Origin of the sequence: Dickeya sp. Secpp 1600, from assembly GCF_003049805.1 — a bacterium.
In the GTDB taxonomy this organism is placed as follows: Bacteria; Pseudomonadota; Gammaproteobacteria; order Enterobacterales; family Enterobacteriaceae; genus Dickeya; species Dickeya fangzhongdai.
Genome location: NZ_CP023484.1, coordinates 344,671 through 402,341, shown reverse-complemented (window position 1 = coordinate 402,341; position 57,671 = coordinate 344,671). Strand labels below are relative to the sequence as shown.

The following is a 57,671-nucleotide window of genomic DNA, read 5'->3' as shown; positions in this document are numbered from 1 at the left end:
CGTACAGGAATAGACGCAAGGAATGTTTGAGCTACAGGTGATGCCGTATGACGAGTAAAAAAATCGCCACCGCGCTGGTGGCCGCCGGGCGCAGCAAAAGAGTGACCCAGGGGGCGGTAAACCCGGTGATTCAGCGCGCCTCTTCGCTGGTATTCGACAGCGTGCAGGACAAGAAACACGCTACCATCAACCGCGCCAAAGGCGCGCTGTTTTACGGTCGCCGCGGCACCCTGACCCACTTCGCTTTTCAGGACGCCATGACCGAACTGGAAGGCGGCGCGGGCTGTGCGCTTTACCCCTGCGGCGCCGCGGCCACCGCCAACGCCATCGTATCGTTTGTCTCGGCGGGCGATCACCTGTTGGTCACGGGCTCCGCCTATGAACCGACGCAGGATTTTTGTAACAAAGTGCTGAACAAAATGAACATCAGCACCACCTTTTTTGATCCGATGATCGGCAGCGACATCGCCAGCCTAATCCAACCCAATACCCGGGTCGTGTTTCTGGAATCTCCCGGTTCCATCACCATGGAAGTACAGGACGTTCCGGCGATTGTCGCCGCCGTGCGCCGCGTTAACCCGGATATCGTCATCATGATCGACAACACCTGGGCGGCCGGCGTGCTGTTCCGGCCGCTTGATCTTGGCGTAGATATTTCGATTCAGTCCGGCACCAAATACATCACTGGTCACTCCGATGTCATGATTGGCACCGCCGTCGCCAACGCGCGCTGCTGGGATCAACTGCGCGAGCAGTCCTACCTGATGGGGCAAATGGCAGACGCCGACAGCGCCTACATGGCCAGCCGCGGACTGCGGACGCTCGGCGTCAGGTTGCAGCAGCATCAGGAAAACGGCTTGCGCGTGGCGCGCTGGCTGGCGGAACGCCCGGAAGTGGCGACGGTCAACCACCCGGCGCTGCCCGGTTGCAAAGGGCATGAATTCTTCGTGCGGGATTTCAGCGGCGCCAACGGCCTGTTCTCATTCGTGCTGAAAGAGAAGCTAAGCCGCGAGCAACTGGCCCATTATCTCGACCATTTTAGCCACTTCCGCATGGCCTATTCCTGGGGCGGTTTCGAATCGCTGATTCTGGCGAATCAGCCGGAAGAACTGGCGGCGATTCGCCCGGCAGGCGGCGTCGACTTTACCGGTACGCTGGTACGGCTGCACATCGGCCTGGAAGATTGCGACGATTTGATCGCCGATTTGGAAACCGGCTTCAGGAGATTGCGGGAAATGTGACGCCACTATCCCTCCGGCCCCCTGATGCCGCTGTGGTAAGTGAGGCAAAGCGTATATGATGAACAGTAACAATGATGATAATACGTTTACCTTTTTTACCCTATCCTGATGCTCGTCTTTTCAGGCTTAGAGCCTATCCCAATAGGCGTCATTGGCGCAGCCAGTTTGGACACGGACAGCGCGCAGAACCCGGAGCGTACACGTAGTACGTGAGGAGTTCGAGCACTGCCCAGGTCCAAAATGGCAAGTAAAATAGCCCTATTGGGATAGGCTCTTAGTGCGGCGTATTTACGCGGCTTCAGGGGTTATAGCAAACCAGACAGGATGCGATATGAGTGTTGTTCATGAAATTATTCAGGCGCTGTGGCAACAAGACTTCAGCGCGCTGGCCGATCCACGTGTGGTATGGGTCATTTATGGCGTGCTTTTCACCACCCTGTTTCTGGAAAACGGTTTGCTGCCCGCCTCCTTTCTGCCCGGCGACAGCCTGTTGCTGCTGACCGGCGCCATGATCGCCAAAGGCGTGATGAGCTTTATTCCCACTATGGTGCTGTTGACCGTGGCCGCCAGCCTCGGTTGCTGGCTGAGTTACCTGCAAGGGCGCTGGCTGGGCGATACCCGGCTGGTGAAGAAATGGCTGCATCAGTTGCCGGCTCACTATCATCAACGCACCCACAACCTGTTCCACCAGCATGGGCTGGCAGCGCTGCTGATTGGTCGTTTTCTGGCGTTCGTGCGGACCTTGTTGCCGACCATTGCCGGGGTGTCCGGACTGAGCAGCACCCGCTTTCAGATTTTCAACTGGTTGAGCGGTTTTCTGTGGGTCACCGGTATCGTCACGCTGGGCTACGCTCTCAGCCAGATTCCGCTGGTCAAACGCTATGAAGATCAGGTCATGACCGCGCTGTGCATTCTGCCGCTGGTGTTGTTGTTCAGCGGGCTGGTGGGGATGCTGCTGGTGTTGTGGCGTAAAAAACGGGCGATGGCCTGAGAAATACAATTACCGGCGGAGCAAACATACCGGCGGAGCAAACACGCGCCGCCGGATAATCGATATGCGGTTCATGCGCGGTTCAACTGCTCTCCACCACCCCTGACCCCGAACGCAGTCTGGCGACTTCATCGCCTGGCGTAACGCCAAAGAAGCGCTTGAATTCCCGGCTGAACTGCGAAGAACTTTCGTACCCCACCTGCATGGAGGCCGCATTGGCTTTCAGCCCGTCATGCACCATCAACAAACGCGCCTTGTGCAGCCGGTAGGACTTCAGGTACTGCACGGGCGAGGTGTTGGTCACCGCCTTAAAGTTATGGTGAAACGCCGACACGCTCATGTTCACTTCCATTGCCAGCCGCTCCACGCTCAGGTTGTCTGCGTAATGGTTTTCGATATAGCGCAGCGCGCGGGCAATCTGGCTGAAATGGCTGTAGCGGTTCATCAGCGCCTGTAACGAATCGCCGCAGGGTCCGCACAGCACATGGTAGAGAATTTCACGCACAATCCACGGCCCCAGCACCCTGGCGTCGCGGGCATTCGCCATCGCCTCCAGCAATCGCTCCGTCGCACACAGGATGGCCTCGTTAAGCGGCACGCTGTTGATGCCGGCGCTATCGGCACGTCGTTTCTCGCCGCAGCCGTCATCCCCCATCTCGATCAACAGATCTTGCAGAATCGGGATATCCACCCGGATGGAAATGCCGACCAGCGGATTTTCCGGGCTGGCGAAACTTTCGCACTCGAACGGCAGCGGCACCGTCATCAGCAGGTAGTTGTCCGGGTCATACTGGAAGACCTTGTCTCCCAGATACCCCACCTTGTGACCCTGAAAAACGATCACGATGCGCGGGTCGTACAGCACCGGCGCCCGCGCGCCGTGGCGGTCGATGTAAATCACCTTGACCTGCGGAATCGGGGTCTGACTGACGCCATTGCCGGCGGTGTGCAGCATCGCCAGATTGACCAAACGCTGGCGTGGGCTAGGACTTTGCATATATTCATCTCTTACTGACAACGGAAATAAAGTGACATATATGGGCGATAGAATCACCCTTTTCTCCTAAGCTTTGCAGAAACAGGCAATACATAGCGAGAAATGAGCATTGCCGGAGCACCGGGAGAAGCCGAGAATAAAATCCACATTAATGTACGCCGTTCCACCAGCCATCACGTAATGGCTCGGCCGTGCATGACAAGGAATCCCCATGAATCAAACCATTGAGTTACTCACTCATCATCGCAGCGAGCGCAGCTATCTGGACAAACCGATTCCGGAAGAGGTGCTATCCACCATTATCGAGGCCGCGCGTCTGGCGCCGACGTCGGTGAATTCGCAGCAGGTTTCCATCGTAGTAACCCGTGACCCGGCCCGGCGCGCCCGCATCGCCGAACTGGCGGGAGGACAGCCCTGGATCGCCCAGGCTCCGGTCTTCCTGACACTGGTTCTGGACATGCACAAAACCGCGGCCGGCATTGCCATGAGCGGCAAAGAACAGCACGCCAACGAGAGCGTCGAGAGCATCGTTTCCGGCTCCACCGATGTCGGCATCGCGCTGGGTACTCTGATCACCGCCGCCCACGCCTTTGGCCTCGGTATTGTGCCAATCGGCGGCGTTCGCCGTAATCCACAGGGTATGATCGACCTGCTGGAACTGCCGCCGCTGACATTCCCGGTCGTTGGATTGGTGCTAGGCTATGTAGACCAACCGGCGTACCAGAAACCGCGCCTGCCGCTGGATACGTTCCGCCACGACGAGGTCTACCGCACCGAACCTCTGGCAGCAGCGATCGAACAATATAACAACACCCTGATTAACCACTGGAAGCAAACAGGACGCAGCGATGGCGAAGCCTGGGGCAGCAATACCGCCAGCTACTATCAATACGTCTATTACCCCCATGTCCTGCCTGCGCTGTTACAGCAAGGCTTCAAACTGGACCAGTAACCTTACAAGGGATTTATAACCATGCAGAATTTTACTCTCCATACCCCGACCAAAATCCTGTTCGGCGAAGGGCAAATCGCCAGTCTGGCCGATCAAATCCCGACGGACGCCCGTATCCTGATCACCTACGGCGGCGGCAGCATCAAGAAAAACGGCGTGTTCGACCAGGTGATCAACGCGCTGAAAGGCCATAACGTACTGGAGTTTTCCGGTATTGAACCGAACCCGACCTACGAAACGCTGATGAAGGCGGTTGAGATTGTCCGTAAGGAAAAAATCGACTTCCTGCTGGCCGTGGGCGGCGGTTCAGTGGCGGATGGCACCAAGTTCATCGCCGCGGCGGCACACTACACCGCAGCAGAAGATCCGTGGCACATCCTGCAAACCTGGGGCGCACAGGTCGAAACCGCCATTCCGCTGGGCGTGGTGCTGACCCTGCCGGCGACGGGCTCCGAATCCAACAGCGGCGCGGTCATCACCCGCAAGAGCAGCGGCGACAAACAGGCGTTCATGAATCCGCTGGTGTGCCCGCGCTTCGCCGTGCTTGACCCGGTAGTCACGTACACCTTGCCTGAACGTCAGATCGCCAACGGCGTGGTGGATGCCTTCGTCCATACCGTCGAACAGTACCTGACCTACCCGGCTAACGCCAAAGTACAGGACCGCTTCGCCGAAGGGCTGCTGCTGACGCTGGTCGAAGAAGGTCCGCGCGCGTTGCAAGAGCAACAGAACTACGACGTACGCGCCAACGTGATGTGGAGCGCCACCATGGCGCTCAACGGCCTGATCGGCGCCGGCGTGCCGCAAGACTGGTCGACCCACATGCTGGGCCATGAAATCACCGCCATGCATGGGCTGGACCACGCCCAGACGCTGGCTATCGTGCTGCCGGCGATGCTCAATGAGCGCCGCGTCCAGAAACGTGAAAAACTGCTGCAATACGCAGAACGCGTCTGGAACCTGCGCGACGGCACCGAAGACCAGCGCATTGATGCGGCTATCGCCGCCACCCGCGCCTTCTTCGAACAGATGGGCGTACCGACCCGCCTGTCCGACTACCAGTTGGACGGCAGCTCCATTCCGGCGATGGTGGCGAAGCTTGAAGAGCACGGCATGACCGCGCTGGGCGAGCACCACGACATCACGCTGGACATCAGCCGCCGCGTGTACGAAGCCGCCCGCTAACCGCGGCAGGCTGACTTTCGACTACACTTAGGGCATGCCGCCGGGCACCGCCTGATGTGAAAACCGGCATTCAGACGCCGCCGTTCGGGCGGCGTCTTTGTCTCATCGCCACATCACCGCCATAACGTCTGGCTCCCTCAAGCGTCGGGCGTAGAAAGCGCATAACAAGGAGAATGACATGACGATGCAACCTCTGGTTAAACTGGCTGACGGCAATATCATGCCCCAGCTAGGGCTTGGCGTCTGGCAGGCCAGCAACGAACAGGCTGCCGCTGCCGTTACCGAAGCCCTGAACATCGGTTATCGCGCCATCGATACCGCCGCCATTTACAAGAACGAAACGGGTGTTGGCAAAGCATTACAGGAGACCAATATCCCGCGCAGCGATATTTTCATCACCACCAAACTGTGGAACAGCGATCAGGCGCATCCGCGTCAGGCGCTGGAGGAAAGCCTGCGCAAACTGCAGCTGGAGTACGTCGACCTGTATCTGATCCACTGGCCGTTGCCGGAGCAGAACACCTACGTCGAAGCCTGGCGCGGATTGCTTAATCTCAAGGAACAGGGGCTGGCGAAAAGCGTCGGCGTCTGCAATTTCAACCCGCACCACCTGCAACGCCTGAAAGAAGAAACCGGCGTGATGCCGGTCATCAATCAGATAGAGCTGCACCCACTATTCCAGCAGCGCATGCTGCACACCTGGAACACCACCCACCACATTCAGACCGAATCCTGGAGCCCGCTGGCGCAGGGCGGAGAAGGCGTATTCGACCATCCGGTGATTCACGCGCTGGCGAAAAAATACGGCAAGACGCCGGCGCAAATCGTGATCCGCTGGCATCTGGACAGCGGCCTGGTGGTGATCCCCAAATCCGTTACCCCGGCGCGTATTCGGGAAAACTTCGAGGTGTTTGACTTCAGGCTGGAGAAAGAAGAGTTAAGCGAGGTGGCGACGCTCGACTGCGGCAAACGGCTGGGACCGGACCCGGATCAGCCGCGCACCGATGCGCCGCGTAAAAACTAGCATTGCCAAGACTAACATCGCGCCCGCGCCTGACGCGCGGGCGACGCTTATCAGGGCTGCGCGACTAAACGCCCATCAGGGCTGTACTACCAATTGAGCCGTGGAGCCGCGATCGGCCATTTCCAGCGTGTGGCTGTAATACAGGAACGGGAACTGCGGCGTGGAGAACTGGCCGAAATACACCAGCAGTTCCACGTCATTTTCCACCCACACCGTGTCTTTCCAGCCGCTGTCCTCCGGCGGCGTCAGGCCGCCGTTCACGCTGCGCACCAGAAACATCGCGCCCTGAACGTGGAACGGCTGCGGCTGATCGGCATGCACAATCCAGCGCTCATAGCGCCCGACCTGCGTTTGCACATCCACACGATTCATGTCCCACATGGCGCCGTTGATGCCCGGCAGGCTGTCGCCGAGGCGGAATTCTCGCGTCCGGCTGACCGCGCCGTCGATGATATTGTCGGCCAGCAGGCGCATCGGCAGGGTGTTGGTCACCAGCGGCAGCAGGCCGGTGGGCCGCAGGGTCAGAATCGCCGATGACACCAAAATAGTGGAGGGTTCGAACAATCCGCGCAGCCGCTGCATGATGCTGGCGGATTCGCCGGCGGTCAGCGTCGCCTCGTTGCCCTGGGACATATCAACCAGCACTTCGCGGCGCTCGCCGGGCGCCAGCGAAACCTGATTCAACGCCATCGGCGCAGGCAGAAAACCCTGATCGTTGGCGATCAGGTGCAACGGCCGGCCGTCGCTCATGCGCATCACGTAGCGACGGGCGTTGGAAGCGTTGAGCAGACGCAGACGCACCCAGCCGCGGGAGACTTCCACATACGGGCTCCGCGCGCCGTTCACCAGCAGCGTATCCCCCATAAAACCGCCGCTGCCGGGCGGGTTGTACAGCGGCGCGCCAAAGTTATCCAGCCGTTTGTCCTGAATAATCAGCGGGAAATCATCTACGCCGTAATGATTCGGGATAGGCAGCGACTTGCTGAGGTTGTCTTCCACCAGCCACAAGCCTGCCAGCCCGTTATAGACGTGCGGCGCCATGCGGTTGGGCGTATTGGCGTGATACCAGCAGGTAGCCGCCGCCTGACGAACCGGCAATACCGGCGACCAATCCATATTCGGCTGAATCATGCGACCGGCACCGCCCATCAGCGAACCCGGCACCTGCAGGCCGCTGACGGTCATCGACACCGGTTCATTAAGGCGGTTGCTGTAAATCAGCTTGACGTCATCATTGCTGAACACCCGCACCGTCGGGCCGAGATAGCGGCCGTTAAACCCCCATACCGGATTTTTTCGCTCGCCGGAGAAGGACCACTGCGCCTGTTGCATGGTCAGAAAGACCGGCTGCCCGCGGCGGGACTCCAGCAAAGGGGGAACGGGCAGCGGGTTTTGCCCGCCATCGGCTCTGGCCGTCAGCGGCATTGCACCCGCGCACAGCGCAATGCCCGAGGCCTGAAGAAACTGACGCCGACTCAATGACATAATGACTCCGAAAACCTATTCAATCCTTTACTCCATCCCGGGCCGATATTCCGCCCGTAAGGTCACGCCGCGCATCCTCGCGCTGACTTAGCGTTTTTCCGCCGCTTCGCGCTGCGCAACTTCGGCGTCCAGCTGTGCGATTTTCGCCGCCATCAGTTCATGGCAATAAGCGGCCAGTTCGCGGACCTGTTCTTTACCGTAAGCGCTGCAGTCGACCGGCGGCAGCACCTCGACGATCACATGGCCGTTGTTCCAGCGGTTCAGCTTCACTTTTTTATGAGTGGTGGACACGCAGATCGGCACCACCGGCACGCCGGCGGCAATCGCGGCATGAAACGCGCCGGTTTTGAACGGCAGCAGGCCGCGCCCACGGCTGCGGGTGCCTTCCGGAAACATCCACACCGAAATGTTGCGCTCTTTAATATGCTTCACTACCTGCGAGATAGTGCCGTGCGCTTTGGCGCGGTTATCCCGGTCAATCAACAGATTGCCGGTGAGCCAGTACAACGGGCCGAAAAACGGGATCCACACCAGACTCTTCTTGCCTACCGTCACGGTGCCCGGCATCACCACGTTTGCCGCCGTCACCATGTCATAGTTGTTCTGATGATTGGCGATATAGATACAATTACCGTCAAAGTGGGACGCCTGCGGATAACGGATTTCCACCTTCAGGCCAAACACCACCGACAAGCGCCCAAACAGGCGGCCAAACCGGGAAACATGGCGGGGATCTTTCGGGGTAAACAAGCAGTAAACCAACCCTGCCAGACAGAGCACTACAGAACAGACGATCACCACCAAAAACCGGAGAATGAATAACATAGCAACCTCATTAGCCAACAGCCGCCGCTAGTATAGCGGCTTCGCGATAAAACACACGGCGAACCTTGCCGCAGCAGATCGCATTGTCCACCCCAAAGCGGCTATCGGACGTACAGGGAAAGACGAAAAGGGAATCCCGACGGGAAATGCCACCCCGGCATCGGCGCCTATCGAAAAAACAGGGCGCCCCGTTTACGGCCCGCCGCACACAGCGACGGGCCGTAAGCCTCCACAGGAAGGACTATTCTTCGCTGCTGCCGGCGCTCGCGATGCCGGCAGGCGCGTCAACCTCGATGCGATCGACCCGCTGCAGACCGCGCGGCAGTTGCGTGCCTTTACAGCCCCGGCTGGCCTGATACTTCTGCAGTTCTTCCGGACGCAGCGAGTACTTGCGTTTGCCGGCATGCAGCGTGATGGTGGATTGCGGCGCGATCGCCATCAGCCACAGGATCCGATCGTCGCCGCTGGCCAGTTGCGCCGCCGGGATCGAGACGATCTTGTTGCCTTTGCCTTTGGACAGCTCCGGCAGGTCGGCCACCGGGAACAGCAGCATGCGGCCGGCCGCTGTCACGGTCAGCAGCAAATCATCGTCGCGTTGAAGCTCCAGCGGCGGCAACACGCGCGCATTATCCGGCAGGGTCAGCACCGCTTTCCCTACCCGGTTGCGGGCCACCAGATCGGCAAAGGTGCAGATAAAGCCGTAACCGGCGTCGGAAGCCAGCAGCAACCGCTGATTGTCCGCCGCCATCAGCACCTGCTCGATGCTGGCGCCCGGCGGCAGCGTCAGCTTACCGGTCAGCGGCTCGCCCTGACCGCGCGCCGACGGCAGCGTGAGCGGATCCAACGCATAGCTGCGCCCGGTGGAGTCCATGAACACCACCGGCTGGTTGCTCTTGCCGCGGGCGGCGGCACGGTAAGCGTCGCCGGCCTTATAACTCAGGCCGGACGGGTCGATATCGTGCCCCTTGGCGCTGCGCACCCAGCCCATTTCCGACAGCACGATGGTCACCGGTTCGGACGGCGACAGATCATGCTCGCTCATGGCTTTAGCTTCGCCGCGCTCATGCAACGGCGAACGGCGTTCATCGCCGTAGGCTTTGGCGTCTTCCTGGATCTCTTTCTTCAGCAGGGTGTTCATTTTGCGCTCGGACGCCAGCAGCGCCTGGATCTGATCGCGTTCTTTCGCCAAATCGTCCTGCTCGCCGCGGATCTTCATCTCTTCCAGCTTGGCCAGATGACGCAGTTTCAGTTCCAGAATGGCTTCGGCCTGGGTGTCGCTCAGGCCGAACTTCGCCATCAGCACCGGCTTCGGTTCGTCTTCGTTGCGGATGATATGAATGACTTCATCGATATTCAGGAATGCAATCAGCAAACCTTCCAGAATATGCAGGCGCTTGAGCACCTTATCCAGCCGGAAATTGAGGCGGCGGCGTACGGTGTCGCGGCGGAACGCCAGCCACTCAGTCAGGATTTCCCGCAGCCCTTTCACGCTGGGGCGGCCGTCCAGACCGATCATATTCATGTTGATACGGTAGCTTTTTTCCAGATCGGTGGTGGCGAACAGGTGGTTCATCACCAGATCCAGATCGATGCGGTTGGAACGCGGCACCAGCACCAGCCGGGTCGGGTTCTCATGATCGGACTCGTCACGCAGGTCGTCGATCATCGGCAGCTTCTTGGCGCGCATCTGGCTGGCGATCTGCTCCAGCACCCGCGCGCCCGAAACCTGATGCGGCAGCGCGGTGATCACGACGCTGCCGTCTTCTTTCTTCCACACCGCCCGCATGCGCACCGAACCACGGCCGCTTTCGTACATTTTGCGGATTTCGTCGCGCGGGGTGATGATTTCCGCCTCGGTGGGGAAATCCGGCCCCTGCACGTGGCGCAGCAACGCGTCCAGCGAGGTATCCGGTTCGTCGATCAGCGCCACCGCCGCCGCCGCCACTTCACGCACATTATGCGGCGGAATATCGGTGGCCATGCCGACCGCGATGCCGGTGGTGCCGTTGAGCAGGATGTTGGGCAGGCGGGCAGGCAGCATCTTCGGCTCCTGCAGCGTGCCGTCAAAGTTCGGTACGTAATCCACCGTCCCTTGCCCCAGTTCGCCAAGCAGCACTTCGGCATACTTCGACAAACGGGATTCGGTATAACGCATGGCGGCGAACGATTTGGGATCATCCGGCGCCCCCCAGTTGCCCTGACCGTCCACCAGCGGGTAGCGGTAGGAGAAGGGTTGCGCCATCAGCACCATCGCCTCGTAACAGGCGCTGTCGCCGTGCGGGTGGTATTTACCCAGCACGTCGCCCACCGTACGGGCGGATTTCTTGAATTTGGCGCTGGCGCTCAACCCCAGTTCAGACATCGCGTATACGATACGGCGCTGAACCGGCTTGAGGCCGTCGCCAATAAAAGGTAACGCCCGGTCCATGATGACGTACATGGAGTAGTTGAGATAGGCGTTCTCGGTAAACGTGTGCAGCGCAAGACGCTCTGCGCCGTCATGAGTCATGTCACTCATTGATAATCCTTAAACCGTGGCGTTTTGCCATGTTCAAAAAAACTCGCTTATTTTACGCGATGAGCCACGTGGTGGCAGAAGCTGCCCGGATAGTACCGCAAGTTGTGTCTCTCTTCACTGCATCCCGTTGCCGCGACGCCTTGCCCCGGTTCAAAACCGACGATTATTGACGATTCGGCAACAGTGTTGTGCGCCACGGCACATTTTTCTTCGTTAATTCGGCGGCTAGACTGGCCTACAGCACATGCCCATTTATGCCACCCGAGGTCATCAGCCATGCATAACGTACTCATCATCAACGCCGGGAAATCCTTCGGTCATTCCAAAGGCGAACTCAACCGCACCCTGACGGATGTCGCCGCCTCTTTCCTGCGCGACAAAGGCCGCCACGTCCGCATCACCACCGTCGATGACGGTTATGACATTGAGCAGGAAGTACAGAATTTCCTGTGGGCCGACGCCGTCATTTACCAGATGCCGGGCTGGTGGATGGGCGCGCCCTGGATCCTGAAAAAATACATCGACGACGTGTTCACCGCCGGGCATGGCGCTCTGTACGCCAGCGACGGCCGCACCCGCGCGGATGCCAGCAAGAAATACGGTTCCGGCGGACTGCTACAGGGCAAACACTACCTGCTGTCGCTGACCTGGAACGCGCCGCTGGAAGCCTTTACCGACCCCGATCAGTTCTTCCACGGCGTCGGCGTGGATGGCGTGTACCTGCCGTTCCACAAGGCCAATCAGTTCATCGGCCTGTCGGCGCTGCCTACGTTCATCTGCAACGACGTCATCAAGCAGCCGGATGTGGAGCGGGACATCGCCCGCTACCGCGCGCACCTTGATCAGGTTTTCGCCTGATTCCGGCCACATTGCTTTAATTTACCCTCGCCGATTTACCCTCGGCGCAGCATCCGCTTTACGACTAGAGTGGGTGCTGCGCCACTTTCTCGCTGAGAAAATCCAGAAAACTGACAATCCGGCTGGCCAGTTCCGTATTGCGGTAGTACACCGCATTCACCGGCAAGCGTCTGTCTAACGTTTCTTCCGCTAGCACCTGCACCAGTCGACCGGCCGCCACATCGCTCTGGGTCATGAAATCCGACAGCCTGACAATGCCTTCTCCCTGCAGCGCCAGTTGACGCAACATTTCACCGTTGGACGCCGCAATTGTCGGCACGATCGGATAGTAATCGCCAAAAGCGCTGCGTAACGGCCAGAGATTGAGCGATTCGGACTGGGTAAACCCCAACAAGGTGTGGCCGCTCAATGCTTCCACGCTGAGCGGCGTACCGTGACGGCTCAGATAAGCGGGACTTGCCAGAATCCGCAGCCGGGTGGCGCCCAGCAGCCGGGCATGGATGCTGGAATCACGTAGCTCGCCGATTCGAATCGCGACATCGGTATGCTGTGCAAGCAAATCGATAATCACGTCATCGGTATTCAGTTCCAGTGAAATACAGGGATAACGACGGCGAAACTCCGGGATCAGCGGCACGATCAAATGCTGCATGAATGAGGCGGCGGCGTTGATGCGCAACCGCCCGCTGGGCTTCCTGCGACGCAGCGCAATTTGCTCTTCCGCCAGTTCCACCGTCTGCAACACCTCCCGCGCATGTTGCAGGAATATCTGCCCTTCTTCCGACAACGCCAGACGGCGGGTGGTGCGGTGCAGCAGCGTCATGCCGAGCTTACTTTCCAGGCGGCCCAGCGCCCGGCTGATCCCGGACGTGGTCTGCCCCAGTTGCGCGGCCGCGGCGGTGACGGACCCGCTGTCCACCACCACTACGAATGCCTGCATCTCTTCCAGCGTAACTTTCATCGTACCCAGGCGTCAGACGTCAAGTTCAGCCTTGTCGCCCTTCTCCTGCAGCCAGTTACGGCGGTCTTCGGCGCGCTTTTTCGCCAGCAGCATGTCCATGGTCGCCAGCGTCTGTTCAATGTCTTGCTCATTAATAGTGAGCTGCACCAGACGGCGGGTATTAGGGTCCAGCGTGGTTTCGCGCAGCTGCATCGGGTTCATTTCCCCCAGCCCTTTAAAGCGCTGGACATTGGGCTTGCCTTTCTTGCGTTTGAGCTGTTCCAGAATGCCGGCTTTCTCTTCTTCATCCAGCGCGTAATAAACCTCTTTGCCGAGGTCGATACGGTACAGCGGCGGCATCGCGACATAGACATGGCCGCCTTGCACCAGCGCACGGAAATGGCGCACGAACAACGCGCACAGCAGCGTGGCGATGTGCAGCCCGTCCGAATCCGCATCCGCCAGAATACAGACCTTGCCGTAACGCAGTTGGCTCAGATCGTCGCTGTCCGGATCGATGCCGATCGCCACCGAAATATCATGCACTTCCTGCGACGCCAGCACTTCGTCGGACGACACTTCCCAGGTGTTGAGGATCTTGCCCTTGAGCGGCATGATCGCCTGGTACTCGCGGTCGCGCGCCTGCTTGGCGGAGCCGCCCGCCGAGTCCCCTTCCACCAGGAACAGTTCGGTCTTGTTCAGATCCTGCGAGGTGCAGTCCGCCAGTTTGCCGGGCAGCGCCGGTCCGCTGGTCAGTTTCTTTCGCACCACTTTCTTGGCGGCGCGCATACGACGCTGGGCGCTGGATATCGCCATCTCCGCCAGTTGCTCCGCCGCCTGCACGTTCTGGTTCAGCCACAGACTGAACGCGTCTTTCACCACGCCGGAGACAAACGCCGCCGACTGGCGCGACGACAGTCGCTCTTTGGTCTGGCCGGCGAACTGCGGATCCTGCATCTTCAGCGACAGCACATAGGCGCAGCGCTCCCAGATGTCTTCGGCGCTGAGCTTGACGCCGCGCGGCAGTATATTGCGGAATTCGCAGAACTCGCGCATTGCGTCCAGCAGCCCTTGCCGCAGCCCGTTGACGTGGGTGCCGCCCTGTAAAGTCGGAATCAGGTTGACGTAGCTTTCTGTCAGCAGCTCGCCGCCTTCCGGCAGCCACAGCAGCGCCCATTCCACCGCTTCGGTGTCGCCGGGAATGGTGCCGATAAACGGTTTTTCCGGCAGCGTCGGCAGGCCGTTGACCGCTTCGCACAGGTAATCGCTAAGACCGCCCTGATAGCACCAGCGCTGTTCGGTGTCGTTTACGCCGTCTTTGAAGACGATTTCCACCCCCGGACACAGCACCGCTTTAGCTTTCAGCAGATGCGTCAGGGACAACACGGAAAAGCGCGGGCTGTCGAAGAATGACGCATCCGGCCAGAAATGCACCCGGGTGCCGGTGTTGCGGCGCCCGCAGGTGCCGGTCACCGTCAGATCCTGTACTTTGTCGCCGTTTTCAAAAGCGATGTCGTAGACCTGACCGTCGCGGCGCACCGTGACCTCCACCCGGGTGGAGAGCGCGTTGACCACGGAAATCCCCACCCCGTGCAGGCCACCGGAAAACTGGTAGTTTTTGTTGGAGAACTTGCCCCCGGCGTGCAGCCGGCACAGGATCAGCTCGACGGCGGGGACGCCCTCTTCCGGGTGGATATCCACCGGCATCCCGCGCCCGTCGTCAATCACTTCCAGCGACTGATCGGGGTGCAGAATCACATCGATGCGACGGGCGTGACCAGCCAGCGCCTCATCGACGCTGTTATCAATAACCTCTTGTCCCAAATGATTGGGACGGGTGGTATCGGTGTACATCCCCGGACGGCGGCGCACCGGCTCCAGCCCGCTGAGGACTTCAATCGCATCAGCGTTATAACTTGATTGCGTCATGGTTAGAATGAATGTTGTCGTTGTTTGAAAGTCAGACGGTATCCCGCGATTATACGTGGCGCAGGCACAACGCCAAGCGTCGATTATCAGGGTGAAAACGCCGTAAAAGCGCGTTAACCAGCCTGACAGACGGGATACGAGTGATGATGGGCGCCGACCGCTCACCGCGGCCGCGCCGGGATGAGTCAGTCCGCCGTCAATCCGAGGAAATCGATAATCGGCGCAAAGTAATGTTCAAAACCCACAAACGCGTGATTACCGCCGGACTCCACCGTCTGACGGCAAGCGGTGTAATAGGCCACCGCCTGACGATAGTCCAGCACCTCATCCCCGGTTTGCAGCAGACACCACAGCAAATCCGGAGATTCCAGCGGCTCGACCTGCATCACCTTGAGATCGTAAATGTGCCGTGACTCTAACACATATTGCTCGCCGGTGTAGGGGTTCTGCTGATCCCCCAGGAAATCAAGCAGCAGTTCATAAGGCCGCACCGCGGGGTTGACCACCACCGCCGGCAGGCGAAAACGCTGCGACAGCCAGGTGGCGTAATAACCGCCCATCGACGACCCGACCAGACCGAGCGGCCGCCCGGCGCGCTCCATAACCAGTTGCTCCACCCGTTCCGCCGCGTCCGCCGGGTAGGCCGGCAACTGCGGCACCAGCATCTCAATGTGGGGGTGATGCTGCGCCAGCCACTGCTGCAACGCCGTGGCTTTCGCCGACAGAGGCGAGCTGTTGAAACCGTGAAGATAAAGCAGGGTGGGCATCAGTAACCGTCCGAATCCATATCTGGCAGAAATTCATTCCCTTCAAGGCGACACACCCGGGTTTCAACCCCGCCATCCGGCAACAATTCCAGATAGCGCCAGCCGGGCGCGACATTATCAATGGTGAAGCTGGTGCAGTGCGGCTTGAATTGCACGCAGGTCGATGGCGTCGCCAGCAGGCGGCGACCGTTCCAGTCCAGATCCATTTCCTGATGAATATGGCCGCACAATACGGTGCGCACGCGCGGGAAACGGACCAGCAGCGCGTTCAGGCTGTGGGCATTGCGCAGGCTGTGCTGATCCAACCAGGTACAGCCCGACGGCAGCGGATGATGGTGCAGCATCAACAGCGTATGGCGTTCCGGCTGGCTTTGCAGGCTGCGCTCCAGCCACTCCAGTTGGTACTCGCTCAACTCGCCGTGCGGCACGCCGAACACCTGACTGTCCAGCAGAATCACCTGCCAGTGTTCGCCCAGCAACACGTGTTTGGAAGGCGCGATTCCCGATCGGGCCAGCACATCCACCATCGCGGGCTGAAAGTCGTGGTTGCCGGGCAACCAGACGCAAGGCGCCTTGAAGCGGCGGATACCATCGGCGAAACGCGTGTAGGCTTCCTGCGTATGATCCTGCGCCAAATCCCCTGTGGCGGTAATCAGATCGAAATCGCATTGCTGGGCGGCGATGGCGTCCAGCACCGCCTGATAGCTGCGGTAAGTATCAACGCCGAGCAGCGTTCCCCGCTCGCCGGCAAAAAGGTGGGTATCTGTTATTTGTAAAATCCTGATTCTGGCCCCACGCGCCACAGGAAGTGTCAACAGGCTTTCCAAATAGTGTCCTTGGGTCTTTGCAATCTGCCTAACAAATCGATCTATACCCTCGATAACTCGCGTTGCAGCAGGGCGACATCCGGGGTGAATGACAAATCGACGTCGCCGACTTGAACGCTGCCGACAGCGACCCCAGAGGAGCCAGACCCGAAAACGAATCGGGTAAACGCGGCCAACGCACCTGCAATCTGAAGTATCACGGGTATATCTAACAAACAGGAACCGACATTGAACCACACGCCAGGCAATATCTTAGCCAATCGGCAAGAAACTGATTAATCTGATGCTTTTCGTCACGTTGATGTAACTTCTTGTTCGGATAATCATAACGTGCCTTAAAGCGGAAGATCTGCTGACTGGAACACACTTCCGCAACCATCGCATCGTAATACAGCCGCACCACCAGCGTCGGCAGACTCCAGTAGCTGACCGACGGCGCAATCTGCTGGATCTCCACCAGCGCGGTATACCGCGTAGACTCCAGAATCGTTAAACGGTAGCTGGCGTTATGGACCTGATAAACCACCGCCGCGCCCACCTCTTCATTACGGGGAAGCAAGCGGCGTAGCTGCGCGAAGTTGATTTCGTTTAGCCGCATCATTTCCGGGAAATCCGGGACATAGCGCTTCATCATCCGTCCACCCAGTCTTTTTTTAATGTCTCATGGTGCAATGCCAACCATTGCAAGGCAATGACAGAGGCGGCGTTGTCAATAATCCCCTGTTCCACCCATTGATAGCTTTGTTCGCGGCTGACCACATGCACGCGGATGTCCTCGTTTTCCTCGGCCAGCCCGTGAATGCCGCTGGCGGCGCCGGCGTCCACCTCGCCGACCCAGATGGCCAGCCGTTCGCTGGTGCCGCCGGGGCTTGCCAGATAGCTGAGCGCCGGACGGCAACGCTTCACCACCAGCCCCGCTTCTTCCTGCGCTTCGCGGCGGGCAACCTCTTCCAGGCTTTCGCCCGGCTCGATCATACCGGCCACCAGTTCGAACAACCACGGCGACGTGCTGGTGTCGTAGGCGGCGATGCGAATCTGTTCGATCAACACCACTTCATCGCGCACCGGGTCATAGGGCAACAACACCACGGCATGGCCGCGTTCCAGAATTTCCCGACTGACTTCGCCGCTCATGCCGCCGTTGAACAAGCGGTGGCGAAAGCGATAGCGCTGCAGCGAAAAAAAACCCTTGTAGAGCGTTTCGCGTGCAATAATTTCTACATCATCTTTGGTAAAAGTACCGGGTTTAGTAAAAGTACCGGGATGCGTATCTGAGGACGCCATAAACTCAACTCCTGTGAACAACACGGCAGGCAAGCCACTTTTGTGTGGCGAAAACGTGGACAGGCGTTCACCGTTTTGTGCAATATTCATCATGCAATCGTGCCAGCCCGATACGGATAATCAGGTGCGGAAAGTCTACCAGCAAGAATGAGGCGTTCCCGGTATTAACGCAATGCCTTTGCGACACCCGGAAACGACGATCCTGCCGGGGCAGCCTCTGGCATGCTGCCGGGCATTGTGCCCAGCCACAAGCCGCCAAGTAAAATAGGCTTTTGGGATAACCGCAAGGAAAAGATGGCACATTCAGCCACCTAATTCGATTGGTCGATTCTGATAGAATCGACAGGTATATCGTCTCCAGATGGCGCAACCAAGAAACTTTGCTGCACAACAAGGAATGCAAATGAAGAAACTGCTCCCACTTCTCATCAGCCTGGGTCTGGGCGGCTTTAGCGCCGTAAGTCAGGCCGAAGACTTGTTACAGGTTTACCAGCAGGCCAAAACGACCAATCCGGATCTACGCAGCGCTGCCGCCAACCGAGACGCGGCTTTTGAGAAAATTAATGAAGCCCGTTCGTCCCTGCTGCCGCAACTGGGTTTGGGCGCGGACTACACCTACAGCAGCGGGTACCGCGACCGCAGAGACATTAACAGCAATGCGACCAGCGCCTCGCTGCAGTTGACCCAGTCCATCTTTAATATGTCGCTGTGGCGCGCTCTGACGCTGCAGGAAAAACAGGCCGGCATTCAGGACGTCAGCTACCAGACATCCCAGCAGACGCTGCTGCTCAATACCGCGACCGCTTATTTCAGCGTGCTGCGCGCTATTGACTCGCTGTCTTACGTCAGTGCCCAGAAACAATCGATTTACCGCGAACTGGACCAGACCACCCAACGTTTCAACGTCGGCCTGGTCGCCATCACCGACGTGCAGAACGCCCGCGCCCAATATGACAGCGTGCTGGCAAGCGAAGTGACCGCGCGCAACAATCTGGACAACGCGATGGAAACCCTGCGCCAGGTGACCGGTCAGTTCTATCCGCAACTGGCGGGACTGAATATCGATCGCTTCAGCCCGCAGAAACCCGACGCGGTGAACGGCCTGCTGAAAGAAGCGGAAAACCGCAACCTCAGCCTGTTGTCGGCCCGTCTGAGCCAGGACCTGGCTCGCGAGCAGATTCGTTCAGCGGAAAGCGGCCACCTGCCGACGCTTAACCTGACCGCGTCCACCGGCGTTACCAACACCGATTACTCCGGTTCCCGCGCGGTAGGCGACAATTTCAACAACACCTATGTGGGCCAGAATCAGGTCGGGCTGAGCTTCTCCCTGCCGATCTACAGCGGCGGCGGCACCTCATCCAGAGTGAAACAGGCGCAACACAGCTTTGTAGCATCCAGCGAAAGCATGGAAAGCGCGCACCGCTCGGTAATTCAGACGCTGCGCTCCGCGCATAACAACATCTCTGCCTCCATCAGCAGCGTTAACGCTTACAAACAGGCGGTGATCTCGGCGCAGAGCTCGTTGGACGCAATGGAAGCCGGCTATCAGGTCGGCACCCGCACCATCGTCGATGTGCTGGACGCCACCACCACGCTGTACAACGCCAAGCAGCAGTTGTCCGGCGCTCGTTATGACTACCTGATCAACCAGTTGAACCTCAAGCAAGCGCTCGGTACGTTGAACGAAGAGGACCTGCGCAACCTGAACGCCATGCTGGGCAAACCGGTATCGACGTCCGCCGCCATCGGCGACGATGCGCCGGCGCCGGCAACCACGCCAACGGCAGCAAAAACCGCCGCCAAGGCCAAGCCCTGATATTTCGCAGGGGAACCCGGACGGGCTCCCCTGCGCTTTTCGTCCGCCGCATTCAGACAGGCTATGCCTTGTACACCGGCGCTTTACAATCTGTTCACCCTTCTCCTATTCTTAAACCCGTTTTAATACATGTAAATGATGGGCACGATGCCCTTTTGCTCTGGGATCAACTTTGTTCTGGGATCAACAATGAAAAGAACGTCAAACATCAACCACGCGCGTTTTCGCAAGCGCTGGGGTTACCGTATCGCACCGATCGCGCTGGCTGTCGGCGCCGTGTTTGTTCTCTCCGGTTGCGAGAAAACCGACGAAACCGTATCGCTCTACCAAAACGCGGACGACTGTTCCCGCGCCAATCCGGCCATGAAGGACCAGTGCGCCACCACCTATAACAACGCCTTGAAAGAAGCGGAAAGAACCGCGCCCAAATACGCTACTCGTGAAGAGTGCGTGGCGGCCTTCGGCGAAAGTCAGTGTACGCAAAGCTCGGCGACCGGCACTACGTCGGCAACCAACACGACGGCCAGCGCCGCGCCGCAGCAGAGCGGCAGTTTCTGGATGCCGTTGATGGCCGGTTTCATGATGGGCAAACTGATGGGCGGCAACAATTTTGCGCAGCAGCCGGTGTTCAGCCCGCGTACCCCCAATAGCCCGGCCAACGGTAGCTATGTGGACGCCAGCGGCAAAAGCTATGGTTCCGCCACCGGGCGCCCCATTACCATTTCTAAAGACGCGATGACGCCCAAACCGACCTCCAGCGTCGCGCCGTCCAGCATCACCACCACCCGCGGCGGCTTTGGCGATTCGGTTAACAAACTCAACAGTGCGCCTGCCGCCAACATGGCCGGCAATCAGGACAGAGATCGCTCCGCGACAAGCACGACGGGCAGCACATCCGCCAGCGGCGGCAGCACCCGTCAAACCAGCAGTGCGGCCCCGATTCGCCGCTCCTTCGGGGGATAAGGTCACCCGCTATGAAACGTATTGCGATTCACGAACGCCCGAACTGGCAGGAAAAAGCGGCCGAGTATGGTTTTCAGTTTCACACCATGTATGGCGAGCCCTACTGGTGTGAAGACGCCTACTATCAGTTTACGCTGGCGCAAATTGAAGAGCTGGAAGAGACGACCGCCGAGCTGAACCAGATGTGCCTGCAGGTGGTCGATAAGGTGGTCAACAGCGAAGCGCTGCTGACCAAATTCCGCATTCCCCGCCACACCTGGGACTTCGTGCGCAGTTCGTGGCTGTCGCGCCAGCCGGCGCTTTATGCGCGGCTGGATTTGGCTTATGACGGCAAGAGCCCGGCCAGGTTGCTGGAAAACAACGCCGATACCCCGACGTCGTTGTACGAGTCGGCGTTTTTTCAGTGGATCTGGCTGGAAGATCAGGTCAATGCCGGCCGCCTGCCGCAGCACGCGGACCAGTACAACAGCCTGCAGGAAAAGCTGATCGAACGCTTTGAATATCTGCGTACCCATCACGGTTTCGGCAATATGCATTTCACCTGCTGCCGGGATACCGAGGAAGATCGCGGTACGGTGCAATACCTGCAGGATTGCGCGCAGGAAGCCGGCGTTCCGAGCCAGTTCCTGTACATTGATGAAATAGGCCTGGGAGATCGCGGGCAATTCACCGATCTACAGGACAACACCATCGGCAACCTGTTCAAACTCTACCCGTGGGAATTCATGCTGCGCGAGACTTTCTCCACCAAACTGGCGGACGCTGGTGTGCGTTGGCTGGAACCGGGCTGGAAAAGCGTGGTGTCCAACAAGGCGCTCTTGCCAATGCTGTGGCAGATGTTCCCCAACCACCCCAACCTGCTGCCGGCCTATTTCACCGAAGACAACCCGCCGGCAATGAGCGACTACGTGGTCAAGCCGCTGTTTTCCCGCGAAGGCGCCAACATACAGATTTATCAGCAGGGCAAGCAGGTCGCCGCCGTGGACGGCCCCTACGGTGGGGAAGGCTCCATCGTGCAGCAATTCCACCCATTGCCCAGATTCAATGACAGCTACACGCTGATCGGCAGTTGGCTGGTGGGCGATACCCCTTGCGGTATCGGACTGCGGGAAGACCGGGAATTGATTACTCAGGACTTATCCCGCTTCTATCCGCATATCATTCTGGATTAACGCCAACACGTCTTGATGCACACATCGTCCTTTCGGGCGATGTGTGTTTTTAGCGGCCATAACGGTCAGGGTATTATCCGACCTGTACCGACATCATGCTGAGCGACCCCATCACAATGCCGTCCGTCGGCGTAGATACCGGTTCCTGACCATCCCAACTGCCGAGTACGTACAACAGCGGCAGGAAATGGTCCGGCGTCGGGTTGGACAGCGCCGCGTCATTGTGCTGCATGAAGTTCACCAACGGGTGCTCCGCCGCGTCGCCCTGCCAGGCCAGATTACTGCGAACAAAATCGTTGAACGACGTCGCCCAGCCATAGGGCGCGCCATCGCCGTTCCACTTGATCATCCGCAGGTTGTGCACCACGTTGCCGCTGGCGACGATCATGATGCCTTCGTCACGCAACGCAGCCAGCTTACGACCCAGCTCATAGTGGTAGGCGGGCGGCTTGGTGCCGTCGACGCTCAGTTGCACCACCGGGATATCCGCCTCTGGATAAACCTTGATCAACACGCCCCAGGTGCCGTGATCCAGCCCCCACTCCTGATGATCCGCATACACCGACACCGGAGCCAGAACGTCCTGCACCCGTTTAGCCACGTCCGGAGCGCCGGGCGCCGGGTACTGGGTATCAAACAACGCCTGCGGGAAGCCGCCGAAATCATGGATGGTGCGCGGTTTATCCATCGCGGTAACCGCGGTGCCGCGGGTATACCAGTGTGCGGATACCGCTACGATCGCCTTCGGACGCGGCAGGGTTTCTCCCAGTTTACGCCAGGCCAGCGTGTAGTCATTTTCATCCAGCGCATTCATCGGGCTACCGTGGCCCAGAAATAATGCTGGCATCCGGGAAGTGCTCATAGCGATATCCTTAGTAACAGTGAGGGTAACAAGTACCGATGGGGATTACTTTACCTCTACTGTTTCATCGATACAGTCGGATTCCCATGATGATGATTGTCAATAAATTTGACGATAGCCGATCTTATACGCTTAACCGGCCGATAACGGGAGACACGGCAAGTTCGTCAGGAGCGAGAATACGCCGAGGCTTCCTGCATTAACGCCTCATCAGGCCGAACACCGGTATACAGGGCAAATTGCTCCAGTGCCTGCAACGCGATGACCTGAGCACCGTTAATAACCGGTTTATTTAATTTTCTGGCCAGCTGGATTAATGGCGTTTCCACCGGAAAGGCCACAACATCAAAAATATGACTGGCGATGAGCACTTGTTCTTCGGTAAATGCCAGTTGATTTTGTTCTTCCCCACCAGCCATGCCAACAGGCGTGACATTCACCAGAATATCCGCCTTTATACCTGAAGCATCCCGGCACCACTGAAAACCATATTTATTCGCCAGAGAAAGCCCATTTTCTTCATTTCTCGCCAGAATAGTCACCTGCCGAAAGTTACTATCACGGAATGCTGCCACAACCGCTTTAGCCATACCGCCGCTGCCTTTTATCAGCACATGCATGGTTTTATCTTTGAGGTTTTTCTCAATCAGATCTTTAACCGCAATATAATCGGTATTGTACGCGGTCAAATGACCATTCTCATTGACGATGGTATTAACAGAATCTATCGCTTTGGCTGAATCAGACAGCGTATCAATAAAAGGAATGCAACTCTCTTTAAAAGGCATGGATACCGAACAGCCGCGGATTCCCAATGCCCGAACCCCTTTCACCGCATGCTCAATATCATTGGTGGTAAACGCTTTATATATAAAGTCGAGATCAAGCTTTTGATAAAGGTAGTTATGGAATCGTGTACCAATATTACTTGGGCGGCCTGAGAGAGAAATGCAAAGTTTCGTATCTTTATTCAGCATAGTCGGCTCCTCGTGTCATTTGTTTCAATGTATCACCGCAGCCAGCACCCGCAAGTCAATTGATCCCCCATGAATAGACTCGTCTGACACTACACGCATCAAACCGGGACACAAATAACGCACGTCCGGAAGGAAAAATCAGAGAAAATAGAACACACAGGCAATCGTACCTGCCACATCGGGGATAGTCGGGAAGAGACAACCGTTGGTGTGCCTCACTTCGCTGTGAAGTCCCCGAGACACACCAACGTATTGTTTTTGAAAAGAGTGAAGTTGACCGATAAGCCGGGTTCTGTCGTGGACAGCCATTCATCTAGGCCAGCGCTCGCGCACTGGCTCAAGCAGCCTACCCGGGTTCAGTACGGGCCGTACCATGTGAACCCCTATTTGGCCTTGCTCCGGGTGGAGTTTACCGTGCCACGGACTGTTGCCAGCCGCGCGGTGCGCTCTTACCGCACCCTTTCACCCTTACCTGATCCCGCTTGCGCAGGCCATCGGCGGTTTGCTCTCTGTTGCACTGGTCGTAGGCTTTCGCCTCCCAGGCGTTACCTGGCACCCTGCCCTATGGAGCCCGGACTTTCCTCCCCTCCGCCCGTCTTCCCCGAAGGGAACGACGACGAAGCGGCGACTGTCTGGTCAACTTCGGCGCGGATAATAGGGCAAATCGGCCGGCTTGTCATCTCGATTATGCGTGACCGTCTTCCTGCTCCAGTCCGTAACGGTAAAGGGCGTTCTTCTTCACGCCATGAATCTCCGCCGTCAGCGCCGCCGCCTTCTTCAGCGGCAGCTCCGCCCGCAACAGTTGCAGCGTACGCAACACCGCCGCAGATAGCGCCTCTTCGTCGGGCTGGTGACCTTCCACGATCAACACCATCTCGCCTTTGCGGCGGTTTTCATCTTCCTGCACCCACGCCTGCAGTTCCGCCACCGGCGCGCCGTACAGCGACTCCCAGGTTTTGGTCAGCTCACGCGCCAGCACGACGTAACGCTCAGGTCCCCAGACCTCGACCATGTCCTGCAGGCTATCCAGCAGCCGATGGGTTGATTCGTAGAAAATCAGGGTGCGCGGCTCTTCCAGCAGGTCGCGCAGCGTATCCTTACGCGCTTTGGTCTTAGCAGGCAGAAAACCTTCATAGCAAAAGCGATCCGACGGCAAGCCGGCGGCGGACAACGCGGTAATCGCCGCGCACGGCCCCGGCAGCGGCACCACGCGCACTCCGGCTTCACGACAGCGACGCACCAGATGATAGCCGGGATCATTAATCAGCGGCGTGCCGGCATCCGACACCAGCGCAATGCTCATGCCTTGTTGCAACCGCGCCAGCAATTGCTCTGCCTTTTGCTGTTCATTGTGGTCATGGAGTGCGAACAGGCGCGCATTAATCGCGAAATGTTGTAACAATAAACCGGTATGACGGGTATCTTCTGCTGCAATAAGATCAACCTGTTGCAACACCGCCAACGCCCGCTGAGTGATATCCGCCAGATTGCCGATAGGCGTGGGAACAATGTAAAGCGTGGAGGCGGAAATCTGTGCTTGTTGGTCTTGATTCATTGTTTCATCCGGTTTGCCGATTTAATATTGAGCATCGTTAAAACATCACTGGATACAGTATGCTTCCGTTAAATTCTGTCCGTACCCATGCAGGCCGTCTGGTTCCTGTCATGCTGGCGGCACTGTTTCTCGCCGGCTGTCCCAGCCAGGCCCCGCAAGACACTGCGACCCAGCAGCACGTAGAGGGCAAAGCCGGTGCGTCTTCCGATTACTACCTGCAGCAGATGCAGCAAAGTGGTGATGATAGCAAGGCTGGCTGGCAATTACTTGCGATTCATGCCCTGATTCAGGAAGGCAAACTCCCGCAGGCCAACGGTCAGTTGAACGCCTTGCCGTCGCAATTGAGCGACAAGCAGCGTCAGGAACAGCGCCTGCTGACCGCCGAACTGGCGGTCGCGCAGAACGACCTGAATGCCGCCAACAGCACGCTGGCCCAGTTGGATGTGAAGTCGCTGTCGCCCCAGCAACAGGAACGTTACTACCAGACGCAAATCAAAGCCGCTCAGGATCGCCCGTCGTTGACGCTGATCCGCGCCTACATTGGGCAGGAGCCGTTGTTGCAGGGCGACGCCCATCAGCGCAACATCGATCAGACCTGGGCGGCATTAACCCGCCTCACCCAGCAGGATCTTGGATCGATGGTGATCAATGTCGACGAAAATACCCTGCAAGGCTGGCTCGACCTGCTGAATCTCTGGCAGACCAAAGCTCAGGTTCCCTCTGACCTGCAGGCTGCGATAGAAGACTGGAAGAGACGTTATCCACGTCACCCGGCAGCCAAACAACTGCCGTCGCAGCTGGGCGGCACGCCGCCCGCCGCGGCTACGCAACCGGGAGAGAGCGCCCCCGCCGGCAGTAACGCCATCGCGCTGCTGTTGCCGATGAACGGGCAGGCGCAGGTATTCGCCAATGCTATTCAGCAAGGGTTTAGCGCCGCCAGAAGCGGGCAGGCAACGCTGGCGATGCCGCCGCAGGTAGCGCAATCAGCCGCGCCTGCCGAGGCGACCGGCACGGCTACGCCTGCTACGCCATCGACAGATGCGAATACCCCGTCACTGTCCGCCACAGCGGCTGTCTCAGCGCCTGTTGCAACGGCAACCGCCGTTCCGGCGATTGCGCCGACAGCGGTCAGCAGCATTCCGGTGAAAGTCTACGACACCTCTAATCAGGCGTTGGCAAACGTGATTGCTCAGGCGCAGAAAGACGGCGCCACCACCATCGTCGGTCCGCTGCTCAAAAACGAGGTGGAACAGCTACCGGGACTCAACCCATCACTGAATGTGCTGGCGCTGAACCAGCCGGAACACATCCAGCCCAATCCGAACATCTGCTATTTCGCTCTGTCGCCGGAAGACGAAGCCGTCGACGCGGCGCAATTCATTCACAAGCAGGGTAAGCAGCATCCGTTGATTCTGGCGCCGCGCGGCAATCTGGGCGACAGGGTGGTGGCCGCTTTCGCCAAGTCCTGGCAACAGCAGGCAGGCGGCGTGGTATTGCAGCAGCGCACCGGCGGCGTGTATGACCTGAAACAGGCGCTCAACAGCGGCGCAGGTATTCCGCTCAACGGCCAACCGGTTATCACAGCGGCTTCCGCTCCACAGTCCTCCACCACGGTTGGCGGGTTGACCATCCCGAATCAGGCGCCGCCGATCGCCACCGTTACCAGTGACGGCAACGTGGATGCGGTTTATATCATCGCCACGCCGGATGAACTGACGCTGCTCAAACCGATGATCGACATGCGCAACAAAGGCGCGCTGCGCCCGGCACTCTACGCCAGCTCACGTAGCTATCAGGCCGGTCTGGGGCCGGATTTCCGGTTTGAAATGGAAGGGCTGCAGTTCAGCGATATTCCGCTGTTGACTGGCGCCAGCCCGGCGCTGATGCAGCAAGTCAGCACGCAGTTCCGCAACGATTACTCGCTGGTGCGGCTGTTTGCCATGGGGATGGATGCCTGGAAGCTTGCCAGCAACTTTGCGCAATTGCACCAGCCGGGGAATTCGCTGTCCGGAGCGACCGGTGTGCTTAGCACCTCGCCGGATTGCGTCGTCAACCGTAAACTCACCTGGCTGCAGTTCCGTCAGGGACAACTGGTGCCCGCCTCCTGAACCGGCGCATCACCGGCGGTCGCTACGAACAACTGGCCCGACGCTATCTCGAACGCGCCGGGCTGATGTTTGTGGCCGCCAACGTGACGGTGCGCGGCGGTGAACTGGACCTGATTATGCGCGATGGCGGCACCTGGGTATTTGTCGAGGTTCGTTATCGCCGCAACAGCGACTTTGGCGGCGCGGCGGCCAGTGTTACCCGGCAAAAACAGCAATCGTTGCTGCGCGCCGCAGCGGTATGGCTGTCCCGTCAGGGCGCTAGTCTCGATTCCACCGATTGTCGCTTTGACGTACTGGCCGTAACCGGCCCGCAGGTGGAATGGTTGCCCAACGCGTTTGGGCAGTCTGAGTAACATCATGATTTTCAACTTCAAAACAGGTTAACAGAACGTGCTGGAGAGAATTAAAGTCTGTTTCACGGAAAGCATTCAAACCCAAATCGCCGCTGCGGAAGCGCTACCGGACGCCATTTCGCGCGCCGCTCTGGCGATGGTGCAGTCGCTGCTCAATGGCAACAAAATCCTGTGCTGTGGTAACGGTACATCTGCCGCCAACGCACAGCATTTTGCCGCCAGTATGATTAATCGTTTTGAAACCGAGCGGCCCAGTCTGCCGGCGATTGCACTTAATGCCGATAACGTGGTCTTAACGGCTATCGCCAACGATCGCCTGCATGAAGAAGTCTACGCCAAGCAGGTGCGGGCGCTGGGTCAGGCGGGTGACGTACTGCTGGCGATATCCACGCGCGGCAACAGCCGTGATATCGTCAAAGCGGTGGAAGCCGCCGTCACGCGGGACATGACCATTGTGGCCCTGACCGGCTATGATGGCGGTGAGCTGGCGGGTTTGCTGGGCCAGCAGGATGTGGAAATTCGCATCCCGTCACACCGCAGCGCCCGCATTCAGGAAATGCATATGCTGACCGTCAACTGTTTGTGCGATTTGATTGATAACACACTTTTCCCACACCAGAACGATTAAGGAGCACTCCATGAGGATCTACTCTTGCATTGCCGTGCTGTCTGCCTGTCTGATGCTACAGGGCTGTATTGGCGCTGTCGCGATTGGCAGCGCGGCGGTTGCGACCAAATCCGCGACCGATCCACGGACTGTCGGCACGCAGGTCGACGACGGCACGCTGGAAGTCAGGGTATCCAACGCGCTGAGTAAGGACACGCAATTAAGCAAAGAAGCGCGGATCTCCGCAACCGCCTATCAGGGCAAAGTGCTGTTAACCGGTCAGGCTCCTTCGACCGAGCTGGCTAGCCGTGCCAAGCAGATCGCCATGGGTGTTGAAGGCACGACCGAAGTGTATAACGAAATCCGCAAAGGCACGCCGATTTCGCTGGGCACCGCGTCCATGGATACCTGGATCACCACCAAAGTGCGTTCTCAGTTGCTGACCAGCGACACCGTGAAATCCTCCAACGTGAAGGTCACCACCGAAAACGGCGAAGTCTTCCTGTTGGGTCTGGTGACGCGCCGTGAAGCAACGTCAGCGGCCCAGATCGCCAGCAAGGTCGGCAGCGTCAAACACGTGACGACCGCGTTCAGCTACCTCGACTAATCGCTGTCTCCATACGGCGGCCCATCACGGGCCGCCAGACTGACCAATCCGGTAGGTGGCCGCAGGCGCCTGCCACTCTACTCGCTTCCCCCGTTAATCATGGCGTTGGCGTATTTCCTGTGGTCGCTGGCGGCGACAGCAACCAGATGCTGCGGCGGGCATCAACGCTGACCTCAGTATCTTTTTTCCCCTGCGACGCCCCGGTCAGCAACGGCGTGAACCCCGCCTGCCTGATAGCCGCATGATAACGGGGAGAACCGATAGCCTGCTCGGCCCGCAGCATTAGCGGAATCAGCGGGCTGCTCTCTCGCCCCATGGTTTTATAAGGCCAGGGTCTGGATTCATCCAGATACGGAGCCATGAAGTCCAGAGCCGACAACAGGCTGCTGCCTTTGGGGGTACGATACTGCCACAGGTTATCGCCGTACTTCCCTGCCACGGTCGCCATCAGGCTGACAGCCTGCAGATTGAAGCCGCTGTAATGGAACGACCGGGTACGCGCCAGTTCCTCTGGTTGCGAACCATCCGCCGCCAGCTGATGGTCGAGCTTCTGGCGCTGCAATGCCGCCATCGCCTTCACCGTTTCAGGCTGGCCCAGATAGGCGGCGATACCCGCCACCTGCACCGTATACCAGCTGCCATGATTATTCTTTGCCGAGGCCTCCTGTTTGCCGTTATGGCTGGTCAGCAACCAGTGCAGGTAGTCCGTCATCCACTGCCGCATCTGCTGCTCGTCACTGGCCCCCCATCCCGGCGCCTGTCGCAACATGACCAGCGCATCCACGATACGGGTGGCGAAGAAACGGCCGTCAAGCACGCCTGCGCCCCGCCCGTCGTTTCTGCCCGGAATGGCCTGCGCATAATTCAGGTTAGGGTTCATACGCGTTTCAGGAGTGATAAACCAGGTGCGAATCATGGCGATGGCTTTGCCGGCATATTCGGGACGGTCCGAGAAATACCAGGCCAGCGCCAGCACACGCACCCGATCGGTAAACGTCGCCAGACGGATAGCATCCGTCTCCTCGCCCTTGGTCGCCGGGTTCACCTTGCCGTCATGTCGAATCCAGGGCAAGCCGTCTTTCTGCTGCGGATCAGGCCACCAGTAAGCCGCCAAACTCAAATAATCATGACGGTTGCCGCCGGGCGGCATTGAAAGTTTTTGAGTAACCGATAGGTCAGGTTTTTTCATAGCGCTATCCGCCGCCCGCAACAGCTGCTGATAAGCAAGCTGCATCTGTGGCGGCGCGGTCTGGCTGCGTAGCTGCTGTTTTACCTGGGCAAGTTTGTCTGCCTGTAAAAATACATAAGCAGAATTGTCGTTTTTAGCACTGGCCGCATCGGCAGATGCCCCCAGGCCCCACAGCGAAAGCATCATAAGAAAAACTATGCCATACCGCATTATTTCCCCCTGTTCATGCGGTCATGATTTCCCATACAGCCACGGGAAATGGAAGCCGCTCATTGGAAAAAATCTATCAGTCAATCAGGTTTGTTAATAAAGCCGGTTCGCTTCCAGAAAATTTTCTCCGCCGATTTGGTTCATCTGACGCAAAATCCACTGCTGACGCCGCATGACGTAGCCGGACGGTTTACTGGCGCGATAGCGGATAGGATTCGGCAACACCGCCGCCAGCATCGCCGCTTCCGATGCCGTCAGCCGGCTCGCTGGTTTATTGAAGAACTGACGCGATGCGGCCTCTATGCCAAAAATTCCGGGTCCAAACTCGGCAATATTCAGGTAAACCGTCAGAATCCGACGTTTGGTCCAGACCAGCTCAACCGCCGCCGTCAGGCCGGCCTCCAGACCTTTACGCAACCAGCTGCGCCCGTCCCACAGCAGCAGGTTTTTTACCGTCTGCTGCGACAGCGTGGATGCGCCGCGAATACGATTCTCGTGTCGCTCGTTATGTTTGAGCGCCGCTGAAATCGCGTCGAAATCAAACCCCCAATGCTGGGGGAATTTCTGATCTTCCGCCGCAATGACCGCCAATGGCGCCACTGCGGCGATCTCATCCATCGACACCCAGTCCGAATGGGCCACATACGCGAAGTCGCCGCTCAGCCAGGCGCTGAGCTGGCGATCGATCATCACGGCGGAAAAGGGTACGGGCAGAAATGCAAACAACAGGATCGCCGCTACCCACAACGCAACGACACCAAAGAAGATGCGCAACACCCAACGCCGGATACACGCGGCTATTCGTCCTAATCGGCCTTTCCCGAATAGGCCTGCTGACCTCATTCAGCCAGTTCCAAAACACGCGCCACCAGTTTCTCAATTCCACTGGCGGCTTCACCAATCGAGTTCGCCAGCATGTAAGCCGGAGTCGTCACCACCTTGTGTGTAACGTCAACGACGATGTCATTTACCGGACACTTCACATGCACGCCACCCATCGCTTCTATCGCCTGCGCAGTCCCCTCATCGTTACCAATTGTAAGCTGCACAGAGGTATTAAGCAGTTTCGGTAACATGGCGGGGGCGATGCAAATAAACCCTATTGGTTTATTTTTCTTATGAATTTCACGAGTAAGTATTTTCAGTTCGTTATCAATCTCACAGTCGGCCCCGCGGGTGGCAAAATCGCTCAAATTTTTTGCGGCACCGAATCCGCCGGGGACAATCAGCGCATCAAGCTGTTGGGGATCCGCGCTGGATAATGGCTGGATTTTCCCACGGGCAATACGCGCAGATTCCGCTAAAACATTGCGTTTCTCACCGGTAACCTCACCGGTCAGATGATTAATCACATGCAGCTGTTCTTTGTCCGGAGCAAAGCAGACAGCTTCAGCGCCGGCACGATCGATTGCAAGCAGAGTCAAGACAACTTCGTGAATCTCTGAACCATCATAAACTCCACATCCGCTGAGTACGACACCAACTTTTTTCATCACTCATGCCTCATTTCATTACATCAACTAATTGATTTTTTGATTGACAAACACTAATCTACATCACACATTTTAATGATTCTTGTAACAAACGACGCCATATTTGCTATGGTGTGTGTTGCCAGAAGATGGGATTTCAAAAACGCTTGCGTACCAACAACATCTGAGATTGAACGCAGGTGTACCGCTTTCCCTGGTGTTGGCGCATAATTCGCGCACCCCGGCCTCGGTCGGGGTCATTTTTTTTCAGCCTCTGAAACCCAGTCTTTCAATACCTGCACATCCTGCTGCCAGTCGTGTTTCAACTCGTCAATCCACTCCTGAACGTTGTCCCACCATGCCGGTAATGTCGTGGTCTGAATCTGTTGCGCAACCTGTTGCAGATGCTTGAGCCCAACCGAGCCCGCCGCGCCTTTGATTTTGTGCCCTTCTTCCGCAATGCCTTTCTGGTCGCGGGCGGTCATGTTGGAATCAAGAATCGCCAGATAGCCGGGCATCATCTGCTCGAACATCGCCAGGCTCTGATGAATCAGTTTCGGCCCTACCAGCGTCAGGTACTGCTCCAGCATCGGGATATCCAGCAAACGGTCCTGCAGCGACCCGGCGTCCACCTCCGCGGCTTCCGGTTCCGGCTGCGCATGATGATCCCAGTATTGCTGGATTACCGCCGTCAACGCCGGCACCGCCAGCGGCTTACTCAGCACGTCATCCATGCCGGCGTCCAGGTACTCTTTTTTATCTTTAAGCACATTCGCCGTCAGGGCGACCAGCGGCGGCATCGACTGCCCGGCATAACGCTCACGCAGCCGGCGCGCCACATCCAGACCAGTCATGTCCGGCAACTGGATATCCAGCAGCACCAAATCAAATTCATCCGGATCGAACATATCCAGCGCCGCCTGGCCGGTCATCGCCACTTCGACGCTGCTGCCCAGTTTTTCCAGTACCGAGCGAGCCACCACCACGTTCAGTTCGATATCTTCCACCAGCAGCACATGCAACGCCGGCAGCGGCAGTTCATCCTGTTCGTCTTCGTCAGACTCGTCATTACGCACCACCGGCGCCGTCACCGTCAGTGCAAAACAGGAGCCCTTGCCCAGTTCGCTGCTCACCTGAATATCGCCGCCCATGCTTTGCGCCAGACGTTTGGAAACCGCCAGCCCGATGCCGGTGCCGGTAGCCGGTTTGCCGCCGTGTTGATCCTTGACCTGGTAGTACATGGAGAAGATTTTCTCCAGCTCGTCGGCCGGGATCCCCATGCCGGAATCCTCCACCTCAAAACGCAGCCGGTCGCCCTGCTCATGCCAGACCCGCACCACCACCCGGCCCTCACGCGTGAATTTCACGGCGTTGCTGAGCAGATTCCACAGAATCTGGCGCAACCGGGTACCGTCGGTGACGATGGTTTTCGGCAACGGCTGATGCAGTTCCATCTCCAGCTGTAGCCCCTTAGGCTGGGCCAGCAGTCCGCCCAGATTTTCCAGATCCACCACAAAGCCGACGAAATCCACCGGCTGGTTATCCAGTTGGACCTTGCGCCGCTCCTGCTTGTCCATTTCGATGATGTCGTTGAAAATATTGCCGAGCGTGATGGCGCTGACGTGGATGGTTTTCAGGTATTTTTGCTGTTCTGCGTCCAAATGGGTGTCGAGCAGGATACGACTCAGGCCGACAATGCCATTAAGCGGCGTACGAAGCTCGTGGCTGATCGTAGAGATGAAGGTAGTCTTTTCCCTGCTGGCGTTCTCTAACGCGTCCTGGTAGCGCTTACGCTCGGTAATATCGCGTCCAAACCCCATCAGGCCGTGTCGCTTACCCATGCGGTCGTAAAACGGCACCTTACGCAACTCGAAACAGGCTTTGCGGCCATCCGGATAGACCAGCCACTGCTCATAGGTCAATGAGACGTTGTGGCGAAACACCTTCTCATCCGTTTCCATGACTTTTTCGGCAATATCGGGCGGATAAACATCTTTCGGCGTCAGGCCGATCAACTGCTTCTGGCTTTTGCCAAGCAGCAATTCCATCGCCCGGTTGCAGCCGGAAAATTCTTTGTTCTCATTGCGGTAGTAAACCAGGTCCGGCGAAGCGTCGAGGAAAGAACGCAACAGCGCCGACTGCTGTTCCAGCTCAACCTGAGCCTGTTCGCGGCGCGCCATCTCTTCACGCAGTTTAGAGACCATCAGCAGGCGGGCTTCCTCCGCCTTGATGCGATCGCTGATTTCCTGATTGAGCTGGGCGATATTGCCCTGCAACTGTTCGTTCAGTTCCTGATCGCGCTGGCGCATCTCTTCCAGCTTAGCCACCAGCCGCGACAGCCGCTGACGCGACTCTTCAAGTTGCTCCACCACCACGGACAGGAAATAAACCGCCCAGGGCGTGATCAGTAAGCCGAAAAAGATAGAGCGCACCACGTCGATGTTTTCCACCTTGCCGGTGAGCAGCAGCGTCACCGCCATCTGCACCACCAGCGCCAGTAAAACCAGCGCTGACGCCAGCAGCAAGGAAAAACGAACCAGCCCCAGTTTAACCATTAAATCAACGTAGTACTGCGCCAACAGCCTGATTTGCCTCATAGCGGTGTTCCTTAATCATAAACCCGCAAATCATACCGTAAAAAAATCGCGTGCGCGGTAAATGAGCGGTCAATTTGCGAGCCGCCGCGGAGGTTAGTTTGTTGAGTAATGAAACGGCTGCCCCAGCGCGGAACCTTGCGCGCCATGCTGTTGCAGGTAGTCGTGAACGCCGACCATGCCGGTCCAGCGATTTTCGCACCACAGCGGCGCCAGCAGCGTCGGCCGCCGGGCGCTGGCGGAAATACGGTGATAGACAATTCCGGGCGGGGTGTGACGAATCATTTCGCCGGCAATCGACACATAGCGCGCCAGCGGCAGTTCCGGTAGCCGACCGGCTCCCCAGGCTTTCGCCATTACGCTGCCGGTCACAATGTGCAACGGATGCAGCTTGATGCCGTCCACGCCGGCTTCCACCACCTGCTGCAGCGTCGACAGGCAATGCTCGTCGCTCTCGCCGGGCAAGCCGACAATCAGGTGGCTGCACACGTTGAGCCCTCTGGCGCGCGCCCGCTGTGCGGTCTGCCGGTAACAGGCGAAATCATGCCCGCGATTGATGCGCCGCAACGTTCGGTCATGGGCGCTTTGCAGCCCCAGCTCCAGCCAGACTTCATAGCCTTGTTCGTGATAGTCAGCCAGCAGATCCAGCACCGTATCCGGCACACAGTCCGGCCGGGTGCCCACGCACAACCCCACCATATCAGCCTGCGTCAGCGCCTGCCGGTACATGGACGCCAGCACCTGCACCTCGGCATACGTGCTGGTATAAGCCTGAAAATAGGCCAGATAGCGGCGGGCGCGATTGACCTTGCCGGCCTGCGCAGCCAGTTGCTCGGCGATGCTGCGCTGCTGCATCTGCTCATCGGCGAACGACGCCACATTGCAGAAGGTGCAACCGCCGCGTCCCAACGTGCCGTCGCGGTTCGGACAGCTAAATCCCCCGTGCAGCGTCAATTTATGGATTTTTTCTCCATAACGACGCTGAAGATCGCCACCAAACATATTGATTAATTTTTGCAATTGCATATTCTGATTCTTCATTTCACAAAAAATCAGCCTACCTGTAACGCCTATTAACGGCGATGACCCCGATCAATACGCTCCGGTTTATATAACTGCATGTTTATTCGTTTTTATTGAAAATAAAATCACATCTTTCCTGATTAATTTTTCTTATCTGCGGGGTTCATTCCATTAAAAGATGACCGCAAAATGAAAAACAGTGTCATAAAGCAAAAAACTCACTCCAGACAGAATAAGATGCCAGCAAGTCACATTATCGCAGCATGCCACGATAAAAACCCGCCGTTAGCATAGTGATACAGCTCACAGTTAGACCAATACCCCTATCTTGCCAACGTCTTATTTTTATTAATTAAATCCTTTTATTTCATAAACATAAGTAAACATTATCCCTAAAGTGCTTACCCGCTATGGAGATTTGACCTGAACAGGGTTTCTCGCTAATTTGGGAATCCGCTGGAAGCTTTCCCGACGAGTCAACGTCTCGTCATATTTATGCAGTAAGAAGAAGACTCCCTCATCAAGCAAGCACACCACTTGTGAGACCTTACGAGAGGCCAGATAAAAGAGAGCGGCGCACACCACTGATGTCAAATTGGCGCAGTGAAGGGGTCGCTCGCGGTTAGCGCGCGGTTAACACGCCATTTAATAAGCGCCCGCATTCTGGTGGTGGCATTGGCGATGAGGAAGTCATACAGAGCCTGGGGAGGTTCACTGAGATATGTTGTACGATGCATCCCATGAAAGAGACAACTGTGGTTTCGGATTGATCGCCCATATAGAAGGTGAACCGAGCCATAAAGTCGTGCGGACGGCGATTCACGCCCTGGCCCGCATGCAGCACCGTGGCGCGATCCTTGCCGACGGCAAGACCGGCGACGGTTGCGGCTTATTACTTCAGAAACCCGATCGTTTCTTCCGCCTGGTCGCCGAAGAACACAACTGGCGTCTGGCCAACAATTACGCGGTCGGCATGCTGTTCCTCAGCCGGGATGAAGAAAAGGCTCGGGCCACCCGTCGAATTGTCGAAGAAGAACTGCAGAATGAAACCCTGTCCGTACTCGGCTGGCGCGAAGTGCCGACCAACCCGGACGTGCTGGGTGAGATCGCGCTCTCTTCTCTGCCGCGCATCGAACAGATTTTTGTCAACGCCCCGGCCGGCTGGCGTCCGCGTGATATGGAACGCCGCCTGTTCATGGCGCGCCGCCGTATCGAGAAGCGCGTGCAGGATAAAGATTTCTATGTGTGCAGCCTCTCCAATCTGGTGAATATCTATAAAGGTCTGTGCATGCCCGCGGACCTGCCGCGGTTCTATCTGGATCTGGCGGACCTGCGTCTGGAATCGGCCATCTGCCTGTTCCACCAGCGTTTCTCCACCAATACCGTGCCGCGCTGGCGTCTGGCGCAGCCGTTCCGCTATCTGGCGCACAACGGCGAAATCAACACCATCACCGGCAACCGCCAGTGGGCCCGCGCCCGCGCCTACAAATTCAAGACCCCGCTGATTCCCGATCTGCTGGACGCCGCACCGTTCGTGGACGAAAGCGGTTCAGACTCCATGTCGCTGGACAATATGCTGGAGCTGTTCCTGGCGGGCGGGATGGACATCGTGCGCGCCATGCGTCTGCTGGTGCCGCCGGCCTGGCAGAACAACCCGAATATGGACCCGGAGCTGCGCGCCTTCTTTGACTTCAACTCCATGCACATGGAGCCGTGGGACGGTCCGGCCGGTCTGGTGCTGTCTGACGGGCGCTACGCGGCCTGTAACCTCGACCGTAACGGTCTGCGTCCGGCGCGCTATGTCATCACCAAAGATAAGTTGATCACCTGCGCCTCCGAAGTGGGCATCTGGGATTACCAGCCTGACGAAGTGGTGGAAAAAGGCCGCGTCGGTCCGGGCGAACTGATGGTGATCGACACCCGTACCGGCCGTATCCTGCATTCGACCGAAACCGACGATGACCTGAAAAGCCGCCATCCGTACAAAGAGTGGATGGAGAAAAACGTCAAGCGTCTGGTGCCGTTCGAAGAGCTGCCGGACGATCAGGTCGGTAGCCGGGAGCTTGACGACGCGCTGCTGGAAACCTACCAGAAGCAGTTCGGCTACAGTAACGAAGAGCTGGATCAGGTTATTCGCGTGCTGGGGGAAAACGGTCAGGAAGCGACCGGCTCCATGGGCGACGACACGCCGTTCGCCGTGCTGTCGAGCCGTCCGCGCATCATTTACGATTATTTCCGCCAGCAATTCGCGCAGGTAACCAACCCGCCGATCGACCCGCTGCGCGAAGCACACGTGATGTCGCTCGCCACCTGTATCGGTCGTGAAATGAACGTCTTCTGCGAGGCGGAAGGTCAGGCTCACCGCCTGAGCTTCAAATCACCGATCCTGCTCTACTCCGACTTCATTCAGTTGATCAATCAGGATCCCGAGCACTATCGCGCCGAGAAGATCGATATCACCTTCGATCCGAAACAGCGTTCATTGCAGGACACGGTTGAAAAACTGTGCGACGAAGCGGAATACAAGGTGCGCGCCGGAGCAGTATTGCTGGTGCTGACCGACCGCGGCATCGCGCAGGATCGCCTGCCGGTGCCGGCGCCGATGGCGGTGGGCGCGATTCAGGCGCGTCTGGTGGAAAAGAGCCTGCGCTGCGATGCCAACATCATCGTTGAAACCGCCAGTGCCCGCGATCCGCACCATTTCGCCGTGCTGCTCGGCTTCGGCGCTACCGCGATTTACCCGTATCTGGCCTATGAAGCGCTGGCCCGTCTGGTGGATAACCACACCATCGACAAGCCGTACCGTACCGTGATGCAGAACTACCGCAACGGCATCAACAAGGGCCTGTACAAGATCATGTCCAAGATGGGGATCTCCACCATCGCCTCCTACCGCTGTTCGAAACTGTTCGAAGCGGTCGGTCTGCACAACGATGTGGCGTCCCGCTGCTTCCAGGGCGTGGTGAGCCGCATCGGCGGCGCCAACTTCAGCGACTTCGAGCAGGATCTGCAAAATCTGTCCAAACGCGCCTGGCTCAAGCGTCAGAAGCTCGATCAGGGCGGCTTGCTCAAATTTGTCTACGGCGGCGAGTACCACGCTTACAACCCGGATGTGGTGAAAACGCTGCAAACCGCGGTGCACAGCGGCGACTACCACGATTACCAGCAGTACGCCAAACTGGTGAACGAGCGCCCGGCGTCCATGCTGCGCGACCTGCTGGCGTTGCAGCTGCAGGAAGGCGCGGCTATCCCGCTGGAGCAGGTCGAGCCGGATTCTGAACTGTTCAAACGCTTCGATACCGCCGCCATGTCCATCGGCGCGCTGAGCCCCGAAGCGCATGAGTCGCTGGCGGAAGCCATGAACAGCCTGGGTGGTTTCTCCAACTCCGGCGAAGGCGGCGAAGACCCAGCGCGTTACGGCACCAATAAAGTATCCCGTATCAAGCAGGTGGCTTCCGGTCGTTTTGGCGTCACCCCGGCCTATCTGGTCAACGCCGACGTTATCCAAATCAAGGTGGCGCAGGGCGCCAAACCGGGTGAAGGCGGCCAGTTGCCGGGCGACAAAGTCACGCCGTACATCGCGCGCCTGCGTTACTCCGTACCGGGCGTGACCCTGATTTCGCCGCCGCCGCACCATGATATTTATTCGATCGAAGACCTGGCGCAGCTGATTTTCGACCTGAAACAGGTCAACCCGAAGGCGATGATTTCGGTCAAGCTGGTTTCCGAGCCGGGCGTCGGCACCATCGCTACCGGTGTGGCGAAAGCCTATGCCGACCTGATTACCATCGCCGGTTACGACGGCGGCACCGGCGCCAGCCCGCTGTCCTCGGTGAAATACGCCGGTTGCCCGTGGGAACTGGGTCTGGTGGAAACCCAGCAGGCGCTGGTCGCCAACGGCCTGCGTCACAAAATCCGCCTGCAGGTTGACGGCGGCCTGAAAACCGGTCTGGACATCGTGAAAGCGGCGATTCTGGGAGCGGAAAGCTTTGGCTTCGGCACCGGACCGATGGTGGCGCTGGGTTGTAAATACCTGCGTATCTGCCACCTGAACAACTGTGCCACCGGCGTGGCGACGCAGGATGACAAGCTGCGCCGCGACCACTATCACGGTCTGCCGGAGCGTGTGGTGAACTACTTCACCTTCATCGCCCGCGAAACCCGCGAGCTGATGGCGGAACTGGGCATCAGCCGTCTGGTAGACCTGATCGGCCGCACCGATCTGCTGGTCGAACTGGACGGTATTACCGCCAAGCAGAACAAGCTGGACCTGTCGCCGTTGCTGCACACCGTGACGCCGCAACCCGGCAAAGCGCTGTACTGCACCGAAGGTAACCCGTCGTTTGACAAGGGCCTGCTGAACAAAGAACTGATCGCGCAGGCTCAGGCACATGTCGACGCCAGACAGAGCAAAACGCTCTACTTTGACATCCGTAACACTGACCGCTCCGTCGGCGCGACCTTGTCCGGCGTGATCGCGGAAAAACACGGCGATCAGGGGCTGGCGAGCGATCCGATCAAAGCGCATTTCACCGGTACAGCCGGCCAGAGCTTCGGCGTGTGGAACGCCGGCGGCGTTGAACTGACCCTGACCGGCGACGCCAACGACTACGTGGGCAAAGGCATGGCTGGCGGCATTATCTCCGTACGTCCGCCGGTCGGCTCGGCCTTCCGCAGCCACGAGGCCAGCATCATCGGCAACACCTGCCTGTACGGCGCGACCGGCGGTAAGCTGTTCGCCGCTGGGCGTGCCGGCGAGCGTTTCGCGGTACGTAACTCCGGCGCCATCACCGTGGTGGAAGGCATCGGCGATAACGGCTGCGAATACATGACCGGCGGTATCGTCTGCATCCTGGGTCGTACCGGCGTCAACTTCGGCGCAGGCATGACCGGCGGCTTCGCCTACGTTCTGGATGAGGACGGCGAATTCCGCAAACGCGTCAACCCGGAACTGGTTGAAGTGCTGGATGTGGAAAACCTGGCGATTCATGAAGAGCATCTGCGCGGGCTGATTACCGAGCACGTCCAGCACACCGGCTCGCAACGCGGTGAGGAAATCCTCGCCAACTGGCCGGTCTGGGCATCGAAATTTGCGCTGGTAAAGCCGAAATCAAGTGATGTGAAAGCGTTGTTGGGTCATCGTAGTCGTTCCGCAGCGGAGCTGCGGGTACAGGCGCAGTAAGAGGTCATCATGAGTCAGAATGTTTATCAGTTTATCGACTTACAGCGCGTTGATCCGCCCAAGAAACCGCTGAAGATTCGTAAAATCGAGTTTGTTGAAATTTACGAGCCGTTCTCGGAAAGCCAGTCCAAGGCGCAGGCAGATCGCTGCCTGGCCTGCGGCAACCCTTACTGCGAATGGAAATGTCCGGTTCACAACTACATCCCGAACTGGCTGAAACTGGCCAACGAAGGCCGGATCATTGAAGCGGCGGAGCTGTCTCACCAGACCAATAGCCTGCCGGAAGTGTGCGGCCGCGTTTGCCCGCAGGATCGCCTGTGCGAAGGGTCTTGCACCCTGAACGACGAATTCGGCGCCGTCACCATCGGCAACATCGAGCGCTACATCAACGATAAAGCGATCGAGATGGGCTGGCGTCCGGACGTGTCGTCGGTACAGCCGACCGGCAAGCGCGTGGCTATTATCGGTGCCGGCCCTGCCGGGCTGGCCTGCGCCGACGTGCTGACCCGTAACGGCGTGAAGGCGGTGGTTTATGACCGCCACCCGGAAATCGGTGGTTTGCTGACCTTCGGTATTCCTGCTTTCAAGCTGGAAAAAGAGGTGATGACCAAACGCCGCGAAATCTTCACCGAGATGGGTATCGAATTCCAGCTTAACACCGAAGTCGGCAAAGACATTCAGTTGAGCGACCTGCTGACGGAATATGACGCCGTCTTCCTGGGCGTCGGCACCTATCAGTCGATGCGCGGCGGGCTGGAAAATGAAGACGCGCCGGGCGTATACGATGCGCTGCCGTTCCTGATTGCCAACACCAAGCACCTGATGGGCTTCGCAACCGGCGAACAGGAACCTTACACGTCGATGCAGGGCAAGCGCGTCGTAGTGCTGGGCGGCGGCGATACGGCGATGGACTGCCTGCGCACCTCGATTCGTCAGGGCGCGACGCACGTGACCTGTGCCTACCGCCGTGATGAAGAGAACATGCCGGGTTCCAAACGCGAAGTGAAAAATGCGCGTGAAGAAGGCGTGGAATTCCGCTTCAACCTGCAACCGCTGAGCATCGAAATCAACGGCGCGGGTAAAGTGTGCGGCGTACGCGTGATTCGTACCGAACTGGGTGTGCCGGATGCCAATGGCCGCCGTCGCCCGGAAGCGGTGGAAGGGTCTGAGCATGTGCTGGAAGCGGATGCTGTCATCATGGCGTTCGGTTTCCGTCCGCACAAGATGGCATGGCTGGCGGAGCACGGCGTGGATCTGGACGCACAAGGCCGCATCATCGCGCCGGAGCAGAGCGACAGCGCTTTCCAGACCTCAAACCCGAAAATCTTCGCCGGCGGCGATGCGGTGCGTGGCTCCGACCTGGTGGTCACGGCGATCGCCGAAGGCCGCAAAGCGGCTGACGGCATCATGAACTATCTGGAAGTGTAATCGCTTTCAGGATATCTCAAAGGCGGCTCAGGCCGCCTTTTGCTTTTTTCTTGCTGGCGATCGAGCGGATATTACGCTTTATGTAAATCAATAACATCCTGTTCGGTCATCATTGGGGTTTGCTGCGCGAAGTCGTAATAATCAGGCTTATTATCAACATAGATTTGCGAAACCAATCGTTTTGGTCCGTCTGAAAATAGCCCCGCCGAAAGCGAATAGATCTCCGGTTCAAGCAACCGATAAAACAGATGAGTCCCGCATGTACGGCAGAACGCGCGCTCCGCCCAGTCGGAAGAGCGATAAAAACCGATATGCTCTTTCCCTTCAATCACCACATCATGCTGAGATTCAATCGCCATCAACGGCCCGCCGCCCCACTTCTGGCACATACCACAATGGCAGACGTAGACATCATGCGTACATGACTCAGGGACCGTTATGGTTACCGCACCGCATAAACAGCGGCCTTGACTGGTTTTCATCACATTCTCCTTCGATTAGACACGACACTGACAATGGATAAACCCGTTGATAAACAGCAAAGTACGTTACTGTTGCTGCTTTTCTTCCAACCAATAAAAAAGGCACATTACTGTGCCTTTTTTATCAATCGCGATTATTTGACCACGCGCAGGGAAGGTCTGCCGCCTCGCGGCGGCTGCGGCGGCTCGTCATCCGGCTGCTCGTTCTGCGAAGAGGGAGATTCGTTGTCCACCACCGATATCAGCGTCGGTTTGGACTCATCTTCGGTTTGAGGCTGCTCGCCAAACTCTTCGACGATTTCGTAGGCTGGCTCCGGCTCAAACATGGTGCCCGCGCCATTTTCCCGGGCATAAATCGCCATAACCGACGCCATCGGAACGAACACCTGCCGGGGAACACCACCAAAACGCGCGTTGAAACGTACGCTGTCGTCAGCCAGTTCGAGATTTCCCACCGCACGCGGCGCAATATTCAGGACAATTTGCCCGTCGCGTGCAAACTCCATCGGCACCTGCACGCCGGGAACGGTCACATCCACCACCAGATGCGGCGTCAGCTGGTTGTCCAGCAACCAGTCATAAAAGGCCCGTAATAAATACGGGCGGCGCGGAGAGAGCTGAGACAACGTCATGCCATTACCCTCTGGATTGCAACCGGATTTCGCGCTCGGCTTCAGTCAGGGAAGCGAGGAAGGCATCGCGTTCGAACACACGCGTCATGTAGCCTTTCAGTTCCTTGGCGCCGGAACCGCTCAATTCAATCCCCAGCAGCGGCAGACGCCACAGCAGCGGTGCCAGATAGCAATCCACCAGACTGAATTCTTCACTCATGAAATACGGGGCTTCGTTGAAAACCGGGGCGATAGCCAGCAGCTCTTCACGAAGTTGCTTGCGCGCGGCCTCCGCATCCTGTGCATTGCCATTCAGGACGGTTTTCATCAACGAATACCAATCCTGCTCAATCCGGTGCATCATCAGGCGACTGTTGCCGCGCGCCACCGGATAGACCGGCATCAACGGCGGATGAGGGAAACGCTCATCCAGATATTCCATGATGATACGTGATTCATACAACGTCAGCTCACGGTCAACCAGCGTCGGTACGGAACCGTAGGGGTTGAGGTCGATAAGGTCCTGCGGCAGATTATCCATGTCCACCTGTTCAATCTCGACACTCACCCCTTTCTCGGCCAGTACGATGCGGACCTGATGGCTAAAAATGTCGGACGGACCGGAAAACAGCGTCATCACCGAACGTTTGTTGGCAGCGACAGCCATGAAAACCTCCAAGTTATCGAAAAAATACGGCGAACAACCGATCGAATAGGATCCTGCTGGCCTTGCCGCGTTTGGACTTCCCCGCGGGGAAAGCGGACGACATCCGTCGTTCTGTTAAAATCACTTGCTGGCGAACAGGCACAAAACCGGCGAATAGTGTATCAGATTCTGTTTGTTTTGTGGGGGGATAAGCGTATTTTCATGACTAACCCACGGTAATCAAAGCAGATTTTTTCCATGAACGATACAGGTCGAAAAAAAACCCGGTGACAGGCACCGGGTTTTTCTGCGTTGATTTCGCTGCCAGGCAGCCAGAAATTAACGTTTGGAGAACTGCGGACGACGACGTGCTTTGCGCAGACCAACTTTTTTACGTTCAACCTGACGAGCGTCACGAGTAACGAAGCCAGCTTTACGCAATTCAGAACGCAGAGATTCGTCGTATTCCATCAGAGCGCGGGTGATACCATGACGGATAGCACCGGCCTGACCGGAGATACCACCACCTTTAACGGTGATGTACAGATCCAGTTTACCAACCATGTCGACCAGTTCCAGCGGCTGGCGAACGACCATGCGAGCAGTTTCGCGGCCGAAGTACTGTTCCAGAGTACGCTGGTTGATGACGATGTTGCCGCTACCCGGTTTGATAAATACGCGAGCGGCGGAGCTTTTGCGGCGACCAGTGCCGTAGTATTGATTTTCAGCCATTGCCTGTAATCCCGATTAAATGTCCAGAACTTGCGGTTGCTGTGCCGCGTGATTGTGCTCGTTACCAGCGTAAACTTTCAGTTTACGGTACATAGCACGACCCAGCGGGCCCTTCGGCAGCATGCCTTTAACCGCGATTTCAATTACGCGCTCAGGACGGCGGGCAATCATCTCTTCAAAGGTCGCTTCTTTGATACCACCGATGTGGCCGGTGTGGTGGTAGTACATCTTGTCAGAACGTTTGTTGCCGGTTACAGCAACTTTTTCTGCGTTCAGAACGATGATGTAGTCACCGGTATCAACGTGCGGAGTGTATTCCGCTTTGTGCTTACCGCGCAGACGACGAGCCAGTTCAGTAGCCAGACGGCCAAGAGTTTTACCGCTCGCATCAACAACGTACCAGTCGCGTTTTACGGTTTCTGGTTTAGCTGTAAAAGTTTTCATTAAAAGCTTACCCAATTTAAGTTACACGTTGGTGAACACCCAAACGCTTCATAAATATAGTGTTTTGAGGTTCACACGGCTATCTAGTCCAGCAAACCTACCCCTTCGAATAGCTATTGCCAGCGCGATTAAAGTTTCGGGAAAAAACTTTGTTGTAACGTGGGGTCGCAAGATTATAGAGAAGTCGATTCCAAAGATCGACTTTTTTCTCAACCAAATGGCGAAAGATTTGAGCCGGCGTAACCGCGTCGGAGCAAAACCGCATCCACGAAAAGTAAAGCATGGTAAGCATTGTGGAGGCGGCGCAAGCAACCGAACATCACCGCCGCGTTGCATCACGATAATGATTTGATAAGTAACGGTTTTCACACCTCACCGCCAACATCCACCCTGCTGGCCTATGGTGCATCCACTCCGGCCCGCTTTTCTTTTTGCTACATTGATTTGGAACAACATCAGCGGAGGAAGAGTGAGATGACGCGCCTTACAGCAAAAGATTTTCAACCGGAATTGCTTGAGCTTTATGACTATTACGCGCACGGCAAACTGACCAAGCGCGAGTTTCTGGAGCGCGCCGCCAGGTATGCCGCGGGCGGCCTGACCGCCATGACCATTCTATCCCTGATGAGCCCGAACTATGCGCTGGCACAGCAGGTGGAATTCACCGACCCGGCGATCATCCCGGAATACATCACCTACCCTTCCCCCAACGGTCACGGCAGCGTACGCGGCTATCTTGTGCGGCCGGCCAAAACCAGCGGCCCGGTTCCCGCCGTGGTGGTGGTGCATGAAAATCGGGGTCTTAACCCGTATATCGAGGATGTGGCGCGACGTTTGGCCAAAGAAGGATTTATCGCGCTGGCGCCGGACGGCCTGAGCTCAGTCGGCGGCTACCCGGGCAACGACGACAAAGGGCGGGAACTCCAGCAGCAGATCGACCCGACCAAATTGATGAATGATTTCTTTGCCGCAGTCGAATTTCTGATGAAGCATAAAGACGCGACCGGCAAAGTCGGCATCACCGGATTTTGCTATGGCGGCGGCGTATCCAACGCGGCGGCCGTGGCCTATCCGGAGTTGGCCGCTGCCGTGCCGTTCTACGGACGTCAACCCAAACCGGAAGACGTCGCCCGCATCAAGGCGCCGTTGCTGTTGCACTACGCAGAGCGCGACGACAACATCAGTTCCGGCTGGCCGGCGTATGAATCCGCGTTAAAAGCCGCCAATAAAACCTACGAAGCCTACGTCTACCCCGGCACCAATCACGGCTTCCATAACGATTCCACGCCGCGGTACGACAAAGCCGCCGCCGACCTGGCATGGAACAGGGCCATCGCCTGGTTCCGGCGTTATCTGGTATAAACCGTCATGCGCTAAAAGCGTCTTGCCGCCGTCATTTCCCGGCGGCAAGCGACAATCACGGCAGGTGGGGCTGACGCAGGTACTCTTCGCTCTGCATTTCCTGCAAACGCGACAGGCAGCGCTGGTATTCAAACTTCAGATGTTCGCCCTGATAAATCTCGAACATCGTCGCCTGCGCAGACATGATCAGCTTCACCCGGCGTTCGTAAAACTCGTCCACCAGCGCCAGAAAGCGGCGGGCAGCGTTCTCATCTTTAACTTCCATCACCGGAACATGGTGCAACAGCACGGTGTGGTACAGCCGCGATAGCGCGATGTAGTCATTCTGGCTACGCGCCTCAAGGCACAGAGTGGCGAAATCCACCGCCAGCACCCCGTCGCCGGCGCTCAGCGTCGCCAGCGGTCGATGATTAATCTCCAGCACCGGACCGGGCTGACTGAAATCACGCCCGGACAGGCGGCGGAACATCGCCTGCATCTCTGCGTCGGTATCCGCATTGTTCGGGGTCAGATACAGGTGCGCCTGAGTCAGGGTGCGCAGCCGGTAATCGATGCCGGCATCCACATTCAATACAGCGCAATGCTGCTTGATCAACTCGATAGCCGGCAGGAAACGCGCGCGCTGCAACCCGTTGCGGTACAGTTCATCCGGCGGAATATTGGAGGTCGCCACCAGCGCAATGCCCCGGGAGAACAGCGCCCGCAACAGTTCCGCCAGCAGCATGGCGTCGGTAATATCGGAGACGAAGAACTCGTCGAAGCACAGAATGTCGGTTTGCGCCTTAAACCCGTCGGCCACCTTTTCCAGCGGATTTTCCTGTCCCTGCAACTGATTCAGCTCTTCATGCACGCGCAGCATGAAACGGTGAAAGTGCAGACGCAGCTTGCGTTCCGAAGGCAGACTGTGAAAAAACAGGTCCATCAGCCAGGTCTTACCCCGCCCCACGCCGCCCCACATATACAGCCCTTGTACCGGCGACGGCGATTTTTCCTTGTGCCCGATCCAGGCTCGCCATTTTGCCATCAGTCCCGGCGCGCTGCTTTCCACGGGCGCCCACACCTGTTCCGTCAGCGTCTGATGAATGGCGTTCAGGCGGATGACCGTCTGATGCTGCACTTCATCCGGCTGGTAGGTCTGTGCCGCCAAAGCCTGCTGGTAAAGTGCCAAAGGGGTTGTTCTCTGCATAGCGCAAAATCCCTGAGAAAAATTTCGTTGTATTTTATCGTGCGTTAACGCCGGTTCAGCCCGCGATCGTGGGCGTTACCGCTTCGCGGCGCCTGTGTTCCCGGTCAGACCAGACACAGGGGCTCCACTCCGGCGAGGTTAGCGGTTATAGTGACTATTATTAAGTGAAAAAACCCTACGGGACAACGAAGTCAAAATAGGAGTCGTTTTATGACCTGGGAGTCTGCGCTGATTGGATTTGTTATCGGTGTCATCATTGGCGCTGTCGCGATGCGGTTCGGCAACCGTAAACTGCGCCAGCAGCAGGTACTGCAAAACGAACTGGAGAAAAACAAAACCGAGCTGGAAGAATATCGTCAGGAACTGGTCAGTCACTTTGCCAGCAGCGCGGAACTGCTCGACAACATGGCGCGCGATTACCGCCAGCTTTATCAGCACATGGCGAAAAGCTCCAACAGCCTGCTGCCGGATGTCCCGATGCAGGATAACCCGTTCCGCTATCGCCTGACCGAAGCCGAGTCGGACAACGATCAGGCGCCGGTGGACATGCCGCCCCGCGACTACTCGGGCAGCGCTTCCGGCCTGCTGCGCGGTACACGCCCGATCGGCAAGTAACCGGTTATTTTTACCGTTCTTTCCGATTGTATTCACCCTGACGGCACGACGTTTGTCGTCAGGGTACGACCCTATCGTCGGCCGCTATTATCTTCCCCCGCACCGACGGCCGTTACATTCTGCTGACGAAATATCAGTGAACTTTACACACTGCCCTGGGTCTGAGTCTTCACCGCAAGTTTGAGTTTATATATCATTGTTTTATTCATAGGCAGGTCGTGAGAGAGTTAACAATCAATGAAAAAAACATCGTTGTTATATAGCGCACTGGCACTCGGTATTGGACTGTCGTTGTCTTCGCTGCCCCCGGCCAATGCCGCATTGCCTGCGGTTGTAGAAGGTCAGGCTCTGCCCAGCCTGGCGCCGATGCTGGAAAAGGTGCTGCCCGCCGTAGTGAGCGTCCACGTGGAAGGCACGCAGGTACAGCGCCAGCGTATCCCGGAAGAGTTTAAATTCTTCTTCGGTCCCAATACGCCTTCTGAAAAACAGAACTCTCGCCCGTTTGAAGGGCTGGGTTCCGGCGTCATCATCAATGCCGAAAAAGGCTACGTGCTGACCAATAACCACGTCGTCAACAACGCCGATAAAATTCAGGTGCAGCTGAATGACGGCCGTGAATACGACGCCAAACTGATCGGCCGCGACGAGCAGACCGATATCGCCCTGTTGCAGTTGAATGACGCCAAGAATCTCACCGAGGTCAAAATGGCCGACTCCGATCAGCTGCGCGTCGGTGACTTCGCCGTTGCCGTCGGCAACCCGTTCGGACTCGGACAGACCGCGACGTCCGGCATCATTTCCGCGCTGGGTCGCAGCGGCCTGAATCTGGAAGGGCTGGAAAACTTTATCCAGACCGATGCCTCCATCAACCGCGGTAACTCCGGCGGCGCACTGGTTAACCTGCGCGGCGAACTGATCGGCATCAACACCGCGATTCTGGCGCCGAGCGGCGGTAACGTCGGCATCGGTTTCGCCATTCCGAGCAACATGGCGCAGAATCTGACGCAGCAGTTGGTGGAATTCGGCGAAGTGAAACGCGGCCTGCTGGGTATCAAGGGCAGCGAGATGACCTCTGAAATCGCCAAAGCGTTCAAGGTGGACGCACAGCGCGGCGCCTTCGTCAGCGAGGTCATTCCTAAGTCCGCCGCCGCCAAGGCCGGCATCAAAGCGGGCGACGTACTGGTATCGCTGGATGGCAAATCCATCAGCAGCTTCGCCGAACTGCGCGCCAAGATCGGCACCACCGCGCCGGGCAAAACAGTACGTATCGGCCTGCTGCGCGACGGCAAGCAGCAGGAAGTCGCAGTCGTGCTGGATAACAGCGCCAACGTCACCACCAATGCCGACACACTGTCTCCGGCCCTGCAAGGCGCGACCCTCAACAACGGGCAGTTGAAGGACGGCAACAAAGGCGTGGCGATCGATAATGTGGCTAAAGACAGCGCCGCTGCCAAAGTCGGTCTGCAAAAAGGCGACATTATTGTCGGCGTGAACCGCGAACGCGTGGAAAACATCACCCAATTGCGCAAAATTCTGGAAGCCAAGCCTTCAGTGCTGGCCCTGAATATTGTCCGCGGCGACGAGAGTATCTATCTGTTGCTGCGTTAAGCCATGAAAAAATGGACGCCGCGCGATGCGGTGTCCATTCTTCTCTGATATTCTGCGATCCAACCTTCTTTATGCACCCAAAACGCTCATGCTAACCAAACTGTTACGTTCGGCGCTGTTCGGTGTCATCGTGGCCGGCATCCTGCTGCTGGCAATCCCGGCATTGCGTTCCAATCAGGGATTGCTCAAATCCGGCGGCGGCGACAGCCAGGAAACCCCGGTCAGCTATTATCAGGGAGTGCGCCGCGCCGCGCCAGCCGTGGTGAACGTATACAATCAGGCCAACGACCCTAGCGCCCAAAACGAGCTGAATATCCGTACGCTGGGCTCCGGCGTGATCATGAACAACAAAGGGTACATCCTCACCAACAAGCATGTGATCAGCAATGCTGAACAAATTGTGGTCACGCTGCAGGATGGCCGCATCTTTGAAGCGCTGTTGGTGGGCTCAGACAGCCTGACTGATCTGGCGGTACTGAAAATTGAAGGTGCAAATCTGCCGGAAATCCCCATCAATCCGAAACGGGTGTTCCACGTCGGCGATGTGGTGATGGCCATCGGCAACCCCTACAACCTCGGCCAGACGGTGACACAGGGGATTGTCAGCGCTACCGGCCGGGTAGGACTTAGCTCCTCCGGCCGGCAGAATTTTCTGCAAACCGACGCCTCCATCAACCGCGGCAATTCCGGCGGCGCGCTGGTTAACACGCTTGGCGAGCTGGTCGGCATCAACACGCTATCATTTGATAAAAGCAACGATGGCGGTACGCCGGAAGGCATCGGTTTTGCCATACCTACCGCACTGGCGACCAAGATCATGAACAAGCTGATCCGCGATGGACGGGTGATTCGTGGTTATATCGGTATCAGTGGCGCGCAGCGCGAGCGACTAGGCAATCAGGTAACCGGTCTGGAGCGGCTACAGGGTATCATCGTCAATAAGGTTGATTCCGGCGGCCCGGCGGATAAGGCTGGCATCAAAGAGGGCGACCTGCTGCTGGAGGTCAACAGTAAACCGGCGCGTTCGGTGATAGAAACTATGGATCAGGTGGCGGAAATTCGCCCCGGTTCAGTCATTCCGGTGGTCATTTTACGTGATAATCAGGAAATAAAGCTTGATATGACTATCCAGGAATATCCCAGCGACTAAGCCAAACCCCGAGGGAAAATGCCGGGCGACGAACAGGCCGCCCGGCAGGAACGATTAGTCGTTAGCGCTTACACGTTCAATGTTGGCGCCCAACGCGCGTAATTTGTCTTCAATGCGTTCGTAGCCGCGATCGATATGATAAATACGATCCACCAGCGTGGTGCCTTCCGCGATACATCCCGCCAGTACCAGACTGGCCGACGCACGCAGGTCGGTCGCCATTACCTGCGCACCGGACAGGTGCTCAACGCCATGACAAATCACCGTGTTGCTCTCGATTTCCGCCTGCGCGCCCATACGAATCAGTTCGGGGATATGCATGAAGCGATTTTCGAAGATGGTTTCAGTGATGACGCCGGTACCTTCCGCCACCAGATTCAGCAGGCTGAACTGCGCCTGCATATCGGTCGGGAATCCCGGATGCGGAGCGGTACGCACGTTGACCGCTTTCGGCCGGCGACCATGCATGTCCAGGCTGATCCAGTCTTCGCCGATTTCGATATCAGCACCCGCTTCGCGCAGTTTGGACAACACCGCATCCAGCGTATCCGGACGGGTGTGGCGGCACATGACCTTACCGCCTGACACCGCGGCCGCCACCAGGAAAGTACCGGTCTCAATGCGGTCCGGCAGCACGCGATAGACCCCGCCGCCCAGACGCTCCACGCCTTCAATGACGATTTTGTCGCTGCCCGCGCCGCTGATTTTGGCGCCCAGCGTATTGAGGAAATTGGCGGTATCGACGATTTCCGGCTCACGCGCGGCGTTTTCAATGATGGTTTTGCCCACCGCCAGCGTAGCGGCGCTCATGATGGTGACAGTCGCGCCGACGCTGACCTTGTCCATCACGATGTGTGCGCCTTTCAGTCGACCTTCGACCGTGGCCTTCACATACCCTTCTTCCAGCGTGATGTGCGCGCCCAGCTGTTCCAGGCCATTGATGTGCAAATCAACCGGACGAGCGCCGATGGCGCAACCTCCCGGCAACGACACCTGCCCCTGGCCAAAGCGCGCCACCAGCGGGCCCAGCGCCCAAATTGACGCACGCATGGTTTTCACCAGGTCATAGGGTGCGCAGAACACGTTAACCGTGCTCGCATCCACATGCACGGAACCGTTGCGCTCGACGCGCGCGCCCAGTTGGCTCAACAGCTTCATGGTGGTGTCGATATCACGCAGCTTGGGAACGTTCTGGATTTCTACCGGCTCTTCAGCCAGCAATGCGGCAAACAGAATGGGCAGAGCTGCGTTTTTAGCGCCGGAAATGGTGACTTCACCAGCGAGCCGGGTTGGACCCTGCACACGAAATTTATCCATAGTGACGATTTCTCAATGTTCAGACTCAATAGCACGGCCGGGCGGCCGCTGAATTACAGACCGCTCAGTTTGCGGTCGCGCTGCCATTCTTCAGGGGTGTAAGCCTTGATCGACAACGCATGAATGCGATTATCCGCGATATATTCCATCAGCGGCGCGTAGACCGCCTGCTGCTGTTTTACGCGGCTCATACCCTTGAACAACTCACCTATCACAATGACCTGGAAGTGGCTGCCGTCACCGGAAACATGCACTTCCTGCAGCGCCAGCGCGCTCATCAGCACGTCTTTAATTTCGTTGTTTTCCATTGCTCTCGATTCTACGTCAGGGGGATGATAAACAGGGTGGTATCTTAGATGAATCTGTCGCTATCTTAAACAAAAGAAATCCCCCTTGCGCACACGCGACAAGGGGGATCGATGCTAACCGGAATGCAAGGTTCAGTCGGCTGGCTGAACGGGAATGATTTCACTCAGGTTATATAACTGAATCAGGGTACGAAGCCGGTCGCTGGCGCCGATAATCGCCAGCGGTTTCCCCCGCTGTTCCTGCTGATGATAAAAATGCACCAGCAGGGCAAGCCCGGAAGAATCCACCCGCGCCACCTGACCGACATCCAGCACGCTGCTGTCGTTCAGCAGTGCCTCGCGCTGCCGCCACAGCGGCAACAGCGTATTCCGGTCCAGATCGCCTTCCAGACGCAGGGCGCCGTCCTCCTGTCGCCAGCGCAGCGCGTCAGCCATTTTTCTGACCCAGCGAAATCGGCTGCTGAGCCGCGGCCTGCAACTGCTTAGTCAGGCCGTCGACCCCGTTCTGACGCAGCGTGGACGCCCACTCGTTCTGCTTGGTGGTAATCATGCTCACCCCTTCGGCGATCATGTCATACGCCTGCCAGTAACCGGTTTTGGTGTTCTTGCGCCACTGGAAATCCAGACGAATCGGCGGGCGGCCGCCGTTATCGATGATGGTCACGCGAATGGAAACGATCTCGGCGTTGCCCACCGGCTGCTCCGACGCGATCTCGTAGGTCTGACCGTGATAAGACGCCAGCGCCTGACCATATGCCTGTTCCAGATAAGCCTCAAACGCCTTGAAATAAACCTCACGCTGATCCGGCGTGGCGTTCTTGTAATACTGACCCAGCACCAATGCGCCGGCGTATTTCACCTGCACATACGGCAGCAGTTCTTCACGCACCACGGTACGCAGATAGTTGGGGTCCTGCTTAATGCGCGGCTGTTCATTTTTGAGGCGGTCGAAGGTTTTCTGCGCCGCGTCGCGCATCAGGCTGTAAGGGTTGGTCTGGTCAGCAGCGCTGACAAACAGGGCTACCACCAACAGAGCAACCATCAATAAACGTTTCAACATGCTGTGTCCTCTCAAGGCTGTTGGGCTGGTTTTGCGCCAGATTCAGGGGTTGCCGCCTCGCCACTTTTCTCCGCCGGTTTGGTTGGTGCCGGTTGAGCATGGCTCTGATTCGCATTATTTGGGGTAACCGTGTCCTGACCGGCATTATTCTGGCTGGCATTGTCAGTATTGTTGCCGCCGCTCTTATATAGGAATTGACCGATAAGGTCTTCCAGGACCATGGCCGACTTGGTGTCCTGGACGGTGCCGCCGTCTTTCAGAATCGACGTGCCCATATCCTCGTCTTCAAAACCCATGTTCAGCGCCAGATACTGTTCACCCAGCAGACCGGAAGTACGAATCGCCAGCGAGCTGGTATCCGGAATGTGGTCGTAACGCTTATCGATATCCATCGCCACCCGCGGCAGATACGTCTTGGTGTCCAGCGAGATATCCGCCACCCGGCCAATCACCACCCCGCCGATTTTCACCGGGGAACGCGCTTTGAGACCGCCGATATTGTCGAAGGTCGCGTACAAACGGTAGGTCTGTTGTTGCCCCAGCGATTTCAGGTCAGCGACTTTCAGACATAAAAAGACTATGGCGCACAGCGCAATCAGCATGAATACGCCAACCCAAATTTCATGTTTCTTTGTTTGCATCGACTCATTTCCCAAACATCAGTGCTGTCAGCACAAAATCCAATCCCAGTACCGCCAGCGACGAATGCACCACGGTGCGGGTCGTCGCGCGGCTGATGCCTTCTGACGTCGGAATCGCGTCATAACCGTTGAACAGCGCAATCCAGGTAACGGTAATGGCAAACACCAGGCTCTTGAGAGCGCAGTTAAGCAAGTCTTTCTGCCACTCCACCGCGTTTTGCATCGCCGACCAGAAAAAGCCGTTGTCGATGCCTTTCCAGTCCACGCCGACCAGCGCACCGCCCCAGATACCGACGGCGACAAAAATCACCGTCAGCAGCGGCATGGTGATTACCCCGGCCCAGAATCGCGGCGCCACCACGCGGCGCAACGGGTCCACCGCCATCATCTCCATACTGGATAACTGCTCGGTGGCCTTCATCAGCCCGATTTCCGCCGTCAGGGCGGAACCGGCGCGTCCGGCGAACAGCAACGCGGTCACCACCGGCCCCAGTTCGCGCAGCAACGACAGCGCCACCATCATGCCCAGACTGGCTTCGGCGCTGTAGGTAGTCAGGACCAGATACCCCTGCAACCCCAGCACCATTCCGATGAATACGCCGGATACCATGATGATCAGCAGCGACTGCACGCCGACGCTATACAGCTGTTTGCGCAGCAGCGGCCACTGTTTGACCAGCTCCGGCTTTCCGACCAGCGCATTGAACAGCATCAGCCCGGCACGCCCGAAAGCGGCGCAGACCTGAATGCCAACGCGTCCCAGCGACGCTAATGCCTGTACTAGCATGAATTACTTACTCCCCAAGCCTAACAGCCCACGCTGATAATCGCCTGCCGGATAGCGGAACGGCACCGGGCCATCGGCAATGCCATCCAGAAACTGCCTCACGCGCGGATCGCCATTCTGCTGCAATTCAGCCGGCGAACCTTCCGCCACCACGCGTTGGTCGGCGATGATGTAAGCATAATCGGCAATACTCAGCACTTCCGGCACATCGTGGGACACCACGATGCAGGTCACGCCAAGCGCATGGTTCAACTCGTCGATCAGCTTCACCAGCACGCCCATGGTAATCGGGTCCTGGCCGACGAACGGCTCATCGAACATGATCAGCTGCGGGTCGAGCGCAATGGCGCGCGCCAGCGCCGCCCGCCGCGCCATTCCTCCCGACAGCTCCGACGGCATCAGTTCCGCCGCGCCGCGTAGCCCAACCGCTTCCAGCTTCATCATCACCGTACTGTGCAACAGCGGCTCGGGCAGTTGCGTATGTTCGCGCAGCGGCCAGGCGACATTGTCGAACACGTTCAGATCGGTAAACAGCGCACCGGACTGAAACAGCATGCTCATTTTCTTACGGGTCTCATACAGACGGGAACGGGAAAGAATCGGAATATTTTCCCCGTCGAACCAGATTTCGCCGCTGTCCGGTTGCAGTTGTCCGCCAATCAGACGCAGCAGCGTGGTTTTACCGATGCCGGACGGCCCCATGATGGCCGTGATCTTTTGTTTTGGCACGTTCAGCGAGACATCCGAAAAAATCGGCCTGTTGCCCCGCCGGAAACTGAGCCCGCGAATTTCTACCAGATTTTCGTGGTTCATGGTCTCTTTCCTCAACGGCCGCCGATGGCAGCCGCCCGTTTTCACATTTTTGCGCCGCACAGCCCCGACAACCGTCTTCCGGGGTGTTACGCTGGCCCTTCACTGTTACAGAATCAGGACACCGGTTCGTGACCAAAATTGCCATTGGTTTTACTTTTTCGCCCTGCGCAGTCAGAATTAGCGCTAACGAGGAAAAATGGCGGTTTTGCTTATTATTCGTCCAGAAATACTGGTTTGTTCGCCAATAAACCGGTGATTATACCTGAATAAAGGACGCTGCATGCTTTTTGCGACAGTACTGTTAATTGTTGGTTTAGTATTACTGGTTTATGGCGCCGACCGTCTGGTGTATGGCGCTGCCGTACTGGCCCGCACATTTGGCGTACCGCCGATGATTATCGGCATGACGATTGTAGGCATGGGCACTTCGCTGCCCGAACTGATGGTATCCGTGACCGCCGCGCTCAACCATCAGACCGATATGGCGGTCGGCAATGTATTGGGGTCGAACATCGCCAATATTCTGCTGATCCTCGGCAGCGCCGTCCTGATCCGCCCATTGACCTTTCATTCCACACTGCTGCGTCAGGAACTGCCGCCCATGCTGGTGGTGACGCTGCTGTGCGGCGTCCTGCTGCACGACAGCTTCCTAAGCCGCCTGGATGGCGTGATTCTGTTGCTGGCCGCCGCTGGTTGTATCGTGCTGATGCTGCGTATGGCGCACGCCGCCCAGAACCGCGGCGACGACAGCCTGACCCGCGAGCAGATGGCCGAACTGCCCAGAGAGAACAACCAGACCGTGGCGCTGTTATGGCTGCTGATCGGCCTGATTATTCTGCCGATGTCGGCGCGGATTGTGATCGATAACGCCACGGTCATCGCCAATTACTTTAATATCAGCGAACTGACCATCGGGCTGACGGTGCTGGCCGTCGGCACCAGTCTGCCGGAATTGGCGACCGCGATCGTCGGCACCCTAAAAAAAGAAGACGACATCGCGCTCGGCAACCTGATTGGTTCAAATATCTTTAATATCGTGATAGTGCTGGGCGTGCCCGCCCTGTTGTCCCCCGGTGCGGTAAACCCGCTCGCGTTTGCGCGCGACTACTGGGTGATGCTGGGGGTCAGCGCGCTCCTGACGGTTCTCTGTCTCCGCCAGAAACGGCGCATCGGTCAGGGCGCGGGCGCATTGCTGTTATGTGCGTTCATCGCGTACCTTTCGGTGCTGTTCTTGTTCTCATAGCCAGAGCATTGGCAACGCAGGATGTTTTACATGTCACATTTCGAACTACAACCTGGTTTCGATTTCCAGACCGCCGGTCGGCAGGTCCTGTCCATCGAACGCGACAGCCTCGCGCAGTTGGATCAATACATTGACGACAGTTTTTCGCGTGCCTGCGAGAAAATGTTTTACTGCCACGGCAAGGTAGTGGTGATGGGCATGGGTAAGTCGGGGCATATCGGCTGCAAGATGGCGGCCACCTTCGCCAGCACCGGCACGCCCGCGTTTTTCGTCCACCCCGGCGAAGCCAGTCACGGCGATTTGGGCATGATTACCGCGCAGGATATCGTAATCGCCATTTCCAACTCCGGCGAGTCCCATGAAATCCTGGCGCTCATCCCGGTGTTGAAGCGCCTGCAAGTGTGCCTGATCTGCATGACCGGCAATCCGGAAAGCACCATGGCCAAAGCGGCGGACATCCACCTTTGCGTCCACGTATCGCAGGAAGCCTGCCCGCTGGGTCTGGCGCCGACCTCCAGCACCACCGCCACGCTGGTGATGGGCGATGCGCTGGCCGTCGCGCTGTTGCAGGCGCGCGGCTTTACCGCCGAAGATTTCGCGTTGTCGCACCCCGGCGGCGCACTTGGCCGCAAACTTCTGTTGCGGATCAACGATATCATGCACACTGGCGACGAGATCCCCCGCGTCAGCCGCGACGCATCGCTGCGTGACGCGCTGCTGGAGAT

At 57.8% G+C, this 57,671-nt stretch carries 52 protein-coding genes and 1 other RNA gene (1 of these 53 running past the window's edge); 21 read left to right on the top strand and 32 right to left on the bottom strand.

Annotation, left to right across the window (positions count from 1 at the left end; translation table 11 throughout):
- The first annotated feature begins 47 nt into the window (after positions 1–47).
- Entirely contained in the window at positions 48–1,241 is a 1,194-nt protein-coding gene (metC, locus tag CPA59_RS01850) for a cystathionine beta-lyase (RefSeq protein ID WP_107758577.1), read from the top strand.
- Positions 1,242–1,572: 331 nt separating this feature from the next.
- Entirely contained in the window at positions 1,573–2,232 is a 660-nt protein-coding gene (locus tag CPA59_RS01840) for a DedA family protein (protein WP_038917599.1), read from the top strand.
- Positions 2,233–2,314: 82 nt separating this feature from the next.
- On the opposite strand, the gene CPA59_RS01835 is transcribed toward CPA59_RS01840, so the two are convergent.
- The gene (locus CPA59_RS01835; protein ID WP_038917598.1) at positions 2,315–3,229 is read right to left on the bottom strand and encodes an AraC family transcriptional regulator; all 915 of its coding nucleotides are present in this window, start codon (positions 3,227–3,229) and stop codon (positions 2,315–2,317) included.
- A 211-nt stretch (positions 3,230–3,440) separates the two neighbouring features.
- On the opposite strand from CPA59_RS01835, the gene CPA59_RS01830 reads away from it, so the two are divergent.
- The 3 genes from CPA59_RS01830 to dkgA all read left to right on the top strand — a co-directional run bounded on the left by CPA59_RS01830 (position 3,441) and on the right by dkgA (position 6,390).
- Positions 3,441–4,181, top strand: coding sequence for an NADPH-dependent oxidoreductase (locus CPA59_RS01830; protein WP_038917597.1), 741 nt, complete (start codon positions 3,441–3,443; stop codon positions 4,179–4,181).
- Between the two features lie 21 nt (positions 4,182–4,202).
- Positions 4,203–5,366 (top strand): alcohol dehydrogenase, encoded by a 1,164-nt coding sequence (gene yqhD / locus CPA59_RS01825; RefSeq protein ID WP_049855169.1) that lies wholly within the window; start codon positions 4,203–4,205, stop codon positions 5,364–5,366.
- A 178-nt stretch (positions 5,367–5,544) separates the two neighbouring features.
- Complete coding sequence (dkgA, locus tag CPA59_RS01820) at positions 5,545–6,390, top strand: 2,5-didehydrogluconate reductase DkgA (RefSeq protein WP_107758575.1); 846 nt, start codon at positions 5,545–5,547, stop codon at positions 6,388–6,390.
- 75 nt (positions 6,391–6,465) lie between these two features.
- Here dkgA and ftsP read toward each other — a convergent pair whose 3' ends face one another.
- The 3 genes from ftsP to parC form a co-directional block, all read right to left on the bottom strand.
- Positions 6,466–7,875, bottom strand: a complete 1,410-nt coding sequence (gene ftsP, locus CPA59_RS01815; RefSeq protein ID WP_049855170.1) for a cell division protein FtsP — start codon at positions 7,873–7,875, stop codon at positions 6,466–6,468.
- Positions 7,876–7,962: 87 nt separating this feature from the next.
- A complete protein-coding gene (locus CPA59_RS01810) occupies positions 7,963–8,700 on the bottom strand; it encodes a 1-acylglycerol-3-phosphate O-acyltransferase (protein ID WP_107758574.1) in 738 nt (245 codons plus the stop codon).
- Positions 8,701–8,941: 241 nt separating this feature from the next.
- Entirely contained in the window at positions 8,942–11,218 is a 2,277-nt protein-coding gene (gene parC, locus CPA59_RS01805) for a DNA topoisomerase IV subunit A (protein WP_107758573.1), read from the bottom strand.
- A gap of 276 nt (positions 11,219–11,494) precedes the next feature.
- Here parC and CPA59_RS01800 point away from each other — a divergent pair, with 276 nt between their 5' ends.
- Positions 11,495–12,076: an NAD(P)H-dependent oxidoreductase gene (locus CPA59_RS01800; RefSeq protein ID WP_107758572.1), complete on the top strand. Its 582-nt coding sequence runs from the start codon at positions 11,495–11,497 to the stop codon at positions 12,074–12,076.
- Between the two features lie 64 nt (positions 12,077–12,140).
- Here the strand turns inward: CPA59_RS01800 and CPA59_RS01795 are convergent, their stop codons facing one another.
- The 6 genes from CPA59_RS01795 to nudF form a co-directional block, all read right to left on the bottom strand.
- Complete coding sequence (locus CPA59_RS01795; RefSeq protein ID WP_038917589.1) at positions 12,141–13,037, bottom strand: LysR substrate-binding domain-containing protein; 897 nt, start codon at positions 13,035–13,037, stop codon at positions 12,141–12,143.
- A gap of 12 nt (positions 13,038–13,049) precedes the next feature.
- Positions 13,050–14,945, bottom strand: a complete 1,896-nt coding sequence (gene parE, locus CPA59_RS01790; protein ID WP_038917588.1) for a DNA topoisomerase IV subunit B — start codon at positions 14,943–14,945, stop codon at positions 13,050–13,052.
- Positions 14,946–15,130: 185 nt separating this feature from the next.
- Positions 15,131–15,712 (bottom strand): esterase YqiA, encoded by a 582-nt coding sequence (gene yqiA, locus CPA59_RS01785; RefSeq protein ID WP_107758571.1) that lies wholly within the window; start codon positions 15,710–15,712, stop codon positions 15,131–15,133.
- Positions 15,712–16,539 (bottom strand): 3',5'-cyclic-AMP phosphodiesterase, encoded by an 828-nt coding sequence (gene cpdA / locus CPA59_RS01780; protein WP_100848734.1) that lies wholly within the window; start codon positions 16,537–16,539, stop codon positions 15,712–15,714. Before cpdA ends, yqiA begins: the two co-directional genes overlap by 1 nt.
- Positions 16,540–16,747: 208 nt before the next feature.
- Complete coding sequence (locus CPA59_RS01775; RefSeq protein WP_038663078.1) at positions 16,748–17,173, bottom strand: DUF1249 family protein; 426 nt, start codon at positions 17,171–17,173, stop codon at positions 16,748–16,750.
- Positions 17,170–17,823 carry an ADP-ribose diphosphatase gene (nudF, locus tag CPA59_RS01770; RefSeq protein WP_038663080.1) on the bottom strand — a complete coding sequence of 218 codons (654 nt, stop codon included), beginning with the start codon at positions 17,821–17,823 and terminating at the stop codon, positions 17,170–17,172. The genes CPA59_RS01775 and nudF overlap by 4 nt, the downstream gene beginning before the upstream one ends.
- A gap of 403 nt (positions 17,824–18,226) precedes the next feature.
- Between nudF and tolC the strand changes: the two genes are divergently transcribed.
- The 3 genes from tolC (at position 18,227) to CPA59_RS01755 (ending at position 21,774) form a co-directional block, all read left to right on the top strand.
- On the top strand, positions 18,227–19,639 hold the full coding sequence (gene tolC, locus CPA59_RS01765; RefSeq protein WP_038917584.1) for an outer membrane channel protein TolC: 1,413 nt from the start codon (positions 18,227–18,229) through the stop codon (positions 19,637–19,639).
- Between the two features lie 189 nt (positions 19,640–19,828).
- The gene (locus CPA59_RS01760) at positions 19,829–20,602 is read left to right on the top strand and encodes a DUF1190 family protein (RefSeq protein WP_107758570.1); all 774 of its coding nucleotides are present in this window, start codon (positions 19,829–19,831) and stop codon (positions 20,600–20,602) included.
- Between the two features lie 11 nt (positions 20,603–20,613).
- Positions 20,614–21,774, top strand: coding sequence for a glutathionylspermidine synthase family protein (locus CPA59_RS01755; protein WP_038917582.1), 1,161 nt, complete (start codon positions 20,614–20,616; stop codon positions 21,772–21,774).
- A gap of 73 nt (positions 21,775–21,847) precedes the next feature.
- Here the strand turns inward: CPA59_RS01755 and ygiD are convergent, their stop codons facing one another.
- The 4 genes from ygiD to rsmI all read right to left on the bottom strand — a co-directional run bounded on the left by ygiD (position 21,848) and on the right by rsmI (position 25,168).
- Positions 21,848–22,636: a 4,5-DOPA dioxygenase extradiol gene (ygiD, locus tag CPA59_RS01750; RefSeq protein WP_013316044.1), complete on the bottom strand. Its 789-nt coding sequence runs from the start codon at positions 22,634–22,636 to the stop codon at positions 21,848–21,850.
- Positions 22,637–22,803: 167 nt separating this feature from the next.
- Positions 22,804–23,613, bottom strand: a complete 810-nt coding sequence (locus CPA59_RS01745) for a shikimate 5-dehydrogenase (protein WP_107758569.1) — start codon at positions 23,611–23,613, stop codon at positions 22,804–22,806.
- 265 nt (positions 23,614–23,878) lie between these two features.
- An RNA gene (rnpB, locus tag CPA59_RS01740) (RNase P RNA component class A) lies at positions 23,879–24,257 on the bottom strand.
- A gap of 41 nt (positions 24,258–24,298) precedes the next feature.
- A complete protein-coding gene (gene rsmI / locus CPA59_RS01735) occupies positions 24,299–25,168 on the bottom strand; it encodes a 16S rRNA (cytidine(1402)-2'-O)-methyltransferase (protein WP_107758568.1) in 870 nt (289 codons plus the stop codon).
- Between the two features lie 59 nt (positions 25,169–25,227).
- On the opposite strand from rsmI, the gene CPA59_RS01730 reads away from it, so the two are divergent.
- From CPA59_RS01730 to dolP, 4 genes are read left to right on the top strand one after another with little or no spacing between them, the layout of a single operon-like run.
- Positions 25,228–27,276 (top strand): penicillin-binding protein activator, encoded by a 2,049-nt coding sequence (locus tag CPA59_RS01730; protein ID WP_107758567.1) that lies wholly within the window; start codon positions 25,228–25,230, stop codon positions 27,274–27,276.
- Entirely contained in the window at positions 27,273–27,629 is a 357-nt protein-coding gene (locus CPA59_RS01725) for a YraN family protein (protein ID WP_174213758.1), read from the top strand. The genes CPA59_RS01730 and CPA59_RS01725 overlap by 4 nt, the downstream gene beginning before the upstream one ends.
- A 37-nt stretch (positions 27,630–27,666) precedes the next feature.
- A complete protein-coding gene (gene diaA / locus CPA59_RS01720; RefSeq protein ID WP_013316039.1) occupies positions 27,667–28,257 on the top strand; it encodes a DnaA initiator-associating protein DiaA in 591 nt (196 codons plus the stop codon).
- A gap of 10 nt (positions 28,258–28,267) precedes the next feature.
- A complete protein-coding gene (gene dolP, locus CPA59_RS01715; RefSeq protein WP_038663100.1) occupies positions 28,268–28,843 on the top strand; it encodes a division/outer membrane stress-associated lipid-binding lipoprotein in 576 nt (191 codons plus the stop codon).
- Between the two features lie 97 nt (positions 28,844–28,940).
- On the opposite strand, the gene CPA59_RS01710 is transcribed toward dolP, so the two are convergent.
- The 5 genes from CPA59_RS01710 to CPA59_RS01690 form a co-directional block, all read right to left on the bottom strand.
- The gene (locus CPA59_RS01710) at positions 28,941–30,242 is read right to left on the bottom strand and encodes an alginate lyase family protein (RefSeq protein ID WP_107758566.1); all 1,302 of its coding nucleotides are present in this window, start codon (positions 30,240–30,242) and stop codon (positions 28,941–28,943) included.
- A gap of 93 nt (positions 30,243–30,335) precedes the next feature.
- Positions 30,336–31,085, bottom strand: coding sequence for a monofunctional biosynthetic peptidoglycan transglycosylase (mtgA, locus tag CPA59_RS01705; protein ID WP_049842483.1), 750 nt, complete (start codon positions 31,083–31,085; stop codon positions 30,336–30,338).
- On the bottom strand, positions 31,082–31,735 hold the full coding sequence (elbB, locus tag CPA59_RS01700; RefSeq protein ID WP_049854023.1) for an isoprenoid biosynthesis glyoxalase ElbB: 654 nt from the start codon (positions 31,733–31,735) through the stop codon (positions 31,082–31,084). The genes mtgA and elbB overlap by 4 nt, the downstream gene beginning before the upstream one ends.
- A 236-nt stretch (positions 31,736–31,971) precedes the next feature.
- Positions 31,972–34,311: an aerobic respiration two-component sensor histidine kinase ArcB gene (gene arcB, locus CPA59_RS01695; protein ID WP_038917572.1), complete on the bottom strand. Its 2,340-nt coding sequence runs from the start codon at positions 34,309–34,311 to the stop codon at positions 31,972–31,974.
- A gap of 93 nt (positions 34,312–34,404) precedes the next feature.
- Positions 34,405–35,334: a TIGR01212 family radical SAM protein gene (locus tag CPA59_RS01690; RefSeq protein ID WP_049854046.1), complete on the bottom strand. Its 930-nt coding sequence runs from the start codon at positions 35,332–35,334 to the stop codon at positions 34,405–34,407.
- A gap of 718 nt (positions 35,335–36,052) precedes the next feature.
- Between CPA59_RS01690 and gltB the strand changes: the two genes are divergently transcribed.
- Positions 36,053–40,513, top strand: coding sequence for a glutamate synthase large subunit (gltB, locus tag CPA59_RS01685; RefSeq protein ID WP_107758565.1), 4,461 nt, complete (start codon positions 36,053–36,055; stop codon positions 40,511–40,513).
- Between the two features lie 9 nt (positions 40,514–40,522).
- The gene (locus CPA59_RS01680) at positions 40,523–41,941 is read left to right on the top strand and encodes a glutamate synthase small subunit (protein ID WP_107758564.1); all 1,419 of its coding nucleotides are present in this window, start codon (positions 40,523–40,525) and stop codon (positions 41,939–41,941) included.
- Between the two features lie 71 nt (positions 41,942–42,012).
- Here CPA59_RS01680 and CPA59_RS01675 read toward each other — a convergent pair whose 3' ends face one another.
- From CPA59_RS01675 to rplM, 5 genes are all read right to left on the bottom strand, one after another.
- Complete coding sequence (locus tag CPA59_RS01675) at positions 42,013–42,423, bottom strand: GFA family protein (protein ID WP_107758563.1); 411 nt, start codon at positions 42,421–42,423, stop codon at positions 42,013–42,015.
- A gap of 134 nt (positions 42,424–42,557) precedes the next feature.
- A complete protein-coding gene (gene sspB, locus CPA59_RS01670) occupies positions 42,558–43,055 on the bottom strand; it encodes a ClpXP protease specificity-enhancing factor (RefSeq protein WP_100848724.1) in 498 nt (165 codons plus the stop codon).
- A gap of 4 nt (positions 43,056–43,059) precedes the next feature.
- Positions 43,060–43,701: a stringent starvation protein SspA gene (gene sspA, locus CPA59_RS01665; protein ID WP_024104257.1), complete on the bottom strand. Its 642-nt coding sequence runs from the start codon at positions 43,699–43,701 to the stop codon at positions 43,060–43,062.
- A 318-nt stretch (positions 43,702–44,019) separates the two neighbouring features.
- Positions 44,020–44,412 (bottom strand): 30S ribosomal protein S9, encoded by a 393-nt coding sequence (gene rpsI / locus CPA59_RS01660; protein ID WP_013316025.1) that lies wholly within the window; start codon positions 44,410–44,412, stop codon positions 44,020–44,022.
- Positions 44,413–44,427: 15 nt separating this feature from the next.
- On the bottom strand, positions 44,428–44,856 hold the full coding sequence (gene rplM / locus CPA59_RS01655) for a 50S ribosomal protein L13 (RefSeq protein ID WP_012883052.1): 429 nt from the start codon (positions 44,854–44,856) through the stop codon (positions 44,428–44,430).
- Between the two features lie 474 nt (positions 44,857–45,330).
- On the opposite strand from rplM, the gene yghX reads away from it, so the two are divergent.
- Entirely contained in the window at positions 45,331–46,218 is an 888-nt protein-coding gene (yghX, locus tag CPA59_RS01645; RefSeq protein ID WP_107758562.1) for a YghX family hydrolase, read from the top strand.
- A gap of 55 nt (positions 46,219–46,273) precedes the next feature.
- Here yghX and zapE read toward each other — a convergent pair whose 3' ends face one another.
- Complete coding sequence (gene zapE / locus CPA59_RS01640; protein WP_107758561.1) at positions 46,274–47,404, bottom strand: cell division protein ZapE; 1,131 nt, start codon at positions 47,402–47,404, stop codon at positions 46,274–46,276.
- A gap of 210 nt (positions 47,405–47,614) precedes the next feature.
- Here zapE and zapG point away from each other — a divergent pair, with 210 nt between their 5' ends.
- The 3 genes from zapG to degS all read left to right on the top strand — a co-directional run bounded on the left by zapG (position 47,615) and on the right by degS (position 50,777).
- Positions 47,615–48,019 (top strand): Z-ring associated protein ZapG, encoded by a 405-nt coding sequence (zapG, locus tag CPA59_RS01635; RefSeq protein WP_038663124.1) that lies wholly within the window; start codon positions 47,615–47,617, stop codon positions 48,017–48,019.
- Between the two features lie 237 nt (positions 48,020–48,256).
- Positions 48,257–49,627, top strand: a complete 1,371-nt coding sequence (degQ, locus tag CPA59_RS01630; protein ID WP_038917566.1) for a serine endoprotease DegQ — start codon at positions 48,257–48,259, stop codon at positions 49,625–49,627.
- A gap of 88 nt (positions 49,628–49,715) precedes the next feature.
- Positions 49,716–50,777, top strand: a complete 1,062-nt coding sequence (gene degS, locus CPA59_RS01625; protein ID WP_038917565.1) for an outer membrane-stress sensor serine endopeptidase DegS — start codon at positions 49,716–49,718, stop codon at positions 50,775–50,777.
- A gap of 54 nt (positions 50,778–50,831) precedes the next feature.
- On the opposite strand, the gene murA is transcribed toward degS, so the two are convergent.
- From murA to mlaF, 7 genes are all read right to left on the bottom strand, one after another.
- Positions 50,832–52,094, bottom strand: a complete 1,263-nt coding sequence (gene murA, locus CPA59_RS01620; RefSeq protein ID WP_038917564.1) for a UDP-N-acetylglucosamine 1-carboxyvinyltransferase — start codon at positions 52,092–52,094, stop codon at positions 50,832–50,834.
- A gap of 53 nt (positions 52,095–52,147) precedes the next feature.
- On the bottom strand, positions 52,148–52,402 hold the full coding sequence (gene ibaG, locus CPA59_RS01615) for a BolA family iron metabolism protein IbaG (RefSeq protein ID WP_038663133.1): 255 nt from the start codon (positions 52,400–52,402) through the stop codon (positions 52,148–52,150).
- A 132-nt stretch (positions 52,403–52,534) separates the two neighbouring features.
- Entirely contained in the window at positions 52,535–52,837 is a 303-nt protein-coding gene (gene mlaB, locus CPA59_RS01610) for a lipid asymmetry maintenance protein MlaB (RefSeq protein WP_038663136.1), read from the bottom strand.
- Positions 52,830–53,462, bottom strand: coding sequence for a phospholipid-binding protein MlaC (gene mlaC / locus CPA59_RS01605; RefSeq protein ID WP_107758560.1), 633 nt, complete (start codon positions 53,460–53,462; stop codon positions 52,830–52,832). The genes mlaB and mlaC overlap by 8 nt, the downstream gene beginning before the upstream one ends.
- An 11-nt stretch (positions 53,463–53,473) precedes the next feature.
- Positions 53,474–54,103: an outer membrane lipid asymmetry maintenance protein MlaD gene (gene mlaD, locus CPA59_RS01600; protein ID WP_038663142.1), complete on the bottom strand. Its 630-nt coding sequence runs from the start codon at positions 54,101–54,103 to the stop codon at positions 53,474–53,476.
- Positions 54,104–54,107: 4 nt separating this feature from the next.
- Positions 54,108–54,890, bottom strand: coding sequence for a lipid asymmetry maintenance ABC transporter permease subunit MlaE (mlaE, locus tag CPA59_RS01595; protein ID WP_038917563.1), 783 nt, complete (start codon positions 54,888–54,890; stop codon positions 54,108–54,110).
- A 3-nt stretch (positions 54,891–54,893) separates the two neighbouring features.
- Complete coding sequence (mlaF, locus tag CPA59_RS01590) at positions 54,894–55,703, bottom strand: phospholipid ABC transporter ATP-binding protein MlaF (RefSeq protein WP_038917562.1); 810 nt, start codon at positions 55,701–55,703, stop codon at positions 54,894–54,896.
- A 280-nt stretch (positions 55,704–55,983) separates the two neighbouring features.
- Here mlaF and CPA59_RS01585 point away from each other — a divergent pair, with 280 nt between their 5' ends.
- Both CPA59_RS01585 and kdsD read left to right on the top strand, forming a co-directional pair.
- Complete coding sequence (locus CPA59_RS01585; RefSeq protein ID WP_038663150.1) at positions 55,984–56,946, top strand: calcium/sodium antiporter; 963 nt, start codon at positions 55,984–55,986, stop codon at positions 56,944–56,946.
- Between the two features lie 30 nt (positions 56,947–56,976).
- A protein-coding gene (gene kdsD, locus CPA59_RS01580) for an arabinose-5-phosphate isomerase KdsD (RefSeq protein WP_107758559.1) crosses the window boundary here: on the top strand, positions 56,977–57,671 show its 5' portion. It continues 292 nt past the right edge of the window; only the first 695 of its 987 coding nucleotides appear in the window; the start codon lies at positions 56,977–56,979; its stop codon lies beyond the right edge, outside the window.

Bases quoted from the DNA above. Each gene is read 5' to 3' on its own strand.
- metC (WP_107758577.1), top strand. From the start codon at position 48: ATGACGAGTAAAAAAATCGCCACCGCGCTGGTGGCCGCCGGGCGCAGC.
- CPA59_RS01840 (WP_038917599.1), top strand. From the start codon at position 1,573: ATGAGTGTTGTTCATGAAATTATTCAGGCGCTGTGGCAACAAGACTTC.
- CPA59_RS01835 (WP_038917598.1), bottom strand. From the start codon at position 3,229: ATGCAAAGTCCTAGCCCACGCCAGCGTTTGGTCAATCTGGCGATGCTG.
- CPA59_RS01830 (WP_038917597.1), top strand. From the start codon at position 3,441: ATGAATCAAACCATTGAGTTACTCACTCATCATCGCAGCGAGCGCAGC.
- yqhD (WP_049855169.1), top strand. From the start codon at position 4,203: ATGCAGAATTTTACTCTCCATACCCCGACCAAAATCCTGTTCGGCGAA.
- dkgA (WP_107758575.1), top strand. From the start codon at position 5,545: ATGACGATGCAACCTCTGGTTAAACTGGCTGACGGCAATATCATGCCC.
- ftsP (WP_049855170.1), bottom strand. From the start codon at position 7,875: ATGTCATTGAGTCGGCGTCAGTTTCTTCAGGCCTCGGGCATTGCGCTG.
- CPA59_RS01810 (WP_107758574.1), bottom strand. From the start codon at position 8,700: ATGTTATTCATTCTCCGGTTTTTGGTGGTGATCGTCTGTTCTGTAGTG.
- parC (WP_107758573.1), bottom strand. From the start codon at position 11,218: ATGAGTGACATGACTCATGACGGCGCAGAGCGTCTTGCGCTGCACACG.
- CPA59_RS01800 (WP_107758572.1), top strand. From the start codon at position 11,495: ATGCATAACGTACTCATCATCAACGCCGGGAAATCCTTCGGTCATTCC.
- CPA59_RS01795 (WP_038917589.1), bottom strand. From the start codon at position 13,037: ATGAAAGTTACGCTGGAAGAGATGCAGGCATTCGTAGTGGTGGTGGAC.
- parE (WP_038917588.1), bottom strand. From the start codon at position 14,945: ATGACGCAATCAAGTTATAACGCTGATGCGATTGAAGTCCTCAGCGGG.
- yqiA (WP_107758571.1), bottom strand. From the start codon at position 15,712: ATGCCCACCCTGCTTTATCTTCACGGTTTCAACAGCTCGCCTCTGTCG.
- CPA59_RS01775 (WP_038663078.1), bottom strand. From the start codon at position 17,173: ATGATGAAGCGCTATGTCCCGGATTTCCCGGAAATGATGCGGCTAAAC.
- nudF (WP_038663080.1), bottom strand. From the start codon at position 17,823: ATGGCGTCCTCAGATACGCATCCCGGTACTTTTACTAAACCCGGTACT.
- tolC (WP_038917584.1), top strand. From the start codon at position 18,227: ATGAAGAAACTGCTCCCACTTCTCATCAGCCTGGGTCTGGGCGGCTTT.
- CPA59_RS01760 (WP_107758570.1), top strand. From the start codon at position 19,829: ATGAAAAGAACGTCAAACATCAACCACGCGCGTTTTCGCAAGCGCTGG.
- CPA59_RS01755 (WP_038917582.1), top strand. From the start codon at position 20,614: ATGAAACGTATTGCGATTCACGAACGCCCGAACTGGCAGGAAAAAGCG.
- ygiD (WP_013316044.1), bottom strand. From the start codon at position 22,636: ATGAGCACTTCCCGGATGCCAGCATTATTTCTGGGCCACGGTAGCCCG.
- CPA59_RS01745 (WP_107758569.1), bottom strand. From the start codon at position 23,613: ATGCTGAATAAAGATACGAAACTTTGCATTTCTCTCTCAGGCCGCCCA.
- rsmI (WP_107758568.1), bottom strand. From the start codon at position 25,168: ATGAATCAAGACCAACAAGCACAGATTTCCGCCTCCACGCTTTACATT.
- CPA59_RS01730 (WP_107758567.1), top strand. From the start codon at position 25,228: ATGCTTCCGTTAAATTCTGTCCGTACCCATGCAGGCCGTCTGGTTCCT.
- dolP (WP_038663100.1), top strand. From the start codon at position 28,268: ATGAGGATCTACTCTTGCATTGCCGTGCTGTCTGCCTGTCTGATGCTA.
- CPA59_RS01710 (WP_107758566.1), bottom strand. From the start codon at position 30,242: ATGCGGTATGGCATAGTTTTTCTTATGATGCTTTCGCTGTGGGGCCTG.
- mtgA (WP_049842483.1), bottom strand. From the start codon at position 31,085: ATGAGGTCAGCAGGCCTATTCGGGAAAGGCCGATTAGGACGAATAGCC.
- elbB (WP_049854023.1), bottom strand. From the start codon at position 31,735: ATGAAAAAAGTTGGTGTCGTACTCAGCGGATGTGGAGTTTATGATGGT.
- arcB (WP_038917572.1), bottom strand. From the start codon at position 34,311: ATGAGGCAAATCAGGCTGTTGGCGCAGTACTACGTTGATTTAATGGTT.
- CPA59_RS01690 (WP_049854046.1), bottom strand. From the start codon at position 35,334: ATGCAATTGCAAAAATTAATCAATATGTTTGGTGGCGATCTTCAGCGT.
- gltB (WP_107758565.1), top strand. From the start codon at position 36,053: ATGTTGTACGATGCATCCCATGAAAGAGACAACTGTGGTTTCGGATTG.
- CPA59_RS01680 (WP_107758564.1), top strand. From the start codon at position 40,523: ATGAGTCAGAATGTTTATCAGTTTATCGACTTACAGCGCGTTGATCCG.
- CPA59_RS01675 (WP_107758563.1), bottom strand. From the start codon at position 42,423: ATGAAAACCAGTCAAGGCCGCTGTTTATGCGGTGCGGTAACCATAACG.
- sspB (WP_100848724.1), bottom strand. From the start codon at position 43,055: ATGACGTTGTCTCAGCTCTCTCCGCGCCGCCCGTATTTATTACGGGCC.
- sspA (WP_024104257.1), bottom strand. From the start codon at position 43,701: ATGGCTGTCGCTGCCAACAAACGTTCGGTGATGACGCTGTTTTCCGGT.
- rpsI (WP_013316025.1), bottom strand. From the start codon at position 44,412: ATGGCTGAAAATCAATACTACGGCACTGGTCGCCGCAAAAGCTCCGCC.
- rplM (WP_012883052.1), bottom strand. From the start codon at position 44,856: ATGAAAACTTTTACAGCTAAACCAGAAACCGTAAAACGCGACTGGTAC.
- yghX (WP_107758562.1), top strand. From the start codon at position 45,331: ATGACGCGCCTTACAGCAAAAGATTTTCAACCGGAATTGCTTGAGCTT.
- zapE (WP_107758561.1), bottom strand. From the start codon at position 47,404: ATGCAGAGAACAACCCCTTTGGCACTTTACCAGCAGGCTTTGGCGGCA.
- zapG (WP_038663124.1), top strand. From the start codon at position 47,615: ATGACCTGGGAGTCTGCGCTGATTGGATTTGTTATCGGTGTCATCATT.
- degQ (WP_038917566.1), top strand. From the start codon at position 48,257: ATGAAAAAAACATCGTTGTTATATAGCGCACTGGCACTCGGTATTGGA.
- degS (WP_038917565.1), top strand. From the start codon at position 49,716: ATGCTAACCAAACTGTTACGTTCGGCGCTGTTCGGTGTCATCGTGGCC.
- murA (WP_038917564.1), bottom strand. From the start codon at position 52,094: ATGGATAAATTTCGTGTGCAGGGTCCAACCCGGCTCGCTGGTGAAGTC.
- ibaG (WP_038663133.1), bottom strand. From the start codon at position 52,402: ATGGAAAACAACGAAATTAAAGACGTGCTGATGAGCGCGCTGGCGCTG.
- mlaB (WP_038663136.1), bottom strand. From the start codon at position 52,837: ATGGCTGACGCGCTGCGCTGGCGACAGGAGGACGGCGCCCTGCGTCTG.
- mlaC (WP_107758560.1), bottom strand. From the start codon at position 53,462: ATGTTGAAACGTTTATTGATGGTTGCTCTGTTGGTGGTAGCCCTGTTT.
- mlaD (WP_038663142.1), bottom strand. From the start codon at position 54,103: ATGCAAACAAAGAAACATGAAATTTGGGTTGGCGTATTCATGCTGATT.
- mlaE (WP_038917563.1), bottom strand. From the start codon at position 54,890: ATGCTAGTACAGGCATTAGCGTCGCTGGGACGCGTTGGCATTCAGGTC.
- mlaF (WP_038917562.1), bottom strand. From the start codon at position 55,703: ATGAACCACGAAAATCTGGTAGAAATTCGCGGGCTCAGTTTCCGGCGG.
- CPA59_RS01585 (WP_038663150.1), top strand. From the start codon at position 55,984: ATGCTTTTTGCGACAGTACTGTTAATTGTTGGTTTAGTATTACTGGTT.